The following is a 51,228-nucleotide window of genomic DNA, read 5'->3' on the forward strand; positions in this document are numbered from 1 at the left end:
GCAGCCGCAGTGATGCCGTGACCGCGACGATCGCCACCGCCGTCATCGCCGCGCCCGCCCACGCCGTCGAGGCGTAGCCCAGGTCCAGGTCGATGACGGTGCCGCCGAGCCAGGGGCCGCCGGTGTTGCCCAGGTTGAACGCCGCCGTCGTGGTCGCGCCCGCGAGGGTGGGGGCGGCGCCCGCGACGTTGAACATGCGGGCGTTGAGGGCCGGGGCCGTGTAGAAGGCGGAGACACCGAGGAGGAAGGACAGGGTCACCGCGACGGCCGTCGTGCCGGAGAAGAGCGCGAGGGCGACGAGGAAGACCGTCGAGGCCGCGATGCCGCTGAGCAGGACGCCGAAGAGGTGCGCGTCGGCGACGCGGCCGCCGACCGCCGTACCGATGAGGGCGCCGAGCCCGAAGAGGCCGAGCACGGTCGGCACCCACCCCTCGTCGAGCCCCGCGACATCCGTCAGGAGCGGCGAGAGGTACGAGAACGCGCAGAAGACGCCGCCCGCCGCGAGGGCGGTGATCACGATGGAGAGCCAGACCTGCCGGTCGCGGTAGATGAGCAACTCCCGCTTCAGGCGCGGCTTCTCGGCCGGGAGCGGGATGCGCGGGATGAGGGTCAGTACGCCGACGAGAGCGACCGCGGAGGCGGCGCCCACCGCCCAGAAGGCCGAACGCCAGCCGAAGTTGTCGCCGAGGAACGCGCCGGCGGGGACGCCGAGCACGTTCGCGATGGAGAGACCGCCGATCATCACGGCCATGGCGCGGGCGCGCTGGTTGACCGGCACCATCGCGATGGCGACGGCCGCGCCGACCGCCCAGAATCCGGCGCAGGCGAAGGCGCTGACGACGCGGGACGCAAAGAGGATCTCGTACGTGGGCGCGAGGGCACCGGCGACCTGGCCGAGCCCGAAGACGGTGATGAGGGTGATGAGGGTCGTACGGCGCGGGAGGCGGAGGGTCGCCACCGCGAGGAGGGGAGCGCCGACGACCATGCCGATGGCGAAGGCGGAGATGAGCAGGCCGGCGCGGGGGATGGAGACGCCCATGTCGTCCGCGATGGGGGGCAGCAGCCCCGACAGCATGAACTCGCTCGTGCCGAGCGCGAAGACGGCGAGGCCGAGGATGTAGACGGCCAGGGGCATGCGGGTACGGCTTTTCCCTGGCTCGGGGGCCTTGGGGAAAGGGGCCTTTGGGTCAGGTGTCGGCATAACAGTGGTGAACGCCGGGGTGGCTGCTGACATTCCCCGGGCCGCGTGTGTTCCCGGGGCGGTCAGGGGCGGCGCAAGTAGGACCGAAGGTTCTCGCGGTCCGAGGCGCGGGTGTAGCCCGCCCTGGTGACCACCGCCTGCGAGGGCTCGTTCTCGGGCTCGATCACGGCCAGGAGTGCCGAGACGGCCGGGTGGTCCAAGGCCCGGTCGGAGAGCGCGCGGAGGGACTCCGTGGCATAGCCCCGGCCCCGCGCGGCGACCGCCAGGTCATAACCGACCTCCGCCACGCCCTCCTCGTCCGGCGGGCCGTGGAAGCCCATGCCGCCGACCGCGACCTCGTCCTCCACGCGCACCAGCGCGAACATGCCCCACTCGGGCCGGTGCACCCCGGACGCGTACGCCTTCGTGACCCCCTCCGCCGCCCGCCGCGTCCCGTCGAAGGGCCCGCCCTCGATCCACGTCAGGCCCCCCGTGCCGCCCGCGGCGAGATCCGCCGCCGCCGCGGGGGAGACCTCCCGCAGCGAGATCCGTCCCGCGGGGATCGCGAGGGCGTTGTGCCAGCGCCACTTGTCGAGGCGGGGCCGTCCGGCCAGTTCACCGCGGCCCGTGGCCCAGAGCAGCGTCGCCCACTGGTCGTCGGGCGTGCGCGCGGGCATGACCTGCGGGAAGAGCCAGGCGAGCACCGCCTCGCACAGCTGGGCCGGCGGCTGTGTGTTCAGGCCGAGCGCCTGCCCGATGTCGTACGTGTGCAGGAGCAGCTCCGTCGTGCCCATCGCCGCGAAGCCGGTCGCGTCCGCGCTTCCGGACGGGTACGGGTGATAGCCCCGCACTCCCGGGGGCGTGGTGCGCACCACCGCCGAGAGCAGGCCGCCGGTCGCTTCGATGACGCTGATCGCGTCCGCGGGACCCGAGCCCTCGTCGAAGGCGACCTCGAAGGGGACCCATGTGTCGGTCGCCCGGCCCGTCAGCTGCCCCGCGTACGCGACGAGGACGCCCGCGATGTGCTCGGCCGTCTCCAGGCAGCTCCATTCGAGACCGCCCGCCTCGACGCTCCAGTCGAGCTCCACCCCCGCGCGCAGCGCCTTCGCCGCGTATGCCACGGCCTCCTCGATCTGGTCCCCACCCATGGAAAGCATGCGGCGAGCGTACGGGAGCCTCAGGAGTCCAGCAGCTCCATTTCCGTCGCCAGGTTCGCGCGCGCCGGACCCTCCCACTCGGCCGCTCCGTACGGCGTGCGGAACAGCCTCGGCAGCGCGAGGAGCTGCCGGAGCACCGCGGCCCGGCCCGTGCGGAAGTCCTCGTCCGGCACGAAGGCGTACTCCTCGCGGACGGCGGCGGCGTACGCGGCGTAGGCGTCCGGGGCCGCGGCCAGGATCGCCAGGTCGGCGTCGCACAGCGCCTCGCCGTTGTGGTCGCCGTCGGCGGGGTCGTGGGTCACGGTGAGCCGGACGAGGCGGGCCACCTCGGCGGTCCGCGCCTCGGTCAACCCGGCCTCGGTCAGGGCGCGTTCGGCGAGGCGGGCGCTGCGCTCCTCGTTCTCGGAGCGGTCCGGCGCGTACACGGCGTCGTGGAACCACGCCGCGAGCCGTACGAGATCGGGTTCCTCGGCGTGCTCCTGAAGTACGTCGATGTGGTCGAGGACCGCCGCGAGGTGGGCGGTGGTGTGATACCGCCGCTGCGGCTCGGCCCAGCGCGTCAGCAGGTTGTCCGCGTAGGGGGCGGGGTCGGGGGTTCCCTCGCTCGCGCGGAGCAGGGTCGCGTGCCAGCGGGCGCGGAGGTCCTTGTCGTCGTGGGGCATGGGGCGACTCTAGCGGTCACTTGGCCAAGTACCCGGTGGGGGTATGGTGACGTCTTGTGTCGCGTCCCGCCCGTCCGGCGTACGGGGGCTCCCGGCGAAGTCCGTTGCCGTATGCCGCCGTACGCGATTGGCTTGCCCGTATGACCTCCATGACGCACCGCGACGAGACCTATGACCCCGAGCTGCCCGGGCGGCTGCTGCGTACCGAACGCGACTTGCTCATACCGCTGTTGAGGGATGCCGACGACTCCGCGTACGCGGTCAGGACCTGTTGCCCCGGCTGGACCGTGCGGCACGTCCTCGCGCACTGCGGCGCCGCTCTGGCGCGCGTCGTCGACCGCCGTTTCGAGAAGGGCGTCTACAGCGCCGAGAGCAACGACCGCGACATCGCCGAGCGCGCCGACTGGTCCAACTCCCGTGTCGTGGACGAGCTGGAGCGCGGCATGACGGAGGCGGGAGCGGTCATGGTCGAGTTCAAGGGGCGCCTCGACGGCGTGGCGCTGGGGGAGTGGGTGCACGCCGGGGACGTGCGGGAGGCGTGGGGACTGCCCGGGGCGTACGGCGGTGCGGGGCTGCCCGATGCGCTGACCCTGCTCGGGGAGTACAGCAGGACGACGTCGGCCCTCGCGCTGCACGCGGATGTGGACGGCAGGGACGAGCCGCTCTCCCTGGGCGTCCCCGACGGCAAGCGCCCCCCGGCCCGCTACATCGGCGACGCACCGACCCTGATCCGCCTCTGCACGGGCCGCCCTCTCGCGGGAACGCGCTATGAACTGGCGGGAGCAAGGGAATCGGAGCTGCCGATCTTCGACTGAGCCAGCTCACGTACGTCTGCGGGCCCGCAGGGGGCGGCGTCAGTGTGCGTGTTCCGAGTCCGTCGACTCGGGGGTACCCCCGTGCCCGTCCTCGCCGCCGCCACCGGCACCCGCACCGGCGTACACCGTGAACGCCGCCGTCCGCACCTCCCCCTCGTGCTTGAAGTCGAGGAACAGCCGATAGGCGCCCGCAGTCGGAGCCGTCGCCGCGAAGGACACACCGGGGCCCGGCTTCGTCCGGCCGTCGCCGGGTTCGCCGGTGGGGTGCACGTGGAGGTAGGCGAGGTCGCCGGAGCGCAGGGCGACCAGGTGGCCGTACGAGCCGAGGTAGGGCTGGAGGTCGGTGACGGGCTTGCCGTTCTTCTCCACGTTCAGGGTCACGTCCGCCGCCTTCCCCGGCTTCAACTCGCCCTTGAGGCTGACCTCGTAGCCGTCGACGCGAGTCTTCGTGGCGGGCTTCGGCAGCGACCGCGGCTCGTACGTCCCCGCCACCGCGAGGTCCGCGCCCAGCGTCAGGCCCTCCTTCGCGCCCGCGGGCTTGAAGTCGGCGAAGACGCGGTAGCCGCCCGCCTCCGGGAGCTCGACCGGCGTTGACCAGGTGCCGTCCGCCGCGCGGGTCGGGTGCAGGTGGCGGTAGGTCGTCAGGTCGCGCGAGGCGACGATGAGGTGCAGCTCCTTGCCGTGCTCCTCCTCGTACGCCGTGACGTTCTTGCCCCGGGCGTCCTTGGCCGCGCTGTCCTTGCCCGCACCGTCCTTGACGACCGTGAACCGCAGGTCCTCGCGCTTGTCGGCGTCGATGCGGGAGGTCTCCAGGTCCAGGGTGTAGCCGCGCTCGGAGATCTGCAGGCCGCCTGGCACGGTCTCCGCGTGGCCCGCGCCGGCGTCCGTTCCTCCTGGTTCCTTCTCCTTGCCGCTGTCGCCCGCATGCCCCCCGTGCTCGCTCGCGGGCTTCTTCTCCGCGGTCACGGGGTCGACGCCCTGACCCACTCCGTACGCGGTGCCGAAGGTCGCGGCGACGGCCGCGGCGAACGCGGTGATCTTCAGTCCGGTGTTCATGGTGACTCCCAAGAGACGGGTCAAGTGAGGGCGCGGAACGGATGACGACCGGCCTTCCATGTCTCGAAGATACCCCCTAGGGGTATGAAGTCAAGCCCGGGGCGACTCTTGCGTTCGATACCCCCCAGGGGTATAAAGGGACGCAGGTCGAAGGTACCCACCCCGGGTACCCATCGACACACCGATGCCCCCGTCACGAGGAGCCCGCAGCCATGTCCACCACACCCGGCACCACCGAGGTGGCAGAAGTAGAACTAGCCATCGGTGGCATGACCTGCGCCTCGTGCGCAGCCCGGATCGAGAAGAAGCTCAACCGCATGGACGGCGTCGAGGCGACCGTCAACTACGCCACCGAGAAGGCCAAGGTCAGCTACCGCGGCCAGGACGTCGCCGTACAGGACCTGATCGCCACCGTCGAGGCCACCGGCTACACCGCGCAGGAGCCCGCCCCGGCCCGTACGGAGCCGGACGCGGACGGCGACGAGCAGGCGGCCGACGACGCGCTGCGGCCGCTGCGCGAGCGACTGATCGCGGCCGTGCTGCTCTCCCTGCCCGTCGTCGCGATGGCGATGGTCCCCGCCCTGCAGTTCGAGTACTGGCAGTGGCTGTCCCTGACCCTCGCGGCACCGGTCGTGACGTACGCGGCCTGGCCCTTCCACAAGGCCGCGTACACGAACGCGCGGCACGGCGCGGCCACGATGGACACGCTGATCTCGCTCGGCACGTCGGCCGCGTTCATCTGGTCGCTGTGGGCTCTGTTCTTCGGTACGGCCGGCACGCCCGGCATGACGCACCCCTTCGAGCTGACCATCGCCCGCACGGACGGCGCGGGGAACATCTACCTGGAGGCCGCGGCAGGCGTCACCGCCTTCATCCTGGCCGGGCGCTACTTCGAGGCCCGTTCCAAGCGCAAGGCGGGCGCCGCTCTGAAGGCGCTGCTCCAGCTGGGCGCCAAGGACGTCACCGTCATCCGTGACGGCGGGCGCGAAGAGACCGTCCCCGTGGGCGACCTGACGACCGGTGACCGCTTCCTCGTGCGTCCCGGCGAGAAGATCGCCACCGACGGCAAGGTCATCGAGGGTGCGTCCGCCGTCGACGCCTCCATGCTCACCGGCGAGTCCGTGCCGGTCGAGGTCGCCGAGGGCGACTCCGTCACCGGCGCCACCCTCAACGTCGGCGGCCGCCTGGTCGTCGAGGCCACCCGCGTCGGCGCCGACACCCAACTCGCCCGCATGGCCAAGCTGGTGGAGGACGCGCAGAACGGCAAGGCGGCCGCCCAGCGCCTCGCCGACAAGATCTCCGCGGTCTTCGTGCCGGTCGTCATCGCCCTGGCCGTCGCCACCCTCGGCTTCTGGCTCGGCAACGGCTCCGGTCTGACGGCGGCCTTCACCGCGGCCGTCGCCGTGCTGATCATCGCCTGCCCCTGCGCCCTGGGGCTCGCGACGCCGACCGCCCTCATGGTCGGCACCGGACGCGGCGCCCAGCTCGGCATCCTGATCAAGGGCCCGGAGGTCCTGGAGACGACCCGCAAGGTCGACACGATCGTCCTGGACAAGACCGGCACCGTCACCACCGGCAAGATGACCCTGCTCGCCACGACCGTCGCGGAGGGTGTCGGCGAGGACGAAGTGCTGCGCCTGGCAGGGGCGTTGGAGCACCCGTCGGAGCACCCCATCGCGCAGGCAGTCGCCAGGGGCGCCGCCGAGAAGGCCGGCGAACTGCCCGCCCCCGAGGACTTCGCGAACGTGCCGGGCCTCGGTGTCCAGGGCATCGTCGAGGGCCACGCGGTCCTGGTCGGACGCGAGGCGCTCCTTGCCGAGTGGGCGATACCGCTGCCGGCGGAGCTGGAGCGCGCGAAGGCGGAGGCCGAGGCGGCCGGACGTACGGCCATCGCGGTCGCCTGGGACGGCGAGGCGCGCGCTGTCCTGGAGGTCGCGGACGCGGTGAAGGACACCAGCCCTGAAGCCATCCGTCGCTTCCGCGCCCTGGGCCTCACGCCCATCCTGCTGACCGGCGACAACAAGGCGGTCGCGGCAGCGGTGGCCGCCGAGGTGGGCATCGCACCCGATGACGTGATCGCCGAGGTCATGCCGCAGGACAAGGTGGACGTGGTCAAGCGCCTCCAGGCGGAGGGGCGGAGCGTGGCGATGGTCGGCGACGGCGTGAACGACGCGGCGGCGCTTGCCCAGGCCGACCTGGGCCTGGCGATGGGCACGGGCACGGACGCCGCGATCGAGGCGGGCGACCTCACCCTCGTACGGGGAGACCTGCGGGCGGCGGCGGACGCCATCCGCCTCTCCCGCCGCACGCTCGGCACGATCAAGTCCAACCTGTTCTGGGCCTTCGCCTACAACGTGGGCGCACTGCCGCTGGCCGCCGCGGGCCTCCTGAACCCGATGATCGCGGGTGCCGCGATGGCGTTCTCCTCGGTCTTCGTCGTCGGCAACAGCCTGCGCCTGAGGGGGTTCAGGCCGCTGAGCTGAACGCCGGGGGGCCGCTCGGCCGAACCTGCGGCAAGGCCGACGTGTACATGTCTTTACGATCACCCCGGTGCGGTGGGGGCGCGCCGGGGTGATCTGCGCGTAGGCTGGGTAATTGGACTAGACCTATGTGTGGCGGCTTCAAGGCCTCCGCGTCGCCCGCCCCCGCGGCCCCGGACCCGAAGGAAGACATCCATGAGCAAGCGTGCAGTCCTGGAGGTGATCGCCCTCGACGCCGAGGACGCCGTCGCCGCCCAGGCCGGAGGCGCGGACCGCCTCGAGCTGGTCACCGACATGGCCGCGGACGGCCTGACCCCGTCCCGCGAGACCTTTGCCGAGATCCGCGCCGCCGTGGACATCTCCCTGCGCGTGATGCTGCGCCTCGCGGACGGCTTCGACGCGGGCGACGTCGACGCTCTCGTACGCCGTGCGCGCGAGCTCAGGAACGTCGGCGCCGACGAGTTCGTCCTGGGATTCCTCGACGAGACGGGCGGCCCCGACCTGGCCGCGGTCGAGGCCGTGGTGGACGCGCTCGACGGCTGCCGCTGGACGTTTCACCGGGCCATCGACCGCGCCCCCGACCGCGACTCCCTGCGCAAGCAGCTCGCGGACCTGCCCGGCCTGGACACCTACCTCACCGCGGGTGCGGCGGGGGGCGTGGACGACGGCATGGGCACGTTGCTCGACGAGGCGGCGCGGTCCGGCGAACCGGGCTACGAGCAGCAGATCCTGATCGGCGGCGGCCTGCGCCTCGACCACCTGCCGCGGCTCAGGGCCGCGGGCGTCGACGCCTTCCACATCGGCGGTGCCTCGCGCCCCGACGGCTGGTCTGCACCGGTCTCGGCCGACGCGGTCCGTACGTGGCGCGAGGCGCTGGACGCCTGATCGCTCTGCGCGCGGGACTCACGCGCGGGGCTCATGTGCTGAGCCTGCACGCGGGTGGAAAATGCGTGTGGGGCTGACGCGCGGGACGCGGTACAACTGGAGTGACAGGGAGGGGACTTCATGCCGACACCAGCCAGCAAGACGCGTCCCGCGGAGCGGATGCTCGCGGCCGGGGCGCTGCCCGTCGCCGCGACGCTGCTCACCGGGACGGTGGCGCTCTACATCGCACTCGTGGCGTTCGGGAACATCACCGACTTCGGCACCAACCAGCAGTTCGTGCGCCATGTCCTGGCGATGGACACCACCTTCAAGGACGACGACCTGATGTGGCGCGCGGTGGAGTCCACCACGCTGCAGGACATCGCGTACGTCGGGATCATCGTGTGGGAGACCCTGGCGGCGCTGGTCCTCCTCGCGGCGACGGTCCTGTGGGCCGGGGCGCTGCGCCGCCCGCAGGGACTGATCCGGGCCCGGCGGGCGGGCACGGTCGGCCTCCTCATGGTGCTGCTCCTGTTCGGGGCGGGCTTCATCGGTATCGGCGGCGAATGGTTCGCCATGTGGCAGTCGGAGGACTGGAACGGCCTGGACGCGGCCACGAGGATCGTGACGCTCGCGGGCATCGTCCTCGTCGTCACGCACCTGCCGTCCGCCGGCGGCCCGGCGGAGAGGCCCTAGCGGGCGAGCTGCCCGGGAAGCGCGGCCGCGTGCACGACGGTGAGCCCCGAGACGGCTCGGGTCAGGGCGACGTACAGCCGCCGCAGGCCCGTCCGCTCGTCGGGCTCGCCGTCGACGACGGCCGCGGGCTCGTCCAGGACCACGTAGTCGTACTCGAGGCCCTTGGCGAGGGAGGCGGGCACGAGGGTGAGCCGGGTCTCGGGAGTGGTCTCGTCGCCGGGCGAGAGGTACGTCATCCCGGCGGCGCCGAGCGCTTCGGCGAGCGCGGGGATGCGGGCGTCGGCGGCGATGAGCCCGATGGAACCTTCCTGCCGCAGCGACTCGACACAGGCTTCGAGGGAAGCGGCGTCGAGGCCGGCGGAGGCGGTGGCGTCGGCGTCCGCCACGTGGCGCACCACGAGTGAACCGGGCGACTCACGCACGGACTTCACCTCGGCGAGACCGGGCGCGATGGAGGGAAGCAGCCGGGAGGCGAACGCGATGACCTCCCGCGGCACACGGAAACCGGCGGTGAGTTCCTCCACCACGGCGTCCCCCTTCCCCAGGTGCTCCAGGGCCTGCTCCCAACTCCGGGTCGCCCACGGGGTGGTGCCCTGTGCGAGGTCGCCGAGGACGGTGGCGGAGCCGGTGGTGCAGCGGCGCCCGACGGCGCGGTACTGCATGGGGGAGAGGTCCTGCGCCTCATCGAGGACGACATGACCGAGGGAATGGGTCCGGGCGACGAGATCAGTGGCCTCGTCGATCAACACGGCATCGGCGGCGGACCACTTGGCGGCCTTCAGGCTCCGCGCGGGCTTCGCCCAGAGGATGAGCTTCTGCTCCTCGTGATCGAGGATTCCTTCCGCGTGCGTGGCGAGGAACTCGGCGTCGGAGAGCAGCCGAAGGACGAGCTTGGCCGGATCGACGGGCGGCCACACGGCCTTGACGGCGGCCTTCACGGCGGCGTTGCGTGCGACGGCGTCCTGTACCCGGTCGTCGGGGGCCTCGCCGGCCTGCTCCATCCGTACGAGCACGGCGTGGGCGATGCGCTGCGGCAGGGCGTCGCGGGCGGCCCCGTACCGGATGTCGCGGGCGAGCAACTCGCGCACGATCTCCTCCAGTTCGTACGCGGGGACGCGCCACCGCCGGGAACCCCGCACGACGACGACGGGCTCGCCGGGCATGCTCACGTGCGACCGCAGGGCCTTCCTCAGCACCTCGGCCATGCGGGCATCGCCCTTGACGACGGCGGCGGCGGCTTCGTCCGCCCCGCGTACCTCCACATGGGCGACGAGGTCGTCGACGGTGGCCTGCTTGACCTCCAACTCGCCGAGAGCGGGCAGCACTTGCTCGATGTAGTGCAGAAAGGACTTATTGGGCCCGATGACGAGGGTCCCGGTCCGGGCGAGGCGCTCGCGGTGGGCGTAGAGGAGGTAAGCGACACGGTGCAGGCCCACGGCGGTCTTTCCGGTGCCGGGGCCGCCCTGCACGCACACCGAGCCGCCGAGGCCGCTCCGGACGATCTCGTCCTGCTCGGGCTGGATCGTGGCGACGATGTCGCGCATGGGGCCGACGCGGGGCCGTTCGATCTCCTGCTGGAGCAGCTTGCTGGTCCGCTCGGCCTCGTCGGCGTCGCTGAGGTGTTCGTCCTCGTACGCGGTGAGGTCGCCGCCCGTGTATCCGAACCGCCGCCGCAGGGCGATGTCCATCGGCGCCTTCTTCGAGGCGCGGTAGAAGGGCTGCGAGACCGGGGCGCGCCAGTCGATGACCATGGGGTCGCCGTCGGAGTCGTGGACGTGGCGCCGCCCGATGTAGAACTGCTCTCCCTCGGCGCCTTCCGCCTGCTCGGCGCCGGGGGCGTGGAGGTAGTCGAGCCGCCCGAAGAAGAGCGGGGTGTGGGAGAGATCGGCGAGGGACTTGATCCGCTCGTCGATCTGGCTCTGCAGGACGGCGGCGTTGACCCAGTTCGCGGTGACGTCGCGGATGTCGAGCGCTTCGGCGTCCTCGCGCATGGCTCGGAGGGCCGAGCGGGAAGCGGCGAGGTGGTGCCGCTCTCGGGAGAGCGGGTCGGGGTGGGCGTGCACGGTTGCCTCCGGCCGGGGGTGCGGGTTGTTGGGGCTGGCCGGTTGCCGTCCGGGCAGACCGGGCATTTTATGCCCCGCTGCATGGCGGGGCCACCGATTTATCCCCGCTGCGGGGGGGGGCGTCCCGGGGGTCAGCTGCCCCGCGGCCCCGTCACCCCGGGCGGGGCTTTCCCGCCCGTATCCGATCCTGGGCGAACAAGACTTTCCCGCCCACCCGCCCGATTGCCCCGCATCCGACTCTGGGCGAACAGCCTTCTCCTGCGTGATCCACTAGGGTCACCGCCGTGAAGGTACCGTCTGTGAGTGTCACGCCACGCTGCGTCACCGTTCTTCTCGCCGTCAGCCTTGTCGCCTTCGCCGCCCTCTGTTTCGCCCAGCGCATCCCCATGGCCGACACCCTCGTGTACCGGGCCGAAGGCGCCGCCGTCGCCGGGGGGAGCGATCTCTACGGGTTCACCGTCACCGAGTGGGACCTCCCGGCCACCTATCCGCCCTTCGCGGCCATCCTCTTCGTACCCACCACCTGGCTGCCCCTCCCCGTCCTCAAGCTCGCCTTCATCGTGGGGAACCTCGTTCTCCTGGCGAACCTCGTCCACCTCTCCTGCCGCCTCGCAGGGCTTCCCACCCGTGTCGGCCCGCTCCTCGCGGCCACCGCCCTCGGCATCTGGGTCGAGCCCGTCTTCCAGACGATCCTCTTCGGGCAGATCAACCTCGCCCTCGCCTGCCTCGTCCTCTGGGATCTGACCAGGCCTCCCGGCGCCGTCGGCAAGGGCTTCGCGATCGGGGTCGCCGCCGGGATCAAGCTCACCCCGGCGATCTTCATCGCGTATCTCCTCCTCACCGGACGCGTACGCGAAGGGCTCACGGCCACCGCCGCCCTCACCGGCACCCTCGCGCTCGGCGCGCTCGTGCTGCCCGCCGCCAGCGTCGACTTCTGGACGCAACGGCTCTTCGAGACGGGCCGCGTCGGCAAGGCGTGGATCGTCGACAACCAGTCGCTCCAGGGGCTGGTCGCGCGCATGACGCACGACCCGCACCCAGGGCTCGTGTGGGCCGTGCCCGCGGTCCTCGTCGCCGCCACCGGGCTGTGGCTGGCCCGCCGTGCCCGCAGCGAGCCCCGCGGCGTCCTCCTCACGGCCGGCACCGCGCTTCTCGTCTCGCCCATCAGCTGGTCCCACCACTGGGTCTGGTGCGTACCGCTCATGGTCCTGCTCATGGCGGAGGGCCGCCCCCGCCTGACCGCGGCGGTGGCGACCCTCTTCACGGCCCGCACCCTGTGGCTGATCCCGCACCAGGGGGAGGCGGACCTGCGACTGCCCGACTGGCAGCAGCCGTTGGCGTCGCCCTACCCCCTGCTCGCCCTGGCCCTGGTGCTCAGTTGTCGGCCAGCAGCTCGTCCGCGTCCACGATCCGGTACGCGTACCCCTGCTCCGCGAGGAAGCGCTGCCGATGCGCCGCGAAGTCCTGGTCGATGGTGTCCCGGGCCACCACGGAGTAGAAGCGGGCCTCATGGCCGTCGGCCTTCGGACGCAGCACACGACCGAGCCGCTGTGCCTCCTCCTGCCGGGAGCCGAACGTCCCCGACACCTGGATCGCGACCGTAGCCTCGGGCAGGTCGATCGAGAAGTTCGCGACCTTCGAGACGACGAGAACGGAGATCTCGCCCTCCCGGAACGCGCCGAACAGCTTCTCGCGCTGCGCGTTCGTCGTCTCACCCTTGATGACCGGCGCGTCCAGATGCTCGCCCAGCTCGTCCAGCTGGTCGATGTACTGGCCGATGACCAGGGTCTGCTCACCGGCGTGCTTCTTGACGAGGGCTTCGGTCACCTTCCGCTTCGTGGCCGTCGTGGCGCAGAAGCGGTACTTCTCCTCGGCCTCGGCCGTCGCGTACGCGAGCCGCTCCGAGTCCGTGAGGTTGACCCGCACCTCGACACAGTCCGCGGGCGCGATGTAGCCCTGCGCCTCGATCTCCTTCCACGGAGCGTCGAACCGCTTGGGTCCGATCAGGGAGAAGACGTCCGACTCGCGGCCGTCCTCCCGGACCAGCGTCGCCGTCAGACCGAGGCGTCGCCTCGCCTGGAGGTCGGCGGTGAACTTGAAGACGGGGGCGGGCAGCAGGTGCACCTCGTCGTAGACGATCAGGCCCCAGTCGCGGGAGTCGAAGAGCTCCAGGTGCGGATAGACGCCCTTACGCTTCGTGGTCAGGACCTGGTACGTGGCGATGGTGACCGGGCGGATCTCCTTGCGCGTACCGCTGTACTCGCCGATCTCCTCCTCGGTCAGCGAGGTCCGCTTGATCAGCTCGCTCTTCCACTGCCGGGCGGAGACCGTGTTCGTCACCAGGATCAGCGTCGTCGCCTTGGCCTCGGCCATCGCACCGGCTCCGACCAGCGTCTTCCCCGCGCCACAGGGCAGTACGACCACACCACTGCCGCCGTGCCAGAACCCCTCGACCGCCTGCTTCTGATACGGCCGCAGCGCCCAGCCGTCCTCCGCGAGGTCGATGCGGTGCGCCTCGCCGTCGACGTACCCCGCGAGGTCCTCGGCGGGCCAGCCCAGCTTCAGGAGGGTCTGCTTGATCTGTCCGCGCTCGGAGGGGTGGACCACGACGGTGTCCGCGTCGACCCGGTCCCCGACCAGCGGCTGCACCTTCTTGGACCGCAGGATCTCTTCCAGGACCGGCCGGTCGGTGGTGGTCAGGACGAGACCGTGCGTGGGGTGCTTGGAGAGCGTGAGCCTGCCGTAGCGCGCCATCGTCTCGGCGATGTCCACGAGCAGCGCGTGCGGCACGGGGTAGCGGGAGAACTCCACCAACGCGTCCACGACCTGCTCGGCGTCGTGCCCGGCGGCACGGGCGTTCCACAGGCCGAGCGGCGTCACGCGGTAGGTGTGGATGTGCTCGGGAGCACGCTCCAGCTCCGCGAAGGGCGCGATGACACGGCGGCAGGCCTCCGCCTGCTCGTGGTCGACCTCAAGCAGGAGAGTCTTGTCCGACTGGACGATCAGGGGACCATTCACGCGCGCACCCTTTCGGTAAGCCAAACCTCCAGTGTGCCGCATCGCGAAGGGTGACAGAGGTGACGTCGGCTACAGCCGGGCGCCGGGGGGTCACTCCGCCAGTTCCGCCACGCCCGTGACCCGGTGCAAGGGGTACGTCCGTACCTCGTCCGCCGTGTGGTCGTATGCGGTGACGAAGCCGCCCTCCACCCGGATCGGGGCGATCACCCGCTGGCTCGCGGAACCCTCGGCGTTGACGTACCCGATCCACACCGCCTCGCCCGTCAGGACCGCGGCCTGCATCGTGGCGAGGGTCTCGGCGGCCGTGGTGCGGGGCAGCGTGTCGCCCTTCTCCGGGGTCGCCTTGCGGGGTGCGGTGGAGGCGAGGTCACCGGCGCGGATGGCGCGTACGGCCGCGCCGATCAAGGTGGTGTCCGGCAGCGGCGGCCCGTCGTGCACCGGCTCGGGAGCGGTGCGGGGCGGCGAGCGGTGGGCGTGGGCCCGGGTGATCAGTACGTCGCCCTCGGCGCTCTCCGCGGCGGGCGCGAAGCCCATCCCGCGCAGGCCTTCGAGGAGCGCCCCGGGGTCGGCCTGCGCGGCGAGCACGGTCGGCGCGAGGCGGCGCAGGCGCAGGCCCTGGGAGCGCTTGTCGGCCAGGATCTCGTTCAGCAGGGCCTCGTCGTCGCAGCGTACGTACGCGGATGCCGCGCCGATCCGCAGGTGGCCGTGCTTACGGGCCACGTCGTCGATGAGATACGCAAGGGGCTGCGGCACCGGCGTACGCGAGTGCGCGGCGAGGAAGGCGTGCAGGTCGGAGGCGGCCTTGCCCGCGTCGAGGGCCCGCCGCACGGAGCCGGGCGTGAACCGGTACACGGTCGCCCCGCCCTTCGATTCGACGTCGGCGAGCACGGACAGCGTCTCGGCGAGCGGCCGCTCCAGCGGGCCGGGGGCCACGGCGGTGAGGTCGGCCTGCAGCAGGACGTGGTCGAGCGGTTCGGGGAGCAGCGGCGCCAGGAGCCGGGCGGCTCGCGCGCCGGACGCGGCGAGTTCGGCGGGGGAGGGCTGGGGGGCCGCCGTCCCCACGGAGTCGTCCTCGCTCTCGGAGCCGAGCAGCGCCCGGCCGTGCGCGGACAGCGCCCCGCGTCCCGTGACACCGAGCAACTCCGCCTCGTTCAGCGTCCATTGGGCGATGCGGGCGCGCAGCTCCAGGGGGGCGTTGCCGACCGGAGCGTGGGTGGAGACGCCGCCCGTGGACGCGCCGCCTCCGGACGAGCCGCGCGGCGGGCGCTCCCAGCGCAGGCGGGCAAGCATCGATTCGGGGGTGGGGCTCGCGCCGTCCGGCAGGGTGGTGAGGAGCGTGAGCACCCGGCGGCGGATCTCCGGCGCCGACGAGCGGTCCAGGTGCGGGCCGAGCGCCGACAGGGTGCGGTCCTTGCCGTCACGTCCGCCGATCAGGCCCGCCGTGCGGGTCGCCGTCAGCCAGGCCGTGGCGAGGACCGACCAGCGCTCGGCGGGAGGCAGTTCCTGCCAGTCGTCGTACGCGGGCGTCGCCGCGTACCGCTCCTCCGCCTCGCCGTCCGACGCCACCAGGCCCGCCGCGTAGGCCAGCTCGACCCAGAACGCCGCCACCGGCTCCGGCAGGTCGAGGGCGACCGCCGTGCGCTTCAGGTCGCGCACGCTGAGGCCGCCCGCGCGGAGCACGGTGGGGCCGCCCTCGTCCCAGTCCTTCAGGAGTTCCTCGACCGTGTCGAGCGCCATGTACGCCTGGCTGGCCGCCGCCGCGTCCACAGCCTGTGGACGGTGTTCGCGCAGCGCCTCGACGGCGGGCGGCGCGGGTTCGAGCACCCGGTGGGCGCGGCCCGCGCGCAGGTGCAGGGCCGCCTCGCGGGGCAGCACGACGGTGCCGGGCGCGGTCGGCAGGAGAAGGCCGCGGTCCAGGAGCCAGCGCAGGTGGCGTGCCGGATCGGCGGTGACCTGGCCGTACGGCGGGCCCCAGACGAGCCGCGACAGGACTTCGACGGACTCCGCGGGGGCCTCGTCGAGGAGCGCGGACATCCGGGCGCGGTCCGTGAAGAGTTCGGTGAGCGAGCGCACCGCGGAGACCGCGTCGTGCGTGGACGGCAGCCCGGCCGCCGCCACGATGTCCTGCATGCGGTTCGGCGACATGCCCGCGGTGGCCTCGGCGACGGTCGGGCCGAGGCCGGTGGGGGAGGGGTACTGCGGGGCGGGGGCGAGGAGTTCGCGTGCGGTGCGGACCAGGCGGAGGCGGTCGTCGGTGCCCCAGACGAGGGCCTGCTCGCGGAGGGTGGCGAGGGCACGGCCCAGCGCCGCCTCGACGGTGCTGTCACCTCCCTCGTCCCCGGCCACGAGCGCGCGCAGCTCCTCGTACGCGGCCGGTTCCGGGGCCACGGCGAGCGCCTCGGCGACCTGCTGCGCGAACCGGTCGAGGCGCTCGAGGGCGCGGACCACGGAGGCGCGGGTGGCCGCGCGGGTGGCGAGCTGGGTGAGGTCGTTCGGGACCGGCGTGAGCAGATCGGGGCGGGCGTGGAGCAGCGCGCCGAGGGACGCGTCGTCACGGAAACGAAGCGCCTCGGCGAGGGACCGGGGGGTGTCCGCTGGGCGCTGGGGCTGCTCGTCGGTGCTCATCAGGCTCACGGTAGCGGGTTGGGGTGCGAGGCCGGGCGTTCCTGGCGGCTGTCCATGTGGCGGGGGTGGCGAGGGTGCATGCGGGGTCATCGAGCGGGTGGGTGGGAAAGCTTGTTCGTGAGGGGTGTGGCCGTGGGGCCGGAGCCCGGCCCGAGGAGGCGAGACAGGCAGGCCGGCCACGCCGGGAGAAGGTACCGTCGTCCTACCGGGCACAACGGGCGGCTCGTCAACGGCGCCGCCCCGGAGGGGACTTCGTGGGGATCGAGAGCGATCAGCTCGTCTTCGACTATCTGAGCCGCGTCGGCGACCTGGCCCAGCAGCAGTTGCTGCCGTCCGCCGCCCGCATGCGCCTCGTGGCGGATCTGCGGAACGAGATCGACCGCAGCAGAGCGAAAACCTCCGCCGACAACCCGGCCGCGATACGCCGCATCCTGGACCGCCTCGGCTCTCCCGAGGAACTGGTCGAAGCGGCGGGCTCGGGGGGCAGAGGTTCCACAGACAACGGCGTCGTAGGCGACGGCGCCGACGACCGTGACCTGCCCAAGGCCCGCAAGACCCGCCCCGCCGTCCCCACCCAGCGCACCGCCCGGCCGAAGGAACGGCCCAAGCGCCTGCGCCGCGTCGTCCCCCGCCCGCGTCCCGCCGCGGAGGAACCGGAGCCGCCCCGGGACGACCTGCCCTCCCCGCCGCACCTCGCGAGCACGGACGAGCTCGGAGCCCCCGGCTCCGAGCCCGACTGGTGGCGGGTGGACAGCAGTCCCTTCGGCCTCGCCGACAGCGTCCCGGGCTTCACCGGAGGCGTGGAGATCCCGGAGCTCCTCAAGCCCCCGCCGAAGAAGCGCCCCGAAGCGGAAGAGCGCGACGCCGAGGACGAGAGCGAGGACGGGGACGAGGAAGAGGAGGAGTGGGAGGAGGCGGACGAGACCGCTTCCGCGCCCCGTCGCCGCCTTCGCATCCGGCGGCCCGTCACCGCGGCCGTCGCCTCCGCCGGGCCCCGCTTCACCAACCCCCTGCTCCTGCTCGCGGCGGCCCTCCTCACCGTCGGCGCCGTCCTCGGCAACTGGCTTGCCCTGGGCGGCGGCTGGCTCCTCGCCTACGCCTCGCGCAGGCTCAGCCGCGCCGAGGCGAAGTGGGCCGTGATCGGACTGCCGGGTCTGTCCGTGGCTGCCGGGATCACCTGGCTTTGGGGCAGGAACGAGGGCCGCTGGGGCGATCACATCCGCGAGGGCCACATGAGCGACGCGATGGCCGAGACCTGGCCGTGGGTGGTGCGCGGCGCCGCCATCGCCTCCGCGCTCTACCTCGTGTGGAGATCTCAGCGCCGACGGCCGTAAGCGGTGGTGGACGGCCGCGCTCCGCGCTCCGCGGTCAGCCGCGGCCGTCCGTACCCCCCTCCGGCTTCGTGTGAAGCACCTCGCGGGCCTGGTCCGCCGCGCGGGCGATGCTCTCGCTGACGAAGTCGAGGAAGCGGGCGATGTTCTCGAGGCGGGTGGCCGCCGGGGTGCCGGGGCCGAGGATGCCGACGCCCTGCCGTGCCGTCTCGACGACGTGGGCGGTGGAGCGGGCGCTCGCCATCATCGACTGGTACCAGATGTCGTCGTCCACGACGTACCTCTCGCGGCGGCGTTCGTCGCGTTCCCGGCGGATGAGTCCCTGCCCGTCGAGGTACGTGATGGCCTTGGAGACGGACGCGGGGCTGACCTGGAGCCGCTGGACGAGTTCGGCCGCGGTGAGGCTGCCCGAGTCGGTGGTGCAGAGGCAGGCGTGCACCCGGGCCATCATCTTGGGCATCCCCGACTGCATGAAGACGGTGGTGAGCGTCTCCTCGAACTCCCGCACGGCCTCGGCGTCGCGTCCGTGCGCCTGCGGGGCGGCTTGCGGCTCGCGGGGCGCCGCCTGCCTGCGCCGCTGGGTGCGGCGTTCGGTGGCGCGGTGGGCCAGGTCGGCGCGGTAGGCGGTGGGGCCGCCGTTCCGCATCACCTCGCGCGTGATCGTCGACGTCGGCCGGTCGAGACTTCTGGCGATCTCCGCGTAGGCGAGGCCGTCGGCCAGCCCCAGCGCGATCTGCTGACGTTCCTGCTGCGTGAGTCTGCCGCCCGGCATCGCGATCTCCTTCGTACCCATCGGATGCGCCCAGCATAGCGTTCACTTCCAGTCCATTGCAACGCAACGGTTCACCTTGTTGCATTAGCTTCTGAACTGTTGCAACGAAATAGCTGCTCTGAGCTGCATATACCTCACTCAAGCGCAACGAAGGTGTTGTCAGCATCGTGAACGCAACGTAGCTTTTCCCATGTCGGAAACAACGACCGACACAACGACCGGAACAACAACCCGAAGGAACACACCATGCAGAACTTCGACACCCCCACCCCGATCTCCGCCGTCATCGACATCCCCGCCGGCCACATCCGCCTCATCGCCGCCGACCGGGCCGACACCGCGGTCGAGGTCCGGCCCGCGAGCGCCTCGATGAGCCGCGACGTGACGGCGGCCGAGCAGACCACGGTCGAGTACGCCGACGGTGTCCTGCGCATCGCGGCGGCACCGGCGAAGCACGGCATCCTCGGCAACGGCTCCGGATCGGTCGAGGTGACCGTCCAGTTGCCCGCCGGATCCCACGTCGAGGCGAAGACCGCCGCCGCCGACCTCCGCGGAGTGGGGCGGCTCGGGGACGTCGTCCTCGAGGGCGCGCAGGGCACGGTCAAGCTCGACGAGACCGCGAGCGCCCGCCTCGCCCTCCAGGCCGGTGACATCACGGTCGGCCGCCTCGGCGGGCCCGCGGAGATCAGCACGCAGAAGGGCGACCTGACCGTCGGCGAGGCCGTGCAGGGCACGGTCACCCTGCGCACCGAGTCCGGCGAGATCGCGGTCGGCGCGGCCCGTGGGGTCTCCGCCTCCCTGGACGCCGGCACCTCCTACGGCCGGATCCACAACACGCTCCAGAACGCCGAAGGCGCCGCCGCGGGCCTGAACATCCACGCGACCACCGCCTACGGCGACATCACCGCCCGCAGCATCTGACCCCGGCAGCCGACCGGCAGCCGACCCGCAGCCCTTTAGGAGCACTCCTCATGACGAACCTGGCCATCGCCGCGAACGGGCTGCGCAAGTCCTACGGCGACAAGACCGTGCTCGACGGCATCGACCTGGCCGTCCCGCAAGGAACGGTCTTCTCCCTGCTCGGCCCGAACGGCGCCGGCAAGACCACCGCCGTGAAGATCCTCTCCACCCTCATCACCGCCGACGCCGGTGACCTGCGCGTCGGCGGCCACGACCTGGCCACCGCACCCCAGGCCGTCCGCGCCGCGATCGGTGTCACCGGCCAGTTCTCCGCGGTCGACGGGCTGATCACCGGCGAGGAGAACATGCTCCTGATGGCCGATCTGCACCATCTCTCCAAGAGCGAGGGGCGGCAGGTCGCCGCCGAACTCCTGGAGCGCTTCGACCTCACCGAAGCCGCCAAGAAGCCCGCCTCGACCTATTCCGGCGGCATGAAGCGCCGCCTGGACATCGCCATGACGCTGGTCGGCAGCCCGCGCATCATCTTCCTCGACGAGCCCACCACCGGCCTCGACCCCCGCTCCCGCCACAACATGTGGGCCATCATCCGCGAACTCGTCTCCGACGGCGTCACCGTCTTCCTCACCACCCAGTACCTGGAAGAAGCCGACGAACTCGCCGACCGCATCGCCGTCCTGAACGACGGCAAGATCGCCGCCGAAGGCACCGCGGAAGAGCTCAAGCGACTGATCCCCGGCGGCCACGTACGCCTGCGCTTCACCGACCCGGCCGCCTACCGGTCCGCCGCCCTCGCCCTGCACGACGTGACCCGCGACGACGAGGCCCTCACCCTCCAACTGCCCAGCGACGGCAGCCAGCGCGAGCTGCGCGTCATCCTCGACCGGCTCGACTCGTCCGGCATCGAGGCCGACGAACTGACCGTCCACACCCCCGACCTCGACGACGTCTTCTTCGCCCTCACCGGCCCGGCCCACGTCCCCGCCCAGACCGACAAGACCAAGGAGAACGTCCGATGAGCTCCCTCTCCCTCGCCGTCCGCGACTCGTCCACGATGCTGCGCCGCAACCTCCTGCACGCCCGGCGCTACCCCTCCCTCACCCTGAACCTGCTGCTCACGCCGGTCATGCTGCTCCTGCTCTTCGTCTACATCTTCGGCGACGTGATGAGCACGGGCATCGGCGGCGCGGACCGCTCCGACTACATCGCCTACATCGTTCCCGGCATCCTGCTGATGACCATCGGCAGCACCGTGATCGGTACCGCGGTCTCCGTCTCGAACGACATGACCGAAGGCATCATCGCCCGCTTCCGCACCATGGCGATCCACCGCGGCTCGGTGCTCGTCGGGCACGTCGTCGGCAGCGTGATCCAGACGGTCATAAGCGTGGTCCTCGTCGGCGCCGTCGGGGTGGCCATCGGGTTCCGCTCCACCGACGCCACCGTCCTGGAGTGGCTGGCCGCCTTCGGACTGCTCGTCCTCTTCGCCACGGCCCTCACCTGGGTCGCGGTCGGCATGGGCCTGGTCAGCCCGAACGCCGAGGCCGCCGGCAACAACGCGATGCCGATGATCCTGCTGCCGCTCCTGTCCAGCGCCTTCATCCCGGTCGACTCGATGCCGGGCTGGTTCCGGCCCATCGCCGAGTACCAGCCCTTCACCCCCGCCATCGAGACCCTCCGCGGCCTCCTGCTCGGCACCGAGATCGGCCACAACGGCTGGCTGGCCGTCGGCTGGTGCCTGGGACTGACCTTGCTCGGCTACTTCTGGGCGACCGCGAAGTTCAACGACGACCCCAAGTGACCGCCGCGACACGGCGGGCCGGACACCCTGGAGGCGGCGCACACCGACACCGGTCGGAGTGCGCCGCCTCGTTCGTCATTCCTCCGTCATGCCTTGGTCAGAGCCGCCTGCATCTCGTCCAGGATCTTGTTCGCCGCCGTGTAGCCGATGCCCTGGATCCACAGCTCGTCGTCGACGGTGTGGACGTTGCCCTGCCGCACCGCGTCCATGCGCTTCCACAGGCTGCTGCCGACGGTCTGTGTCTGCCTGGACTTCTTCGGATCGCCGTACGTGGAACGGAAGATGACGTCCGCGTCGGCGAGGTCGATCTTCTCGGGCGACACGTCGTACGAGAAGCCGTCCTTGGCCTTGGCGGCGATGGCGGGGCGGCCTAGACCCACGTCGTCGAGGAGCGTGGCGATGTACGTCCGCTCGCCGTAGATGCGGATGTCCGCGCCCTCCACGAAGCGCACGACGTTGACCTCCGTGGCCTCGGCCTTCGCCGGGCCGCCGACCGCGGTGGTGACCTTCTCGGCGTGCGCGTCGTACGCGGAGACGACCTTCTCGGCCTCGGCCTTCTTGCCGAGCGCGTCGGCGTGCACCTGGAAGTTCGCCTTCCAGGGGTGGCCGGTGTTCTCCGTCATCACCGTCGGCGCGATCTGCTTGAGCTGCTCGTACTTGGCCGCGTGCCGGATCTTGCTGGTGAGGATGACGTCCGGTTCGAGGGCCGCGATGGCCTCCATGTTCGGGTTCAGCATCTCGCCGACGTCCTTGATGCCGCTGACCTTGTCCTCGGGCAGGTAGCCGGGGAAGCCCGACGACGCCTCGACGTGCGTGGAGCCGACCGGCTTCACGCCCAGCGTGATCGCGGAGTCCAGCTCGGCCGTGTCGAGGACGACGACACGCTTCGGGGCGACGGGGACCTTCACGTCACCCATGGCGGTCTTCACGACGTGCGTCCCGCCGGAACGGGCGTCCTCCTTGCCGGAGTCCGACGATCCGCAGGCACAGAGCGCGAGAGCGCCACCGAGGGCGAGAGCCCCGGCGGTGAGGGCGCGGCGGCGGTGCGGGGAGCTGCTCTTGACGGTCATGGTCCGGGGGCCACCTTTCGGTCGGACGAGGTGTGCGGGCGCGCGTCGGCGGCCCACGGGGCCCCGGGGACGACCAGGGGCGACCCCGTCACGGGATCCGGTACCACCACACAGTCCAGACCGAACACCTCGCGCACGAGATCCTCGGTGACGACGTCGTCGGGCGCGCCCTCGGCGACGATGCGGCCCTGCTTCATGGCGACGAGGTGATCGGCGTACCGCGCGGCCTGGTTGAGGTCGTGCAGCACGACGACCACGGTCCGGCCGCGGCCGCCGTCCGGGGTGTCGGCGGCCAGTTGGCGCACCAGGTCGAGGACCTCGACCTGGTGCGCGATGTCGAGATACGTCGTCGGCTCGTCCAGGAGCAGGATGTCCGTCTCCTGCGCGATGGCCATCGCGATCCACACCCGCTGGCGCTGACCGCCCGACAGTTCGTCGACGGACCGCCCGGCGAGCACGGCGACGTCGGTGCGCTCCATCGCCTCCGTCACGGCCCGCTCGTCCTCGTCGGACCACTGCTGCCACCAGTGCTGGTGCGGCTGGCGTCCGCGCGCGACGAGGTCGGCGACGGTGATCGCCTCGGGTGCGACGGGTGTCTGCGGGAGCAGCCCGATCTGCTGGGCGATCTTCTTGGTCGGCAGCTTGGCGAGCGCGTCGCCGTCGAGCAGGACCGCGCCGCTCTTGGGCTTGAGGAGGCGGCCGAGCGCGCGCAGGGTCGTCGACTTCCCGCAGGCGTTGGGGCCGACGATGACCGTGACCTTGCCGTCGGGCACCGCGAGTTCGAGCTCGTGCACGACTTCGCGGTCCTGGTAGGCGAGGGTCAGCTCGCGGGCGCTGAGGCGGGCGGCGGTCACGAGGTGCCTCCATTGCTCACGGAACGGCTGCGGGCGCCGTGACTTCGGACGATCAGCCAGATCAGGTACGGGGCTCCGACGGCCGCCGTGAGCACGCCGACCGGCAGCTCGGTGGGCGAGAAGAGCCGCCGGGCAAGGAGGTCGGCGAGGACCATGATGAGTGCGCCGGTCAGGGCCGAGCAGAGCAGCGGGATCTGCGCGGTGCGGGTGAGGCGGCGGGCGATCTGCGGGGCGAGGAGCGCCACGAAGTCGACGGGACCGGCGGCGCCGGTCGCCACGGACGCCAGGACGACGCCGAGCAGCACGAGACCGAGGCGTACGTGTCCCAGGCGCACCCCGAGCGCGGTCGCCGTGTCGTCGTCCATGGTCACCGAGCGCTGGGCGCGGGCGGCCCAGAACACGAACGGCAGCAGTACGAGCAGGGTCCAGGCGAGCGGCGCGGCCTCCGCCCAGCCGCGGCCGTTGAGGGAGCCCGTCATCCAGATCTGCGCCTGCTGGGCGACGAGATAGTCGCCCTTGGTCATGAAGAGCGTGGTGATGGACCGCAGGGCGATCGCGAAGCCGATGCCGATGAGCACGAAGCGGGTCGCGTGCAGGCCGCCGCGCCAGGCGAAGACGTACACGAGGGCGGCCGCCGCGACGCCGCCGAGCACCGAGAGGTAGGGCAGGACGGCGGCCGACGTGACGCCGAAGGTCATCGCCCCCACCGTCAGGGCGCTCGCGCCCTGGCTGATGCCGATGATGTCGGGGCTGGCCAGCGGATTGCGGGCGACGGTCTGGATGAGCCCGCCCGCGACGCCGAAGGCGGCGCCGACGAGGAGGCCTACGACCATGCGGGGTTCGCGCAGCGTTCCCACGACCAGTTCGTCCGGCGACGGCTGCCCCGTCAGGACCTTCAGGACTTCGCCGGGCGCGACGAAGGACTCGCCGACGCAGAGGTACGCGAGGCAGCTTGCCGCCAGGAGCAGGGTGAGGGCGACTGCGGCTGCCGCTGCCCGGCGGTGCACGAGGAACGCGGCTTTCCGTAGCCGCAGTACGGAATACCCTGCTGGACGCAGCTTTACCGGCCGGCCCGCATCAAGGGTGGTGCCCACCCTTCCCCAAGCTCTCAACTTCGTTTGAGCAGGGGAGGCCCCAATCGCCCTGCGGAACGCCTGCCCACCAGGGAAACGGGCCGTCACGCTGCCACCGCCTTCCGGCGCACCAGGGTCACCAGGAACGGCACCCCGATCAGCGCGGTCATCACCCCGGCGGGCACCTCGCTCGGCGGGAAGATCACGCGCCCCACGGTGTCGGAGACGAGAAGCATGACGGGCCCGAGCACGGCGGCCATCGGCAGCACCCAGCGGTGTCCGCTGCCCACGATCGCTCGCGCGATGTGCGGGACCGCGAGCCCGATGAACGCGATGGGCCCGGCGGCCGCGACGCCCGCACCGGTCAGCACGGTCGCCCCGAGCCCCCCGACGATCCGCACGGTCGCGACCTTCTGGCCGAGCCCCTTGGCCACGTCCTCGCCGAGTGCGAGCGCGTCGAGCCCGCGTGCCACGGACAGCACCAGCACGAGCCCCACGAGCAGGAACGGCCAGATCTGCCCGACGATCTCCGCGTCACGCCCGGAGAGCGAGCCCACCTGCCAGAAGCGGAACTCGTCGAGGGCCGATGCCTTGGTGGTGAGGATCCCGGTGGTCACGGACACGAGCAGGGCATTGATCGCGGCGCCGCCGAGTGCGAGCTTCACCGGGGTCGCCCCGCCCCTCCCGCTCGCGGCGATCGCGTACACCGCGACGGACGCGATGCCCGCGCCGACGAAGGCGTACCAGACGTATCCGGTCAGCGTGTGCACGCCCGCGAACGCGATCGCCATGACCACACCCACCGACGCGCCCTGGCTGACGCCGAGGATGCCGGGGTCGGCGATGGGGTTGCGGGTGATGCCCTGAAGGACCGTGCCGGCCAGGGCGAGCGCGGCGCCGACCATCAGGCCGATGAGCGTGCGCGGCACCCGCATCTCGCGGACGACGTCGGCGGCGTCACTGTGCCCGCCGTGCAGCAGGGCGTCGATGACGGCGGACGGCGCGATGGCGCGGGCGCCGACGGAGAGGCTGAGCAGGACCGCGAGCAGCAGGGCCACCACGGCTGCCGTCATCGCGACAACGCGTCCGGCTGGCACACGCATCGGCTGAGCTCGTTTCGGATCGGTGGGGGCTGAGCGGGGAAGCTCGGTAAGGCTTGGCTAAGAATAGGGGCGGCCCCAGCGCCGGTCATCCGGCGGTCAGGCCTCTGCACAATGGCCTCATGACGTCACGCGCACTGACGGTCGGCTTCGACCTCGACATGACCCTGATCGACTCCCGCCCCGGCATCAGGGAGGCCTACGTGGCCCTGTCCGCCGAGACGGGGACGTACATAGACGCCGACCTCGCCGTCACCCGGCTCGGGCCGCCGCTCGAGGAGGAGTTGCGCAACTGGTTCCCCGCCGACCGGATCCAGGAGATGGGCGACCGCTACCGTGAGATCTATCCCACATACGCCATCGCCCCCACGCTCGCGATGCCCGGCGCCCGTGAGGCGGTGGCCGCCGTGCGCGCCCACGGCGGCCGGGCGATCGTGGTGACCGCCAAGCACGAGCCGAACGCGAAGCTCCACCTGGCGCACCTGGGCATCGAGGCGGACGCGGTGATCGGCTGGCTGTGGGCCGAGGCGAAGGCGGAGGCGCTGCGCGAGCACGACGCGGCGGTGTACGTCGGTGACCACACCGGTGATGTACGCGGCGCGCGTACGGCGGGCGCGCTCTCCGTCGCGGTGGCCACCGGGCCGTGCGACGCAGCGGAACTGCGCGCGGCGGGCGCGGACGTCGTGCTCACGGACCTGACGGAGTTCCCGGCCTGGCTCGACGCCCACGTCGCGGGCGGCGCCGTCAGGTAGCCGCGGATTTCGCCGTGGGGGTCCCTCCCTGCTCATCAAGAGCTCGGGGGAGGCGCTGCACGGCGATACCGCGCAGCACTCCTGCCCCGGCGATGAGGAATCCGACGCCCATCAGCATGCACACCGCGTACGCGATGGACGGGAAGGGGTCGGTGCCGAGGAACAGTGGGGCCACCGTGACCAGAGTGGCCACGGCTCCGACGAAGAAAACGATCGCTCCGGTACGGACCAGGCCATCGCCCGGTCCGGCGGAATTCGCTTGGGTTTTGTCACGCACCCCACCAGGGTAGTTCCCAGCGCGAAGGAAGAATCCGGGGACGTCTTGTCACCGGCCCCCGGACCAATAGTCTTGGTTCCGGCGGGTCGGGCGACCCGCTGTAGTGCTATCCAGAGCCGTTTTCCGCGGCATAGACGCGTTCGACGACAAGTACGAGGACGAGGACTTCAGGTGCCTACCGGCAAGGTCAAGTGGTTCAACAGCGAGAAGGGCTTCGGCTTTCTCTCCCGCGATGACGGCGGCGACGTCTTCGTGCACTCCTCCGTACTGCCCGCAGGTGTCGACACACTCAAGCCCGGCCAGCGCGTCGAGTTCGGCGTCGTCGCCGGTCAGCGCGGTGACCAGGCCCTGTCGGTGACGATCCTCGACCCGACGCCGTCCGTCGCGGCCGCGCAGCGGCGCAAGCCGGACGAACTGGCGTCCATCGTCCAGGACTTGACGACACTCCTGGAGAACATCACGCCGATGCTGGAGAAGGGCCGCTACCCCGACAAGGCGTCGGGCGCGAAGATCGCCGGCCTGCTCCGGGCGGTGGCGGACCAACTGGACGTGTAGAAGCCGGTGGCCTCTGGTCGTATCGGTACTTTCTAGACGTAGGTGAGCGCGTCCGGCGCGAGGGGCGGTACGAGCCCCTCCGCCGCGGCGCGGGTCAGGAGTCCGCGGATCGCCGCGTAGCCGTTCTCGCCCAGATCGGCCGTGAACTCGTTCACGTAGAGCCCGATGTGCTGGTCGGCGACGGCCGGATCCATCTCCTGCGCGTGCTCCTGCACGTAGGGCCGCGAGGCCTCGGGGTCGTCCCAGGCCATTCGCACCGACGTACGGACGCTGTCCGCGAGCTGCCGCAGACGCTCCTCGCCCAGGGACCGCTTGGCGATGATCGCGCCCAGCGGAATGGGCAGGCCCGTCGTCCGCTCCCAGTGCTCGCCCATGTCGGCGAGGCAGTTGAGGCCGTAATTCTGATAGGTGAAGCGCGCCTCGTGGATGACGAGCCCGGCGTCGACCTTGCCGTCCCGCACCGCGGGCATGATCTGGTCGAAGGGCAGCACCACGATCTCGCCCACGCCGTCACCGGCCAGGGTGTCCGCGGCCCAGAGCCGGAACAGCAGATACGCCGTCGACTTCTCGCTCGGCACCGCGACCGTCTTGCCCCTGAGGTCGACGCCCGCCTCGCGGGTCAGGACCAGCGGCCCGCAGCCACGCCCGAGCGCACCGCCGCAGGGCAGCAGCGCGTACTCGTCGAGGACGTAGGGCAGCACGGCGTACGACACCTTCAGGACGTCGAGCTCGCCGCGCTCGGCCATGCCGTTGGTGATGTCGATGTCGGCGAAGGTGACATCGAGTGCGGGCGCGCCGGGCACCCGGCCGTGCGCCCAGGCGTCGAAGACGAACGTGTCGTTCGGGCAGGGCGAGTAAGCGATCCGCAGGGTGTTCGCGTCGTGAGCGTCGTGTGCTTCCTGCGCGGGCGATTCAGTCATGCCGTTTCCAACTCTCCAGTACGGGCGCGAATTTCCCGAACGCCTCTCCCAGCGCGCCGAGCGCCTCGCCGATCCGCCAGGCCGCGCGGTCCCGTGGTCCGACGGCGTTGGAGATCGCGCGTATCTCCAGGACGGGCAGTGCGTACGCGGCGGCCGCCTCGGCGACGCCGAAACCCTCCATCGCCTCGGCGAGCGCCCGCGGGTGGCGTCGGCGCAGCTCGGCGGCGCGCTCGGCGGAGCCGGTCACGGTGGAGACGGTCAGGACGCTGCCGATGAGACCGCCGCAGGCGGCGGCCAGATCCCGTACGAGGGACAGCGGCGGCGCGTGGGTGACGGCCCCGAACCCGAGCTCCGTGACGGGCAGGAAGCCGTCGGGCGTCTCGGCACCCAGATCGGCCGCGGTGATCTCGTCGGCGAGGACGAGTGCGCCGAGAGGCGCGTCGGGCCCGAAGCCGCCGCCGATCCCGGCGGAGATCACCAGGTCGTACGGGCCGCGCGCGAGGGCGGCCGCCGTGTGCGCGGCGGCTGCCGCGGGGCCGACACCGACGGCGACGGCGTCCATGTGAGGGGGCAGCACGTCGGCCACCGCGTCCCGTTCGGCCGGGACCGCGGTGGCCACCAGTACGCGAGGGGTGGAAGCCAAGGGAAGGGTCAGGAGTCCTTCTTGAGCTTGAACGACCACAGGCCGGTCGCCTTGGCCGTGGAGCCCTTGCCGCCTTCGAGCAGGCTGACGGTGGTGGAGTTCTTGCCGCCGCCGTACTGCTGGTTGAAGAAGACGCTGCCGGGGATGACGACGTAGGTCTTGTTGCTGGCCTCGGTGAGCGGCTGACCGTTCATCAGGAGCGTCCAGCCCTTGTCGGCGACCTCGGGGTCGACGCCGAAGCGGACCTTCTCGTCGGGGTCGACCGTGATGGACTCGACGTCCGTGTCCTTGAGGCAGCCCTGCAGCTGGGACTGCTCGAGCTCCTTGCCGTCGTTGTAGCAGGAGGCCTCGGAGTTCACCGAGTTGCTGCCGACCGTGACGGTGGCGAGCGGCGTCGGCTTGTCACAGGCCGACAGGACGAGGAGTCCGGCGGAGACAGCGCCAAGGGCGGCCACGGAACGGCGGCGACGCGCCGGGCTGAGGACGTGTGCGGCTCCGCCGCGGAGCAGGGAGGTCATGGGCGAAGGCTATCGGGCACCCCGTGCCGTCCCGCCACGTGGGGGTCGCGGCGTGCCGCACCCGTTGATTTGTCGGGCTCACGCCACCCGCGAGCGGCGCTTCCCGCCGTGCCGGGCCGCCGAAAGCAGGCCCCGCACGGTCGAGAGCCAGCCGACGGCGACGATCGCCGCGGCCACCGAGAACCCCAGTGACCCGTTCAGCGGCAGGGCCATGCCGATTCCGCCGCCCACCACCCATGACACCTGGAGCAGGGTCTCCGAGCGGGCGAAGGCCGAGGTCCGTACTTCTTCCGGTACGTCCCGCTGGATCAGCGCGTCCAGGGAGAGCTTCGACATGGCCTGGGCGAAGCCCGCCACCGCGCCGAGGCAGGCGACACCCACGGCCCCGAAGAACACCGCCGCGGTGACGGCCACGCCGAGGACGACGGCGACGACGGTCACGATGATGACCTCCGGCGCCCGCGATCTGAGGCCGGCGCCGACGGCGGTGCCGAGCGCGTTGCCGACTCCGGCCGCGACACCCACTATCCCCAGGGACACCGCGGCGCTCTGGCCGCCGAGCGGTTCCTCGCGCAGCAGGAAGGCGAGGAAGAAGATGAGGAAGCCGGAGAGACACCGCAGTGCGGCGTTGGCGGTGAGGGCGTGGGTGACGGCGGGCCCGACCGTACGCAGACCCAGGCGACGCTTCTTGGACGTGTCCGACGCGGCCTCGGCGCGCGCGTGCAGATGCAGATGTTCCTCGTCGGCCGCGAGCAGCGCCTTGTGCTCGCCCTTGGCCGAGTCGACCTTGGGCGGCAGAGACATGGACAGGAACATCCCCACGATGAAGATCACGAAGGCGCCGTAGAGCGGCCAGCGTGGTCCGAGCGCCTGTAGCCCCGCGCCGATCGGGGCCGCGATCCCGGTGGCGAGGAGCCCGCCGAGCGTGACTCTGGAGTTGGCCTTGACCAGGGAGAACCCCTTGGGCAGGAGTCTGGGCACCACGGCGCTCCGTACGACCCCGTACGCCTTCGAGGCGACCAGGACGCCGAGCGCGGCCGGATAGAGCTCCAGGCTCCCGGTGATCACCGCCTCGGACAGCAGCAGCGCCAGGAGGGCGCGGGCCAGCATCGCGGCGGCCATCGCGTACCGGCGGCCGTGCGGGAGGCGGTCGAGGAGGGGGCCGATGACGGGGGCGAGGAGGGTGAAGGGCGCCATGGTGATGGCGAGGTAGAGGGCGACACGGCCGCGGGCCTCGTCCGTCGGCACGGAGAAGAAGACGGTGGAGGCGAGCGCGATCGTGATCATGACGTCGCCCGCGCCGTTCACGGCGTGCAGTTCGATGAGCTTGCCGAGGCCCGACTCGCCCGCGCCGTGCGCGTGCGTGGCCTTGCGGATGCCGCGGGCCGTGCCGGTGAAGGGCAGGTGCAGGGCACGGCCGACCCAGCGGGCGGACCGGTTCAGGACCGGACCCCGTCCGCTGTATCCCTGGGACGACGACCTTGCGGCTGCCACCTCGTCATAGTGCCCCCTAAAGGCGCGCTGTACGGGTGGGTGGGCGGGAGAAACGCCGCGAAGCGGCGAAACGCTCTGCTCGGTGGGGAGGGCAGCCGCACGCCGGTGTAGGCCCAGGGGCCAGGAGAAGGTAGCGTGCGTAGCGCGCCTGCGGCGGTTGTTCTTGGCCGCGCGCCTCTCGGTCATCCCGCAGAATGGATGACGTAGGTGCGCCCGAGGACGTTCGGGCGCGGACGTCGACGCGGCCCTTTGGTCCGCTCCGTCCGCACTCCCGCGTATGGGTGGCGCACTCGTGAGACGGCGTAATGGAGAAGCGATACCTGTGAGCGCAGCGACAACGCGAAGCCGTACCCCGCGTACCCCGCGTACTCCCGACCGCCTGTGCGCCGAGGCGGTGGGACTGGCCCGCGACGCGGCCGAGGAGGCCGCCGCGCCCGGTGTGGTCGGTGAGCATGTCGAGGTCGTGGTCGAGGGCGACCGCGTCGTCACGCACCTGTTCGAGTGCAAGGAGTTCGGCTACCGGGGCTGGCGCTGGGCCGTGACGGTGGCCCGCGCCTCGCGCGCCAAGGTCGTCACGCTCGACGAGACGGTGCTGTTGCCCGGCCCGGATGCCTTGCTGGCCCCCGAGTGGGTGCCGTGGAGCGAGCGGCTGCGTCCCGGTGACATGGGCCCGGGGGACCTGCTCCCCACGGACGCGGAGGATCTGCGCCTGGAGCCCGGCTACTCCGGCGAGGAGGAGCCGCCGCCGAACTCCGTGTTCTCCGAGGAGATGGCGGAGCTCGTCGAGGCGGAGGACGCGGACGTGACGGCGGGCTCGCCCGCCGAGCTGCCGGCTGCGCCGGCGCGTGGCTCCATCGCGGCGCTCGCGGACGAGCTCGGCATGCGCCGGGCGCGTGTCCTGTCCCGGTACGGCCTGCATGCCGCGGCCGATCGCTGGGAGGAGTCACACGGCGCGAAGACGGCGATGGCGCAGGCGGCGCCCGCGTCCTGCGTCAGCTGCGGCTTCCTTGCCCCGATCGGCGGATCGCTCGGGCAGGCGTTCGGGGTCTGCGCGAATGAGTTCGGTCCTGCGGACGGGCACGTGGTCTCCCTCGCGTACGGCTGCGGGGGTCACTCGGAGGCGGCCGTGATGCCTACGCCGTCGCGGCCTGCCGCGCCCGTCCTCGACGAGACCCGCGTAGACGTCCTCCCCCTGCGCCCGTCCCCCGACTCGGGCTCGGTCCCGCTGGAGGGTGCGGCGGAGGATCTCGGCCACAGCTGAGATTACGTGGGGCCTGGCCCTGGCGGGCTTTCGCTGGGGGGTGCGCTCGCGCTCTGCCTGCGTGGCGGCGGCCCCTCGTGCCCGCGCTGCGCGCGGATCATCCCCACCCACCCACCCGTTTGCCCCGGGGTGCAGGGGCTGGCGACATTGGCGTGCGCCGGTTTTCTGCCTGGCGGCCCGGTGGTCGCTCGTACCCGCGCTGCGCGCGGTTTTTCCCGCCCACCCGCCCGTTTGCCCTGGGGTGTAGGGGTTGGCGTCGTTGGCGTGCGCCGGTTTTCTGCCTGGAGGCCCGGCGGTCGCTTGTGCCCGCGCTGCGCGCGGATCATCCCCACCCACCCACCCGTTTGCCCTGGGGTGTAGGGGTTGGCGTCGTTGGCGTGCGCCGGGTTTCTGCCTCGAGGCCCGGTGGTCGCTCGTGTCCGCGCTGCGCGCGGATTTTCCCCGCCCACCCACCCGTTTGCCGGGAGAAACCGCGCGGAGCGCGTGGTGGTGTCTGCCGGTCCGTGGAACGGAACTCCCCCTCCCTGCGCCGCACAGGGCCCCTTCGCGATGGGTGGGCGGGGAGCATTCGCGCGGAGCGCGGGCTCAAGCGACCAGCGGGCTGCGGATCGGGTCTGTCCGCGCCGCGAGGGGTTCCTACGTGATGGCTCGTGCTTCGGGGTGACCGGGTGGGTGGGCGGGGAGCATTCGCGCGGAGCGCGGGCTCAAGCGACCGCCGGGCCGCGGATCGGGTCTGCCCGCGCCGCGAGGGGCTCCTACGTGATGGCTCGTGCTGCGGGGTGATCGGGTGGGTGGGTGGGGGAAATTCGCGCGGAGCGCGGGGTGATGTTCGCCGGGACGAGGATCAGGTCTCCCCGCGCCGCGAAGAGCACGGGCGGGGATGCCCCGCGCGCAGCGCGGGAGAGGACACCGCCGCAAGCCCCCCCGCAGGGACCCGCACTGGTGGGCAAAACCGCAGGACGCGATACCGTTCGCCCCGCGAACCGAGCGAGGGAGACGACACCGTGAGCAAGACCGTGCGGCCGGCGGCCGAGGGCACTGACCCGTTCGGCACGGCACGGCTCCGCCGGGGAGTCCTCGACGCCTGGGCGGCGAGCCCGGCCCGGTTCCGGGAGGACGCCAACGCCGAGGAGGACCTCGCCCTCGGCGGCTACCGGGACCGCCTGATCGTCGAGCTCGCCCAGAATGCCGCTGATGCCGCGGCCAGGGCCGGGGCCCCGGGACGACTCGCCCTCACCCTCCGGGACGGCGTACTCGCCGCCGCCAACAACGGCGCCCTCCTCGACGCCACCGGCGTCGAATCCCTCTCCACCCTCCGCGCCTCCGCCAAGCGGGAGGATCAGGGCAACGGCGCCGTCGGACGCTTCGGCGTCGGCTTCGCCGCCGTCCTCGCCGTCTCCGACGAGCCCGCCCTCGTGGGACGTACCGGCGGAGTCCGCTGGTCCCTGAGCGAGGCACGCGAACTCGCCGCCGACACGGCCCGCTTCAGCCCCGGCCTCGGAGATGAAATCCGCAGGCGCGACGGCCACGTACCCCTGCTGCGGCTGCCCTTCGCCGCCGAAGGGACCGCCCCGGAGGGGTACGACAGCGTCGTCATCCTGCCCCTGCGCGACGCCGCCGCCGAGGACCTCGTCCTGCGGCTCCTGAGCGACATCGATGACGCGCTCCTCCTCGCTCTCCCCGGCCTCGCGGAAGTGACGGTCCAGGTCGGCGACCACGCCCCCCGCACCCTGCGCCGCACCGCCGAGCCCGGCTACGTGGACGTCTCCGACACCCGTGACGGCGACACCCGCTGGCGTACCGTCAGCCGGCAGGGCGGCCTGGAGCAGGATCTTCTCGCCGACCGGCCCGTCGAGGAGCGGCTGCGCCCCCACTGGTCCGTCACCTGGGCCGTCCCCACCGACCGCGAGGGCGCCCCGCAGGCTCCCCGCAGCGCCCCCGTCCTGCACGCGCCGACCCCGAGCGACGAGCCGCTCGGAGTGCCCGCCCTGCTCATCGCCTCGTTCCCGCTGGACACGACACGGCGGCACGCGGCGCCGGGCCCGCTGACCGACTTCCTCGTGCAGCGCGCGGCCGACGCGTACGCCGAACTCCTCGCCGCCTGGCGGCCCGTCGGGGAAGGCATCATCAGCCTCGTCCCCGGCCCGCTCGGCAAGAGCGAACTCGACGGCGCCCTGCGCCAGGCCATCCTCGACCGGCTGCCCCGCACCGCTTTCCTGCCGCCCGCGGTGGAGGCCGTCCCGCAAGAGGACCCCGACGTACCCGAGTGGCAGGTCCCCGTCGCGCTGCGCCCGCGTGACGCCGAGGTCGTGGAGGGCGCGGGCGCCGACACCGTACGCGTGCTCGCCGACGTCCTGCCCAGCCTGCTGCCCGCCGGGCTCGAACGGCGTGCCGAGCTGCGCACCCTCGGTGTCGCCCGCGTACCGCTGACCGAGGCGATCGACCGCCTCGCGGGGCTCGAGCGGGAGCCGAGCTGGTGGCGACGGCTGTACGACACTCTCGCGGGTGTCGATCCCGACCGTTTGACCGGGCTTCCCGTCCCCCTCGCTGGGGGCACCTCCCAGGCTTTCGGCTCTGGGGGAAGCCGCACCACCATCGGGCCCCGCCAGGTCCTCCTGCCGGTCATCGGCGACGACAGCGACCCCGCGGCCCTGGTCCGCCTCGGTCTGAAGGTCGCGCACCCCGACGCCGTGCACCCCCTCCTGGAGAAGCTCGGCGCCCTGCCCGCCACGCCCCGCGCCGTCCTGACGACCCCGCAGGTCCGCGCCGCCGTCGCCGCATCGCTCGACGACGACACGTGGGACGAGGACGCCCCGGACGCCGACGAGCTCGCGGACATCGTGCTCGCGCTCGTCCGTGACGCGAACCTCGCGCCCGGCGACGAGCCCTGGCTCGGCGCGCTCGCCCTCCCCGACGACGAGGACGGCGACCTCGCGCCCGCCGGTGAACTCGTCTTCCCCGGCAGCCCCTTCGCTCAGGTCATGCGCGAGGACGAACTCGCCACGGTGGACGCCGAGCTGGCCGAGCGCTGGGGCGAGCAGCCCCTCGCCGCGTGCGGGGTGCTCGCCACCTTCGCGCTCGTCCGCGCCACGGACGTCGTACTCGACCCCGATGAACTCGATCCGCGCGAGGGCGACTTCGCCGAGCCCGACGACGCGGGGCTGCTCGACGCGGTCGACGTGTGGTGCGAGGACACCCTCGACCGGCTGCCGGAGACTCCCGTCCCGCCGGTCGCCACCGAGATCATCGCCGTACGGGACCTGGACCTGGTCGACGACGACTGCTGGCCGCAGGCCCTCGCGATGCTCTCGTGCCCGCCGCTGCGGGACGCGTTGACGCAGCCGCTGCGGATCCTGCTCCCGGACGGCACGACGGAGAGCGTCCGTTCGTACACGGCGTGGTGGCTGCGCGGGAATCCGGTGCTCGGCGGGCGGCGTCCCGCCGGTCTGCGGGCGTCGGGCGGCGATCCGCTGCTCGAAGGGCTCTACGACGCGGCCGACGCGTCCGGCTTCGACGACGAGCAGGTGCTGCGGGCGCTCGGCGTCCGTACGTCGGTCGCCGCACTCCTCGCGGAGCCCGGCGGCGCCGCGGAGCTGCTCGAACGGCTCGCTGATCCGGAGAGGACCGTTTCGGCGTCCCAACTGCACGCGCTGTACGGCGCCTTGGCCGATCTGGACCCGGAGCAGGTGACGCTGCCGGACGAGGTACGGGCCGTGGTGGACGGTGACGTCGTGGTCGTCGACGTGGCGGACGCGGTCGTCGCCGACACCCCCGACCTGCTGCCGCTGGCGGGGGGCGTGGCGCTGCTGCCCGTGGAGCCCCGCAGGGCGGGCGACCTGGCCGAGCTGTTCCAGGTGCGCAGGCTGAGCGAGACGGCGGCGGTGGAGCCCGCGGGGGAGGGCGCCGAGCATCCGGTGCCGGAGCCGGTGCGGATTCTGCTGGGTTCCGGGACCCCGGAGACGTACGTGGAGCACGAGGAGCTGATCGCGGGCGGCGTCGAGCTGGACTGGCGCCGGACGCCGGACGGCACGGTCCACGCCGCCACGCTGGAGGGCGTGGCCGCGGGACTCGCGTGGGCGGCGGGCCAGTGGCCGCGCCGCTTCGAGGTCGCGGCGCTGCTCGAAGACCCCTCCCGGACCGACGAGCTGGAGCGGGACCGTTGGTTCGACTGAGCAGCGGGGAGCGGACCGCTCGCTTGACGACCGGCTTCCGGCGAACGCTTCTTCCGGCGAACCCTGCCGGAAGCCCCCGCTCCCCTTCCCGGTCACAAAATCTTCACTTCCCGTACAACCAGAGGGGCGGGTCGCGGGTCTGATCTTCCGAGTCAACAGACTCCTAGATCACTGGGCTCCGCGTGACAACCCCCATATACCGCGGCGCCCCCTTCCCACCTGGGGAAACACATGCGCATCCGTGCCACCGTGGCCGTACTGACCGGCACCCTGGCCCTGTCCGCCCTCGTCGTCCCGGCCGCCCAGGCCGCCGACGGGCCGAACGACCCGAAGCTCGCGCCCTTCGCCGCCAACGCACCGGCCGACGAGGTCGTCGGCGACACGAAGATCACGAAGGTCGTCGTCAACGGCGGCAAGAACATCGTGGTCGGCACCACCGAGAAGAAGAAGTTCACCATCGCCGTCACGGCGACCGACCCCGAGGGCATCTACGACGCCGATGCCCTCCTGTGGCACGGCTCGGACGCCGAGACCGACGTCGACGGCCTGCTCTTCTCCGATGAGGCCGGGGCCACCTGCAAGGTCGTCAACGCGACCACCTCCACCTGCACGGTCAACGTAACCGCCGACCCGAAGCTCGACCTCTACAGCAACATCCTGGCCGGCAAGTGGAAGGTGTCGGCGTACGCGATCGGCAACGACGCCGACTCCATCAGCAAGGACACGGTCGGCTACGCCAGCATCCAGCGCAACGCCCGCCTCACCACCAACGCCTCCCCGGAGCCCGTCAAGAAGGGCAAGACCCTCACGGTCACCGGCGCCCTGACCCGCGCCAACTGGGACACCTTGAAGTACGCGGGCTACACCAAGCAGTCGGTGAAGCTCCAGTACAAGAAGAAGGGTGCGACCTCCTACTCCACCCTCAAGACCATCACGTCCGACTCCAAGGGCAACCTGAGGACGACCGTGACGGCCTCCGCGGACGGCTACTACCGCTACGTCTTCGCCGGTACGTCCACGACTCCGGCCGTGACGTCGACCAGCGACTTCGTGGACGTCAACTAGCAGCCCACAAGCACCTACGCCGGAAAGCGGCGGCCGACCCAGCGGAAGATGACCTCGATGATCAGCGAGGCCACCGCCGCGATCGCGACCGCCGCCCACGGCATCGTCGTGCCGACCAGTTTCAGCTGGAAGAAGTCCTGGAGCCACGGCACGGTGAGCACCAGCAGGAAGCCGAGACCCATCGTGCCGATGAGGCCGAGCCGCCACCACGTGTAGGGGCGGGCGATGATCGCGAGGACCCACATGGCGATCAGGAACAGCGCAAGCGTGGCCGCGCTGGTCTCGGCTTCCCGCGCGCCCGCGCCCGAGTAGTGGCTGCGTGCCAGGAGGTACGTGCAGAACGTCGCCGCGCCCGCGACGACCCCGCCCGGGATCGCGTACCGCATGACCCTGCGTACGAAGTGGGGCTTGGCCCGCTCCTTGTTGGGGGCGAGCGCGAGGAAGAAGGCCGGGACGCCGATCGTCAGGGTGGACAGGAGCGTCAGGTGGCGCGGCAGGAACAAGTACTCCACCTGCGAGCAGACCACGAGCAGCGCGATGACGACCGAGTAGACGGTCTTCACCAGGAACAGCGTCGCGACCCGCGTGATGTTGCCGATGACGCGGCGGCCCTCCGCGACCACCGAGGGCAGTGTCGCGAAGCTGTTGTTCAGGAGCACGATCTGGGCGACCGCCCGCGTCGCCTCGGAGCCCGAGCCCATCGAGACGCCGATGTCGGCGTCCTTCAGGGCCAGGACGTCGTTCACGCCGTCGCCCGTCATGGCGACCGTGTGGCCGCGTGACTGGAGGGCGCCCACCATGTCGCGCTTCTGCTGCGGGGTGACCCGGCCGAAGACGGAGTTGGCGTCCAGGGCCTCGGCCATCTCGCCCTGCTCCGCGGGCAGCTTGCGGGCGTCCACGGTGTTCTCCGCGCCCGGCAGGTTCAGCTTCCCGGCGACCGCGCCCACGGACACCGCGTTGTCGCCGGAGATGACCTTGGCGCTGACGTCCTGCTCCTCGAAGTACCGCAGGGTGTCGGCGGCGTCCGGGCGCAGCCGCTGCTCCAGGACGACCAAGGCGGTGGCGCGGGCCCCCGCGGCCACGTCAGGGTCGTCCAGTTCACCGGCGGCGCGGGCGAGCAGCAGTACGCGCAGGCCCTGTTGGTTGAGGTCCTCGATCTCGGCGAGGGACGGGTCGCCGTCGGGGAGGAGGACGTCGGGGGCGCCAAGGAGCCACGTCGAGGTGTTGCCGTCGCCCTCGCTGAAGGAGGCGCCGCTGTACTTGCGGGCCGAGGAGAAGGGCAGCGACTCGGTGCAGCGCCACTCCTCGTGGTCGGGGTAGGCGTCGATGATCGCCTGGAGCGAGGCGTTGGGCCGCGGGTCGGATTCCCCCAGGGCGCCGAGGACTTTTCGTACGTACGCCTCGTCCGTGCCGTTCAGCGGGCGCAGTTCGGTGACGTCCATGCCGCCCTCGGTGAGGGTGCCGGTCTTGTCGAGGCAGACCGTGTCGACGCGGGCCAGGCCCTCGATCGCGGGGAGTTCCTGCACGAGGCACTGCTTGCGGCCGAGCCGGATGACGCCGATCGCGAAGGCGACCGACGTGAGGAGCACGAGCCCCTCCGGGATCATGGGGACGATGCCGCCGACGGTGTAGGCGACGGACTCCTTGAAGTTGTCGTCCTTGACGACGAGCTGGCTGATGATGAGGCCGATCGAGGTCGGGACCATCAGCCACGTCACGTACTTGAGGATCGTGGAGATGCCGGTGCGCAGCTCGGAGTGGACGAGCGTGAAGCGGCTCGCCTCCTCGGCGAGCTGCGCCGCGTACGCCTCGCGGCCGACCTTCGTGGCGGTGAACGCGCCGCCGCCCGCGACCACGAACGAGCCCGACATCATCTTGTCGCCGGGCTTCTTGATGACCGGGTCGGCCTCACCGGTCAGGAGTGACTCGTCGACCTCAAGGCTCTCGGTCTCGACCGCCTCGCCGTCCACCACGATCTTGTCGCCGGGACCCAGCTCCACCAGGTCGCCGAGGACGATCTCGGAGGTGGAGATCTCGGACGCCGTGCCGTCGCGCCGGACGGTCGGCTTGGCCTCGCCGATGACCGCGAGTCCGTCCAGGGTCTTCTTGGCGCGCAGCTCCTGGATGATGCCGATGCCCGTGTTGGCGATGATCACGAAGCCGAAGAGGCTGTCCTGGATCGGCGCGACGAAGAGCATGATCACCCAGAGCACGCCGATGATCGCGTTGAAGCGGGTGAAGACGTTCGCCCGGATGATCTCGGTGGTGGACCGGGAGCTGCGGACGGGTACGTCGTTGACCTCGCCGCGTGCGACCCGCTCGGCGACCTCGGCGGCGGTCAGACCCGTCGCGCGTCCGGTGGGCGGTGCCACCGGGTGGACCGGGTCGAGTTCGGCGCCCGCGTCGATATGCGTCATGGCATCGACGGTACGGGCGGGGCGGGGGCTTCACCCCTTGAGTGGCCCAAAGATCCGACCACGGTAGGAGACGGACCGTCCCGTGGTCGTACTGGAGTCCCGTGGTCGTGCGGGCGGCCGCGCGACGAACGGACTACTCGGCGGCCGGGGCCGCCTTGCGCGCCGCGTCCCGCTTGATCGCCGCGTCGCGGCCCCGCACGTACCAGATGCCGATCAGGCCGAGGCCGGCTCCGGCCAGGCAGGTCCACACCCACCAGGTGGCGTCGCGGTCGTCGAACCAGCCGTAGAACGGCAGCTGCACCAGGAAGAGGACGAACCAGAGGATCGTGCCGCCCGTGATGGTGGCGACGACGGGGCCCTCCAGGGGCTCGGGCGCCTCGTGCTTGGGGGTCCACTTCTCCATGCGCCTAGCTTACGAGCCGCCGGGGCGGGCCTCCGCGGGGGTCGGTGTGCCCTGACGCCACAAGGGTCTACGCGCGGAGATAGCGAATTCCCCTTCATGTATTCATACTGAAACCGCTCGTTAATGGCTGGTTGTTTTCGTAAGAACAAACAAATCGATCAATGACCGCCGCTTGACGATCTTCCCCCTTTCTCTGCGTTTCTCTGAGTCCACGAGGTCCCGCATGCCTTCCTCGGCCACCACCCCGGTCGACGCCAGCAAAGAGCCGCCGAAGCCCCCGCAGGGTGGCATCGACGGCTTCTTCAAGATCACCGAGCGGGGTTCGACCCTCGCCCGTGAGGTCCGAGGCGGCTTCGCCACCTTCTTCGCGATGGCCTACATCATCGTGCTGAACCCGATCATCCTGGGCAGCGCGAAGGACATGTACGGGCACCAGCTCGACAATGGCCAGCTGGTGACCGCGACCGCCGTGGTCGCCGCCTTCACCACGCTGCTCATGGGCGTCATCGGCAACGTCCCGATCGCGCTCGCCGCCGGTCTCGGCGTGAACACCGTGGTCGCCCTCCAGCTCGCGCCCCGTATGTCGTGGCCCGACGCGATGGGCATGGTCGTCCTCGCGGGCTTCGTCGTGATGCTGCTCGTGGCGACCGGACTGCGGGAGCGCGTGATGAGCGCCGTGCCGCTGGGCCTGCGCAAGGGCATCGCGATCGGCATCGGCCTCTTCATCATGCTGATCGGTCTCGTCGACGCCGGCTTCGTCTCGCGCATCCCGGACGCCGCGCACACCACGGTCCCGCTGCAGCTCGGCGGCGACGGCCACCTCAACGGCTGGCCCGTGCTCGTCTTCGTGCTCGGCGCGCTGCTCACGCTCTGCCTGATCGTGCGCAAGGTGCCGGGCGCGATCCTCATCAGCATCGTCGTCATGACGATCGTCGCGATGATCGTCAACGCGGTCGCGAAGGTGCCCTCCTGGGGCCTGACGACGCCCGAGTGGCCCGGCAACCCCGTCGCGACCCCGGACTTCGGCCTGGTCGGTCAGGTCAGCCTGTTCGGCGGCTTCGAGAAGGTCGGTCTGCTCACCGGCATCCTCTTCGTCTTCACCGTGCTCCTGTCCTGCTTCTTCGACGCCATGGGCACGATCATGGGCGTCGGCGACGAGGCCAAGCTGACCGACGCCAACGGCAACATGCCGGGCATGAACAAGGTCCTGTTCGTCGACGGCATCGCGGTCGCCGCGGGCGGCGCCTCGTCCTCCTCGGCCACCACCTGCTTCGTGGAGTCCACGGCGGGCGTCGGCGAGGGCGCGCGTACGGGCTTCGCCAACATCGTCACCGGCGGCCTCTTCACCGTGGCGCTGTTCCTCACGCCCCTCGCGACGATGGTCCCGTCGCAGGCGGCCACGCCCGCGCTGCTCGCGGTCGGCTTCCTGATCCTGTCCGGCTCGATCGGCCAGATCGACTGGGCGGACTTCACCATCGCGATCCCGGCGTTCCTGACGATGATGATGATGCCGTTCACGTACTCGATCACGAACGGCATCGGCATCGGCTTCATCTCGTTCACCGTGCTGCGCCTGGCGTCCGGCCGCGGCCGTGAGGTGCCGGCCGCGATGTACATCGTGTCGGCCGTCTTCGCCTTCTACTACCTGATGCCGGCGCTCGGCCTCACGTAACCGAGTCGACCCGGTCTCGCGTACATGCCTACGGGGCGGCCATCAGGCCGCCCCGTAGAACTTTTCCGTCTCCTCGACGGCGCTCTGGAAGCGCTCGTCGAAGTCGCCACGGATGAGCGTCCCGACCACGTAGTCCTGGACGCTCATTCCCCTCTTGGCGGCGTGCTGCTTGAGCCGGTCGAGCAGCTCACCGTCTATTCGCAGGCTGAGCACTGTCGATCCCATGCGTGCCAGGGTCCCTGCCGTTCCGCGGACCGTGTCTCACTTTCCGCGGCCACCTCACTCATATGGGTGACGAAAGGGTTCCGTGACTCTCGTCGCGGGAAACCAGGTGGTCTTTAGCTAGAGTAATGAGTTACTCTAACGAACATGCCGGACCTCTCCCATGGTGACGACGCCGCCGCCGTGAACTCCCTGCGCTCCGCCGTGATGCGCCTGTCCCGTCGACTCAAGCACCAGCGGGTCGACGAGTCGCTGAGCCCCACCGAGATGTCGGTGCTCGGCACCCTCGCCCGCTGCGGCCACGCCACCCCCGGTGAGCTGGCCCGCAAGGAGCACGTGCAGCCGCCGTCGATGACCCGCATCGTCGCGCTGCTCGAAGCCAAGGGTCTCGTCCGGCTCGAGCCGCATCCCGAGGACCGCCGCCAGAAGGTGGTGACCCAGACGGAGACGGCCGAGGCCATGCTCGAGGAGAGCCGCCGCAAGCGGAACGCCTGGCTGGCCGGCCTGACGGAGCACCTGGACGAGGACGAGTGGGCGCGACTGCGCGCCGCGGCCCCCGTCCTGGAGAAGCTCGCGCACCTGTAACCCGCGCACCTGTAACCCGCGCACCTGTAACCCGCGCACCTGTAACCCGCGCACCTATAAGCAGTACTCACTCCGGGCCACCCGCCGTGAGCCGTACGACGCCAAGGAGGCGAACGCACTTTGAGTACGGGATCCGGAGCAGACTCCGCCCCCGCACCAACCACCCTCGACAAGTCCCCTGCCGCCAAGACGTCGATGTTCAGCTCGCTGAAGATCCGCAACTACCGGCTCTTCGCCTCCGGCGCCGTTGTCTCCAACACCGGCACGTGGATGGCGCGCATCACCCAGGACTGGCTGGTCCTGAGCCTCACCGGCTCCTCGGCCGCGGTCGGTATCACCACCGCGATGCAGTTCCTGCCGATGCTCCTGTTCGGCCTCTACGGCGGCGTCATCGCCGACCGATTCGCCAAACGGAAGCTGCTCTTCTGCACCCAGGGCGCGATGAGCATCAGCGGCCTCTTCCTGGCGGCGCTCACCCTGAGCGGCAACGTCCAGGTCTGGCACGTCTACCTCGCGGCGTTCTTCACGGGTCTCGTCACGGTCGTGGACAACCCGACCCGGCAGTCCTTCGTGTCCGAGATGGTGGGACCCGACCAGGTCCGCAACGCCGTCTCGCTGAACTCGGCGAACTTCCAGTCCGCCCGCCTCATCGGCCCCGCCGTGGCGAGTGGTCTCACCGCCGCGGTCGGCCCCGGCTGGGCGTTCCTCGCCAACGGCCTGTCCTTCCTCGCGCCGCTCACCGGCCTGATGCTGATGCGCACCCGCGAGCTGCACCCCACCCCGCGCAAGCCGCGCGGCAAGGGACAGTTGAAGGAAGGCCTGAACTACGTCTCCAAGCACCCCGAGCTGATCTGGCCGATCGTCCTCGTCGGCTTCGTCGGCACCTTCGGGTTCAACTTCCCGATCTGGCTGAGCGCCTTCGCGGACGACATCTTCCACGGCGGCGTGGGGATGTACGGCCTTTTCAACACCCTGATGGCGATCGGTTCGCTCGCGGGCGCGCTGCTCGCTGCCCGCCGCGGCACCTCACGCCTGAGGCTGCTCGCCGGGGCCGCCATCGCCTTCGGTGTCCTGCAGATCGTGGCCGCGTTCGCGCCCGAGCTGTGGATGTTCGTGGCGCTGATCGTCCCCATCGGCATCCTCGGTCTGACGGTGAACGTCACCGCCAACTCCTCGGTCCAGATGGCCACCGACCCGGAGATGCGGGGCCGCGTCATGTCCCTCTTCATGATGGTCTTCACCGGCGGCACGCCACTGGGCGGCCCGCTCTTCGGCTGGCTCGCCGACGCGTACGGGGTGCGCGTGAGCATGGCCGCGGGCGGCCTCATCTGCGCCGTGGCCGCGATCGGGGTCGGCCTGATGCTGGCCCGCGCCGCGAACCTGCGGCTCAAGGTGGATCTGCGGCGCGGGCAGCAGCACGTGCAGTTCGTGCCGCGAGAGCTGGCGACGGCGGCGTGAGCCGCTACCCGGTTACACCCGCCGGGCCAGGATCTGGCCCGGCCAGGTGCCGTCCTGTTCGACGAAGGACTCGGTCCGGGTGAAGCCGTTGCGCTCGTAGAACGCGACGAGCTTGCCGTCGCCGCCCGCGTAGCAGTCGACCCGGAGCAGGGAGACCCCCTGTCTCCGGGTTTCCTCCGCCGCGTGCGCGAGGAGGGCGGCGCCCGCACCTGTCCCGTGCCGGGACGCCAGCAGATGGATGTACCGCTCCGGCTCGTCCACCGGCGCGATGTACGACCCCGGCCCGTCCGTCAGCGTGAGCGTGCCGACCGGCAGCCCACCGATCTCCGCGATCCAGGGGGAGCCGGTGGTCAGATACTTCTCGACCAGGGCGATGGTCTTGGGGTTGGTCGACCAGGGCTGGTCGCCCCACTGCCCGGTGCGGCCCTGCGAGACGAGCCAGGCGACGGCTTCGTCGAAGAGGGCGAGGACAGTGGGGATGTCGTCGGGGCCGGCGGGACGGATGGTTATGTGGCTGTCCATGCGGCCTTTTCTCCCCCGCTTCGGGCCCGGATATCCAGCCCGTCCGGCGTTTGAGGACGATCTCGGCGGAGCCGCACATGTCACAGCCGGGAAGGGGCGGGGTTGGGGAAGAACCCCGCCGGAGGCAAGACTTCCCCCATGAGACTCTTCGCGGCCGTGCTGCCGCTCGAAGCCGCAGCGGACGAGCTGGCCGACGCGGCGGACCGGTTGAAGACCCTGCCGGGCGCCGAAGCCCTCCGCTGGACGCGCCGCGAGAGCTGGCACTTCACCCTCGCCTTCATGTCCGAGGTCGAGGACGCCACGGTCCCGGAGCTGTCCGAGCGGCTGTCCCGAGCGGCGAAGCACACAGCTCCCTTTCCCCTCGCCCTCCACGGGGGTGGCCACTTCGGCGACCGCGCCCTGTGGACCGGAGCCGCGGGTGACGTGGACACCCTGCGCCTCCTCGCCCGGCGGGCGGACGCCGCGGCCCGCAAGTCCGGCATCACCATGGAGGAGCACCGCCACTACCGCCCCCACCTGACGCTGGCCCGCGGCCACGGGGAGCCGCCCCTGCGCACATACGCCGACGGCCTCGCGGACTTCGAGGGCGCGGAGTGGACCGTGGCCGAGCTGACCCTCGTACGCAGCAACCTGCCCGTGAGCGGAGTACCGGGGGAGCGGCCCCGCTATGAGGTGGTCGGTCGATGGCCGCTGGGCGGAGCCGGTTAACCTCGACTACGTGGACCCGAAAACCAGGAACCGGATCATGGCCGGTGTGCTCGTAGTGATGTTCGTCGTGGTGGCCGTGGCGGCCGCGGTCGGCCAGTGAGGCGATGACCGCGGCCGCGTAGAGCCGCTGCCCGTCAGGTGTCGCCCGCTACCAGGCGAAGGACCCTGCTACCAGGCGAAGGACTCCGGCGAGGGCCCCGGCCCCGGGAAGATCTCGTCCAGGGCGTCGAGCAGCTCGTCCGGAAGTTCCAGCTCGACCGCGCGCAGTGCGCTGGTGAGCTGCTCCGGCGTACGCGGCCCGACGATCGGGCCGGTGATGCCGGGCCGGGTGAGCAGCCAGGCGAGCGCCACTTCGCCCGGCGCGAGGCCGTGCTTGTCGAGCAGGTCCTCGTACGCCTGGACCTGCGCGCGCACCTCGGGCTTCGCCAGCTCCTGGGCGGCGCGTCCGCCGGTGCGCCGCTTGCCCTCGCCCTCCTTCTTCAGGACGCCGCCGAGCAGCCCGCTGTGCAGCGGCGACCACGGGATGACGCCGAGGCCGTAGTCCTGGGCGGCCGGGATGACCTCCATCTCGGCGCTGCGCTCGGCGAGGTTGTAGAGGCACTGCTCGCTGACGAGGCCGTAGCTGCCGCGGCGCGCGGCGATCTCGTTGGCCTGGGCGATCTTGTATCCGGGGAAGTTCGATGAACCCGCGTAGAGGATTTTGCCCTGGGTGATGAGGGTGTCGATCGCCTGCCAGATCTCCTCGAAGGGAGTGCTGCGGTCGATGTGGTGGAACTGGTAGATGTCGATGTAGTCGGTCTGCAGGCGCTTGAGCGAAGCCTCCACGGACCGGCGGATGTTGACCGCCGAGAGCAGGTCGTGGTTGGGCCACGCGGGCTTTCCGTCGAGGGCCATGTTCCCGTACATCTTGGTGGCGAGGACGGTCTTGTCGCGCCGCTCGCCGCCCTGCGTGAACCACGTGCCGAGGATCTCCTCGGTGCGGCCCTTGTTCTCGTCCCACCCGTAGACATTGGCGGTGTCGAAGTAGTTGATGCCCGCGTCGAGCGCGGCGTCCATGATCGTGTGGCTGTCGGGCTCGTTCGTCAGGGGCCCGAAGTTCATGGTTCCGAGCACAAGTCGACTGACCTTGAGTCCTGTGCGTCCCAGCTGCGTGTACTTCATGGTTGCCAAGCCAACGACTTGGAGTGCGCTCTACGCAAGGGGGCCGGGGGCGGCCCGGGGCGATCGCGGGGACGGCTTCAGGCGGTGGCCGGCACTTCGGAGGGTGCCGGGTGCGTCGATCCGTACGGCGCGCCAAGACCCCACGCCTGGTGCATCGCGTCCGCGAAAGCCGCCGCCAGTTTGTGTTCGCCGCTCGCGCCCGGGTGCGTGCCGTCGTAGGTGTCGCGGTCGATGTCGTACGACGGTGGCGTCGAGGCCAGGAGCAGCGGGGAGGCGCCCGTGTCGAGGTCCGCCGCCGCCTTCGCGAGGAGCACGTTGAAGCGGGACACCTCCGCCGCGAACGGGGCGTCCGTCCTGGCCCGGATGTTCGGGATCACGGGGAGCAGGACGAGGCGGACCCGCGGGTTGGCCGACCTCGCCGCCGAGACGAAGCGGCGTACGTTCTCCGCCGTCTGTTCCGCGTTCGTGTAGAAGCCCAGGTCGATCAGGCCGAGGGAGACGAGCAGGACGTCGGGGCGGTCCTCCCGCACCGCGTCCGCCATCCGCGGCGCCATGTGCAGCCAGCCCTCGCCCCACCCCGCGAAGTGGTGGCGGGGAAAGTCCGGGTCGCCGTCGGCGTAGGCGTACGAGACCGGTTCGCCGGAGACCTTGTCGTGCAGGGCGCTGCGCGGGCCCACCACCGCGAATCCCCGCTCGCCGAGCGAGGACCGCAGGTGCTGCCACATCCGGTAGCGCCAGGTGTGTTCCCCCGCGCTGCCGATCGTCATCGAGTCGCCGACGAACATGAACCTGAGCATCCGCTCATCATCGCGGATCAAGGCCCCGGCCTGCGATGTGAGGCTGAACACCCGATGCGAGGCCGAACACCTGGCGAACGCCCGGCCCCGGGCGCGGGGGTGGCAGGCTTGGGCCATGCGTTCACTGCGTTCTTCGATGGGTGTCCTCGGTGCCGTCGGCACCGCCGGCGCCGGAGCCCTGCTCCTCCTCGCCGGCGCCACCGGCCCCGCCGCCGCCGACGACAGCCACGACGGGTTCACCATCAAGGACCCCCGCATCATCGAGTCCAGCGGCCTCGCCGCCTCGCGCGCCCACCCGGGCGTCTACTGGACGCACAACGACCAGGACAAGAACGGGGCGTTGCTCTACGCGGTGGACGGCAGGACCGGCAAAACCGTCGCCACCCTCACCCTGACCGGAGTCGGCAAGCCCCGCGACGTGGAGGCAATCTCCGTCGGCGCCGACGGCAACATCTACGTCGGCGACATCGGCGACAACCTCGGCGGCACCTGGTCCCACGTGTGGATCTACAAGCTGCCCGAGCCGAAGGAGCTGGGCGACCGGACCGTGCGCGCCACGCAGTACACGGTGAAGTACGAGGACGGGGCGCGCGATGCAGAGGCCCTGATGGTGCACCCGAAGACCGGCCGGATCTACATCGCCGACAAGAAGGAGGAGGGCGGCGCGCTGTACGAGGGCCCCGCGCGGATGTCCTCGTCCGGGGTCAACGTCTTCAAGCGCCTCGGCACCACCGGCCTGTGGACCACGGACGGTGCCTTCTCGCCCGACGGGAAGCAGCTCGCCCTGCGCGGGTATCTCGGCGGCGTCTCGTACACCTGGAAGGGCGAGGGCAGGAAGCCCGAGCGCGAGGGGCGGCTGAGCGTGCCGTTGCAGCGGCAGGGCGAGTCCGCGACGTACACCCTGGACGGGACGACCATCCTGTACGGCACCGAAGGCGGGCAGAGCGAGGTCGAGCCCGTCGAGGTCGAGGGGGCGGGCGGCGGCAACTCGGCGTCCGGCGGCGGGAGTTCCGGTGAGTCGGGGGACGGCGGGGGCTCCGGGCTCGGCGGTGACGTCAAGGTGGGCGCGCTGACCCTCGCCGTGGTGCTGGCCGCGTTCTTCGGGCTGAAGCGGGTGTTCCGCCGCAAGTAGCGGGTGATCCACCGGGAGCGGCGGGCCGTACCTCAGGCCTGCCCGGCGGCGCTCGTCTCCGTCTCGCGCCGGGCCACCAGGACGTCGAGGCCGTCGAGCAGGCGCTGCAGGCCGAACTCGAAGTGGTCGAACTGCGGGCCGAACGCGTCGTCGGACAGGCCCGCGAGGTGGGGGTAGCGGCCGCTTTTCATGATCCGTTCGAGGGTCGGGTACTGCGCCTCCCAGAACGCCTCGTCCGTCAGGCCGGTCTTCTTGACCGCCTCCACCTCGTGCACCTGGGTGCGGGCGACCCCGGTGACGTACCCCTCGACCATGACGATCACGCCGATCAGCTCGGGGTCGGTCAGGCCCATCGACTTGATCCCGGCCAGGGTCAGTTCAAGGCCGCCGACGGAGCCGGGGCCGAGCACGGGGCGTGCCTGGTTGACCTGGAGCAGCCAGGGGTGTGCGCGGTAGAGGACGAGTGTCTCGCGGGCGTACGCCTCGACGGCCTCGCGCCAGCCGCCGCTCGGGAGTTCGGCGTCGGGGGCCGGCATGTAGACCCGGTCCAGCATCAGGTCGAGCAGCTCGCCCTTGCCCGGGACATAGCGGTACAGGGACATCGTGCCGGTGCCGAGCTCCGTGGACAGGCGGCGCATCGAGACCGCCGTGAGCCCCTCGGCGTCGGCGAGGCGCACCGCCTCCGTGACGATCCGGTCCAGGGTGAGTCCGGGCTTGGGGCCGCGCGTGGGCCGTTCGCCCGCGTCCCAGAGCAGCTCCAGGCTGCGGGCGATGTCGCCGCCGGTGCGCTGGTTGTCGCCGGATCCGCCGTTCGTGCTCGTCATGGCGCTCAGCCTAATCGCCTGACCAGAAATTGGGTACGGTGTACCCGCAAAACTGAGTACGGTGTACTCTCTATTGGGTACGGCGTACCCAGAATGGGGTCCGATCCGGGTGACCGGGACGGGAAGGTCTGGAGGGGCAGTGAGCGAGACGAACGAATACGCGGTGCGGGCCGAGGGGCTCGACAAGCGCTACGGGGAGAAGAAGGCTCTGGACGCCTTCGATCTGCGCGTGGCGCGCGGCACGGTGCACGGACTGCTCGGTCCGAACGGCGCGGGCAAGACCACCGCCGTGCGCATCCTCTCGACGCTGGTGCGCCTCGACGGCGGCCGGGCCGAGGTCGCGGGGGCCGATGTGGTGCGACAGCCCGACGTCGTACGCGGACGCATCGGCCTGACCGGCCAGTACGCGGCCGTCGACGAGGTCCTCACCGGTCGGCAGAACCTGGAGATGTTCGGCCGTCTCTTCCACCTCGGCGGCAAGCGGGCGGCGCGGCGCGCCCAGGAACTCCTCGAACAGTTCGACCTGGTGGACGCGGCGGGCAAGGGCGCGGGCCAGTACAGCGGCGGCATGCGGCGCAGGCTCGACCTCGCCGCGTCGATGATCCTCGCGCCCGCCGTTCTCTTCCTGGACGAGCCGACCACCGGACTCGACCCGCGCAGCCGCCTCGAAGTCTGGGACACCGTAAGGAAGTTGGTCGCGGACGGCACGACCGTCCTGCTCACCACGCAGTATCTGGAGGAGGCCGACAAGCTGGCCTCCCGGATCACGGTCATCGACCAGGGCCGCGCCATCGCCGACGACACCCCGGACGGCCTGAAGAACACGGTGGGCGGCAGCTACCTGGAGGTCGTGGTCCGCGACACCGCCGACCTGCCCGCGGCCCTGAAGGCCGTCGCCCGCGTCGCGGAGGGCGTGCCCGAGTCCGTCGACCTGGAGCGCCGCGTCCAGGCGGCCGTCACCGACCGGGTCGCCGCCCTGACGGACGTGGCGCGGACCCTGCAGGACCAGGGCGTCGCGGTCGAGGACATCGGCCTGCGCAGGCCGAGCCTGGACGACGTGTTCCTGCGGCTGACGGGACACCGCACGGAGCACGGGACGGGCCCGAACGGGCAACAGGCCGCCGAGGCCGCCGACATCGAAGAGAAGACGGGGGCCGCGGCATGAGCGCCGTACTGACCACGACCACGGACGCCGACGCCGCACAGCCGGCGCGCGGACGCCTCTTCTGGGCGCTCGCCGACACCTGGAACGTCACCCGCCGCTACCTCACGCACTTCCAGCGCCAGCCCGTCAACATCGCCTGGCAGCTGGGCTTCCCGATCATCTCCGTGCTCCTGTACGGATTCGTGTTCGGCGAGGCGATGAAGGTGCCGGGCGGCGGCGAGGACGGCGACTACAAGCAGTTCCTGATGCCCGGCATGTTCGTGATGACCATGGCCTTCGGCTTCATGAACACCGCGATGGCCGTCGTCACGGACTCCACCAAGGGCGTCATCGACCGCTTCCGCTCGATGCCGATGGCACCGTCGGCAGTGGCCGCGGGCCGCGGACTCGCCGACCTGATCGTGGCCTGCGCCGAGCTGACGATCCTCGCGCTCACCGCGCTGGCCATCGGCTGGCGGTCGAGCGCCGGGCTCCCCGAGACCCTTGCCGCGTTCGGCCTGCTGCTGCTCCTGCGGTTCAGCCTGATCTGGGTCGGCGTGTTCCTGGGCCTCGTGGTGCCGACCCCGGAAGCGGCGGGCGGGCTCTACGCGGTCGCCTTCCCGCTCACCATGATCTCCAGCGTCTTCGTCGCGCCCTCGCTGATGCCGGACTGGCTGGCGCCGGTCGCCGCCTGGAACCCGGTCTCCTCGACCGGCACGGCGGCACGCGAACTGTTCGGCAACCCCGGGGCGGGCGGGGCGAGCTGGGTCGAGCAGAACGCGGTCCTGATGGCCGTGCTCTGGCCGATCGCGATCTCACTCCTGTTCCTGCCGCTCGCGGTACGCAAGTTCAAGCAGCTGAGCCGTTGAGGGGGCGCCCCCGAAGGGGCGCGGGGAACTGCGCGCCCAGCCACGACGGACCGGTAGGTGAAGGCTGAGGCGGGGACAGCTTTGTCGACGCAGTGAGGGCGCCCGGCAGGTGATACCTGCCG

At 71.4% G+C, this 51,228-nt stretch carries 44 protein-coding genes and 1 pseudogene (1 of these 45 only partly in view); 21 read left to right on the forward strand and 24 right to left on the reverse strand.

Annotated features, from left to right (window positions below; all coding sequences use genetic code 11):
- From ACWGIH_RS32035 to ACWGIH_RS32045, 3 genes are all read right to left on the reverse strand, one after another.
- On the reverse strand, nt 1-1,135 hold the 5' portion of the coding sequence (locus ACWGIH_RS32035; RefSeq protein WP_453448605.1) for a Cmx/CmrA family chloramphenicol efflux MFS transporter. It extends 140 nt beyond the left edge of the window; 1,135 of the gene's 1,275 nt are visible here — the first part of the coding sequence; its start codon is at nt 1,133-1,135; its stop codon lies off the left edge, out of view.
- 128 nt (nt 1,136-1,263) lie between these two features.
- Nucleotides 1,264-2,337 (reverse strand): GNAT family N-acetyltransferase, encoded by a 1,074-nt coding sequence (locus ACWGIH_RS32040; protein ID WP_453448606.1) that lies wholly within the window; start codon nt 2,335-2,337, stop codon nt 1,264-1,266.
- Between the two features lie 20 nt (nt 2,338-2,357).
- Entirely contained in the window at nt 2,358-2,999 is a 642-nt protein-coding gene (locus tag ACWGIH_RS32045) for an HD domain-containing protein (protein ID WP_453448607.1), read from the reverse strand.
- A 140-nt stretch (nt 3,000-3,139) separates the two neighbouring features.
- Here ACWGIH_RS32045 and ACWGIH_RS32050 point away from each other — a divergent pair, with 140 nt between their 5' ends.
- The gene (locus tag ACWGIH_RS32050) at nt 3,140-3,814 is read left to right on the forward strand and encodes a maleylpyruvate isomerase family mycothiol-dependent enzyme (RefSeq protein ID WP_453448608.1); all 675 of its coding nucleotides are present in this window, start codon (nt 3,140-3,142) and stop codon (nt 3,812-3,814) included.
- 39 nt (nt 3,815-3,853) lie between these two features.
- On the opposite strand, the gene ACWGIH_RS32055 is transcribed toward ACWGIH_RS32050, so the two are convergent.
- A complete protein-coding gene (locus tag ACWGIH_RS32055) occupies nt 3,854-4,870 on the reverse strand; it encodes a hypothetical protein (protein ID WP_453448609.1) in 1,017 nt (338 codons plus the stop codon).
- A 212-nt stretch (nt 4,871-5,082) separates the two neighbouring features.
- Here ACWGIH_RS32055 and ACWGIH_RS32060 point away from each other — a divergent pair, with 212 nt between their 5' ends.
- The 3 genes from ACWGIH_RS32060 to ACWGIH_RS32070 all read left to right on the forward strand — a co-directional run bounded on the left by ACWGIH_RS32060 (nt 5,083) and on the right by ACWGIH_RS32070 (nt 8,910).
- On the forward strand, nt 5,083-7,353 hold the full coding sequence (locus ACWGIH_RS32060; protein WP_453448610.1) for a heavy metal translocating P-type ATPase: 2,271 nt from the start codon (nt 5,083-5,085) through the stop codon (nt 7,351-7,353).
- Between the two features lie 192 nt (nt 7,354-7,545).
- Complete coding sequence (locus tag ACWGIH_RS32065) at nt 7,546-8,235, forward strand: copper homeostasis protein CutC (protein WP_453448611.1); 690 nt, start codon at nt 7,546-7,548, stop codon at nt 8,233-8,235.
- 120 nt (nt 8,236-8,355) lie between these two features.
- On the forward strand, nt 8,356-8,910 hold the full coding sequence (locus tag ACWGIH_RS32070) for a DUF2165 domain-containing protein (RefSeq protein ID WP_453448612.1): 555 nt from the start codon (nt 8,356-8,358) through the stop codon (nt 8,908-8,910).
- Here ACWGIH_RS32070 and ACWGIH_RS32075 read toward each other — a convergent pair.
- The gene (locus ACWGIH_RS32075) at nt 8,907-11,039 is read right to left on the reverse strand and encodes a HelD family protein (protein WP_453448613.1); all 2,133 of its coding nucleotides are present in this window, start codon (nt 11,037-11,039) and stop codon (nt 8,907-8,909) included. The genes ACWGIH_RS32070 and ACWGIH_RS32075 overlap by 4 nt on opposite strands.
- 320 nt (nt 11,040-11,359) lie before the next feature.
- On the opposite strand from ACWGIH_RS32075, the pseudogene ACWGIH_RS32080 reads away from it, so the two are divergent.
- Nucleotides 11,360-12,442 (forward strand): annotated as a pseudogene (locus tag ACWGIH_RS32080) (glycosyltransferase 87 family protein); the annotation flags it as partial.
- Here the strand turns inward: ACWGIH_RS32080 and ACWGIH_RS32085 are convergent.
- Nucleotides 12,348-13,991 carry a DNA repair helicase XPB gene (locus ACWGIH_RS32085; RefSeq protein WP_453448614.1) on the reverse strand — a complete coding sequence of 548 codons (1,644 nt, stop codon included), beginning with the start codon at nt 13,989-13,991 and terminating at the stop codon, nt 12,348-12,350. The pseudogene ACWGIH_RS32080 and the gene ACWGIH_RS32085 overlap by 95 nt on opposite strands.
- 90 nt (nt 13,992-14,081) lie before the next feature.
- Entirely contained in the window at nt 14,082-16,616 is a 2,535-nt protein-coding gene (locus ACWGIH_RS32090) for a helicase-associated domain-containing protein (RefSeq protein ID WP_453448615.1), read from the reverse strand.
- 254 nt (nt 16,617-16,870) lie between these two features.
- Between ACWGIH_RS32090 and ACWGIH_RS32095 the strand changes: the two genes are divergently transcribed.
- Nucleotides 16,871-17,950: a hypothetical protein gene (locus tag ACWGIH_RS32095; protein ID WP_453448616.1), complete on the forward strand. Its 1,080-nt coding sequence runs from the start codon at nt 16,871-16,873 to the stop codon at nt 17,948-17,950.
- Between the two features lie 34 nt (nt 17,951-17,984).
- Here the strand turns inward: ACWGIH_RS32095 and ACWGIH_RS32100 are convergent, their stop codons facing one another.
- The gene (locus ACWGIH_RS32100) at nt 17,985-18,719 is read right to left on the reverse strand and encodes a helix-turn-helix domain-containing protein (RefSeq protein WP_453448617.1); all 735 of its coding nucleotides are present in this window, start codon (nt 18,717-18,719) and stop codon (nt 17,985-17,987) included.
- A 246-nt stretch (nt 18,720-18,965) separates the two neighbouring features.
- Between ACWGIH_RS32100 and ACWGIH_RS32105 the strand changes: the two genes are divergently transcribed.
- Genes ACWGIH_RS32105 through ACWGIH_RS32115 form a run of 3 tightly spaced genes read left to right on the forward strand, consistent with a single transcriptional unit; the run spans nt 18,966 to nt 21,438 of the window.
- Nucleotides 18,966-19,640 (forward strand): DUF4097 family beta strand repeat-containing protein, encoded by a 675-nt coding sequence (locus tag ACWGIH_RS32105; protein ID WP_453448618.1) that lies wholly within the window; start codon nt 18,966-18,968, stop codon nt 19,638-19,640.
- Nucleotides 19,641-19,690: 50 nt separating this feature from the next.
- Entirely contained in the window at nt 19,691-20,656 is a 966-nt protein-coding gene (locus tag ACWGIH_RS32110; protein WP_453448619.1) for an ATP-binding cassette domain-containing protein, read from the forward strand.
- Entirely contained in the window at nt 20,653-21,438 is a 786-nt protein-coding gene (locus ACWGIH_RS32115; protein ID WP_453448620.1) for an ABC transporter permease, read from the forward strand. Before ACWGIH_RS32110 ends, ACWGIH_RS32115 begins: the two co-directional genes overlap by 4 nt.
- A gap of 86 nt (nt 21,439-21,524) precedes the next feature.
- Here ACWGIH_RS32115 and ACWGIH_RS32120 read toward each other — a convergent pair whose 3' ends face one another.
- From ACWGIH_RS32120 to ACWGIH_RS32135, 4 genes are all read right to left on the reverse strand, one after another.
- A complete protein-coding gene (locus ACWGIH_RS32120; RefSeq protein ID WP_453448621.1) occupies nt 21,525-22,508 on the reverse strand; it encodes an ABC transporter substrate-binding protein in 984 nt (327 codons plus the stop codon).
- Nucleotides 22,505-23,362 carry an ABC transporter ATP-binding protein gene (locus ACWGIH_RS32125; RefSeq protein WP_453448622.1) on the reverse strand — a complete coding sequence of 286 codons (858 nt, stop codon included), beginning with the start codon at nt 23,360-23,362 and terminating at the stop codon, nt 22,505-22,507. The genes ACWGIH_RS32120 and ACWGIH_RS32125 overlap by 4 nt, the downstream gene beginning before the upstream one ends.
- A complete protein-coding gene (locus ACWGIH_RS32130; protein WP_453448623.1) occupies nt 23,359-24,456 on the reverse strand; it encodes a FecCD family ABC transporter permease in 1,098 nt (365 codons plus the stop codon). The genes ACWGIH_RS32125 and ACWGIH_RS32130 overlap by 4 nt, the downstream gene beginning before the upstream one ends.
- Before the next feature lie 83 nt (nt 24,457-24,539).
- Entirely contained in the window at nt 24,540-25,538 is a 999-nt protein-coding gene (locus tag ACWGIH_RS32135) for a FecCD family ABC transporter permease (protein ID WP_453448624.1), read from the reverse strand.
- A gap of 119 nt (nt 25,539-25,657) precedes the next feature.
- Between ACWGIH_RS32135 and ACWGIH_RS32140 the strand changes: the two genes are divergently transcribed.
- Nucleotides 25,658-26,287 (forward strand): HAD family hydrolase, encoded by a 630-nt coding sequence (locus tag ACWGIH_RS32140; protein WP_453448625.1) that lies wholly within the window; start codon nt 25,658-25,660, stop codon nt 26,285-26,287.
- Here ACWGIH_RS32140 and ACWGIH_RS32145 read toward each other — a convergent pair.
- Nucleotides 26,280-26,564: a hypothetical protein gene (locus ACWGIH_RS32145; RefSeq protein ID WP_453448626.1), complete on the reverse strand. Its 285-nt coding sequence runs from the start codon at nt 26,562-26,564 to the stop codon at nt 26,280-26,282. The two genes, ACWGIH_RS32140 and ACWGIH_RS32145, sit on opposite strands and share 8 nt — an antisense overlap.
- A 171-nt stretch (nt 26,565-26,735) precedes the next feature.
- On the opposite strand from ACWGIH_RS32145, the gene ACWGIH_RS32150 reads away from it, so the two are divergent.
- Nucleotides 26,736-27,119: a cold-shock protein gene (locus tag ACWGIH_RS32150; RefSeq protein ID WP_055701393.1), complete on the forward strand. Its 384-nt coding sequence runs from the start codon at nt 26,736-26,738 to the stop codon at nt 27,117-27,119.
- Nucleotides 27,120-27,151: 32 nt separating this feature from the next.
- Here the strand turns inward: ACWGIH_RS32150 and ACWGIH_RS32155 are convergent, their stop codons facing one another.
- From ACWGIH_RS32155 to ACWGIH_RS32170, 4 genes are all read right to left on the reverse strand, one after another.
- Complete coding sequence (locus ACWGIH_RS32155) at nt 27,152-28,039, reverse strand: 1,4-dihydroxy-6-naphthoate synthase (RefSeq protein WP_453448627.1); 888 nt, start codon at nt 28,037-28,039, stop codon at nt 27,152-27,154.
- The gene (locus tag ACWGIH_RS32160) at nt 28,032-28,721 is read right to left on the reverse strand and encodes a futalosine hydrolase (protein WP_453448628.1); all 690 of its coding nucleotides are present in this window, start codon (nt 28,719-28,721) and stop codon (nt 28,032-28,034) included. The genes ACWGIH_RS32155 and ACWGIH_RS32160 overlap by 8 nt, the downstream gene beginning before the upstream one ends.
- Nucleotides 28,691-29,200, reverse strand: a complete 510-nt coding sequence (locus tag ACWGIH_RS32165) for a DUF2771 domain-containing protein (protein ID WP_453448629.1) — start codon at nt 29,198-29,200, stop codon at nt 28,691-28,693. Before ACWGIH_RS32165 ends, ACWGIH_RS32160 begins: the two co-directional genes overlap by 31 nt.
- 78 nt (nt 29,201-29,278) lie before the next feature.
- Complete coding sequence (locus ACWGIH_RS32170) at nt 29,279-30,694, reverse strand: MFS transporter (protein ID WP_453448630.1); 1,416 nt, start codon at nt 30,692-30,694, stop codon at nt 29,279-29,281.
- A 322-nt stretch (nt 30,695-31,016) separates the two neighbouring features.
- On the opposite strand from ACWGIH_RS32170, the gene ACWGIH_RS32175 reads away from it, so the two are divergent.
- The 3 genes from ACWGIH_RS32175 (at nt 31,017) to ACWGIH_RS32185 (ending at nt 37,192) form a co-directional block, all read left to right on the forward strand.
- Nucleotides 31,017-31,955 carry a DUF3027 domain-containing protein gene (locus ACWGIH_RS32175; RefSeq protein ID WP_453448631.1) on the forward strand — a complete coding sequence of 313 codons (939 nt, stop codon included), beginning with the start codon at nt 31,017-31,019 and terminating at the stop codon, nt 31,953-31,955.
- Nucleotides 31,956-32,959: 1,004 nt separating this feature from the next.
- Nucleotides 32,960-36,127 (forward strand): sacsin N-terminal ATP-binding-like domain-containing protein, encoded by a 3,168-nt coding sequence (locus ACWGIH_RS32180; protein WP_453448632.1) that lies wholly within the window; start codon nt 32,960-32,962, stop codon nt 36,125-36,127.
- A gap of 231 nt (nt 36,128-36,358) precedes the next feature.
- On the forward strand, nt 36,359-37,192 hold the full coding sequence (locus ACWGIH_RS32185) for a DUF5707 domain-containing protein (RefSeq protein ID WP_453448633.1): 834 nt from the start codon (nt 36,359-36,361) through the stop codon (nt 37,190-37,192).
- 14 nt (nt 37,193-37,206) lie between these two features.
- Here the strand turns inward: ACWGIH_RS32185 and ACWGIH_RS32190 are convergent, their stop codons facing one another.
- Nucleotides 37,207-39,609, reverse strand: a complete 2,403-nt coding sequence (locus ACWGIH_RS32190) for an HAD-IC family P-type ATPase (RefSeq protein WP_453448634.1) — start codon at nt 39,607-39,609, stop codon at nt 37,207-37,209.
- A gap of 133 nt (nt 39,610-39,742) precedes the next feature.
- A complete protein-coding gene (locus ACWGIH_RS32195) occupies nt 39,743-40,012 on the reverse strand; it encodes a DUF2530 domain-containing protein (protein WP_451214821.1) in 270 nt (89 codons plus the stop codon).
- 223 nt (nt 40,013-40,235) lie between these two features.
- Here ACWGIH_RS32195 and ACWGIH_RS32200 point away from each other — a divergent pair, with 223 nt between their 5' ends.
- Nucleotides 40,236-41,684 (forward strand): NCS2 family permease, encoded by a 1,449-nt coding sequence (locus ACWGIH_RS32200; protein ID WP_453448635.1) that lies wholly within the window; start codon nt 40,236-40,238, stop codon nt 41,682-41,684.
- A gap of 42 nt (nt 41,685-41,726) precedes the next feature.
- Here the strand turns inward: ACWGIH_RS32200 and ACWGIH_RS32205 are convergent, their stop codons facing one another.
- Complete coding sequence (locus tag ACWGIH_RS32205; RefSeq protein WP_363211910.1) at nt 41,727-41,909, reverse strand: ribbon-helix-helix protein, CopG family; 183 nt, start codon at nt 41,907-41,909, stop codon at nt 41,727-41,729.
- A gap of 144 nt (nt 41,910-42,053) precedes the next feature.
- Between ACWGIH_RS32205 and ACWGIH_RS32210 the strand changes: the two genes are divergently transcribed.
- Together ACWGIH_RS32210 and ACWGIH_RS32215 are read left to right on the forward strand one after the other, a co-directional pair.
- On the forward strand, nt 42,054-42,491 hold the full coding sequence (locus ACWGIH_RS32210; RefSeq protein ID WP_190083830.1) for a MarR family winged helix-turn-helix transcriptional regulator: 438 nt from the start codon (nt 42,054-42,056) through the stop codon (nt 42,489-42,491).
- A 120-nt stretch (nt 42,492-42,611) separates the two neighbouring features.
- On the forward strand, nt 42,612-43,949 hold the full coding sequence (locus tag ACWGIH_RS32215) for an MFS transporter (RefSeq protein ID WP_453448636.1): 1,338 nt from the start codon (nt 42,612-42,614) through the stop codon (nt 43,947-43,949).
- Between the two features lie 12 nt (nt 43,950-43,961).
- On the opposite strand, the gene ACWGIH_RS32220 is transcribed toward ACWGIH_RS32215, so the two are convergent.
- Nucleotides 43,962-44,471 (reverse strand): GNAT family N-acetyltransferase, encoded by a 510-nt coding sequence (locus ACWGIH_RS32220; RefSeq protein ID WP_453448637.1) that lies wholly within the window; start codon nt 44,469-44,471, stop codon nt 43,962-43,964.
- Between the two features lie 138 nt (nt 44,472-44,609).
- Here ACWGIH_RS32220 and thpR point away from each other — a divergent pair, with 138 nt between their 5' ends.
- Complete coding sequence (gene thpR, locus ACWGIH_RS32225; RefSeq protein ID WP_453448638.1) at nt 44,610-45,179, forward strand: RNA 2',3'-cyclic phosphodiesterase; 570 nt, start codon at nt 44,610-44,612, stop codon at nt 45,177-45,179.
- 168 nt (nt 45,180-45,347) lie between these two features.
- Here the strand turns inward: thpR and ACWGIH_RS32230 are convergent, their stop codons facing one another.
- Nucleotides 45,348-46,340: an aldo/keto reductase gene (locus tag ACWGIH_RS32230; RefSeq protein ID WP_453448639.1), complete on the reverse strand. Its 993-nt coding sequence runs from the start codon at nt 46,338-46,340 to the stop codon at nt 45,348-45,350.
- 77 nt (nt 46,341-46,417) lie between these two features.
- On the reverse strand, nt 46,418-47,137 hold the full coding sequence (locus ACWGIH_RS32235) for a GDSL-type esterase/lipase family protein (RefSeq protein ID WP_453448640.1): 720 nt from the start codon (nt 47,135-47,137) through the stop codon (nt 46,418-46,420).
- Nucleotides 47,138-47,252: 115 nt separating this feature from the next.
- Here ACWGIH_RS32235 and ACWGIH_RS32240 point away from each other — a divergent pair, with 115 nt between their 5' ends.
- Nucleotides 47,253-48,269, forward strand: a complete 1,017-nt coding sequence (locus ACWGIH_RS32240; protein ID WP_453448641.1) for a WD40 repeat domain-containing protein — start codon at nt 47,253-47,255, stop codon at nt 48,267-48,269.
- 32 nt (nt 48,270-48,301) lie between these two features.
- Here the strand turns inward: ACWGIH_RS32240 and ACWGIH_RS32245 are convergent, their stop codons facing one another.
- Nucleotides 48,302-49,093, reverse strand: a complete 792-nt coding sequence (locus ACWGIH_RS32245; protein WP_453448642.1) for a TetR/AcrR family transcriptional regulator — start codon at nt 49,091-49,093, stop codon at nt 48,302-48,304.
- 139 nt (nt 49,094-49,232) lie between these two features.
- On the opposite strand from ACWGIH_RS32245, the gene ACWGIH_RS32250 reads away from it, so the two are divergent.
- Both ACWGIH_RS32250 and ACWGIH_RS32255 read left to right on the forward strand, forming a co-directional pair.
- Complete coding sequence (locus ACWGIH_RS32250; protein ID WP_453448643.1) at nt 49,233-50,258, forward strand: ATP-binding cassette domain-containing protein; 1,026 nt, start codon at nt 49,233-49,235, stop codon at nt 50,256-50,258.
- Entirely contained in the window at nt 50,255-51,106 is an 852-nt protein-coding gene (locus tag ACWGIH_RS32255; protein WP_453448644.1) for an ABC transporter permease, read from the forward strand. The genes ACWGIH_RS32250 and ACWGIH_RS32255 overlap by 4 nt, the downstream gene beginning before the upstream one ends.
- The last annotated feature ends 122 nt before the right edge of the window (nt 51,107-51,228 follow it).

The organism is Streptomyces sp. NPDC054872 (assembly GCF_053610705.1).

Bases quoted from the DNA above. Each gene is read 5' to 3' on its own strand.
- ACWGIH_RS32050 (WP_453448608.1), top strand. From the start codon at position 3,140: ATGACCTCCATGACGCACCGCGACGAGACCTATGACCCCGAGCTGCCC.
- ACWGIH_RS32190 (WP_453448634.1), bottom strand. From the start codon at position 39,609: ATGACGCATATCGACGCGGGCGCCGAACTCGACCCGGTCCACCCGGTG.
- ACWGIH_RS32155 (WP_453448627.1), bottom strand. From the start codon at position 28,039: ATGACTGAATCGCCCGCGCAGGAAGCACACGACGCTCACGACGCGAAC.
- ACWGIH_RS32210 (WP_190083830.1), top strand. From the start codon at position 42,054: ATGCCGGACCTCTCCCATGGTGACGACGCCGCCGCCGTGAACTCCCTG.
- ACWGIH_RS32065 (WP_453448611.1), top strand. From the start codon at position 7,546: ATGAGCAAGCGTGCAGTCCTGGAGGTGATCGCCCTCGACGCCGAGGAC.
- ACWGIH_RS32100 (WP_453448617.1), bottom strand. From the start codon at position 18,719: ATGCCGGGCGGCAGACTCACGCAGCAGGAACGTCAGCAGATCGCGCTG.
- ACWGIH_RS32120 (WP_453448621.1), bottom strand. From the start codon at position 22,508: ATGACCGTCAAGAGCAGCTCCCCGCACCGCCGCCGCGCCCTCACCGCC.
- ACWGIH_RS32235 (WP_453448640.1), bottom strand. From the start codon at position 47,137: ATGCTCAGGTTCATGTTCGTCGGCGACTCGATGACGATCGGCAGCGCG.
- ACWGIH_RS32075 (WP_453448613.1), bottom strand. From the start codon at position 11,039: ATGCCCGGTCTGCCCGGACGGCAACCGGCCAGCCCCAACAACCCGCAC.
- ACWGIH_RS32230 (WP_453448639.1), bottom strand. From the start codon at position 46,340: ATGAAGTACACGCAGCTGGGACGCACAGGACTCAAGGTCAGTCGACTT.
- ACWGIH_RS32090 (WP_453448615.1), bottom strand. From the start codon at position 16,616: ATGAGCACCGACGAGCAGCCCCAGCGCCCAGCGGACACCCCCCGGTCC.
- ACWGIH_RS32040 (WP_453448606.1), bottom strand. From the start codon at position 2,337: ATGCTTTCCATGGGTGGGGACCAGATCGAGGAGGCCGTGGCATACGCG.
- ACWGIH_RS32105 (WP_453448618.1), top strand. From the start codon at position 18,966: ATGCAGAACTTCGACACCCCCACCCCGATCTCCGCCGTCATCGACATC.
- ACWGIH_RS32140 (WP_453448625.1), top strand. From the start codon at position 25,658: ATGACGTCACGCGCACTGACGGTCGGCTTCGACCTCGACATGACCCTG.
- ACWGIH_RS32245 (WP_453448642.1), bottom strand. From the start codon at position 49,093: ATGACGAGCACGAACGGCGGATCCGGCGACAACCAGCGCACCGGCGGC.
- ACWGIH_RS32205 (WP_363211910.1), bottom strand. From the start codon at position 41,909: ATGGGATCGACAGTGCTCAGCCTGCGAATAGACGGTGAGCTGCTCGAC.
- ACWGIH_RS32220 (WP_453448637.1), bottom strand. From the start codon at position 44,471: ATGGACAGCCACATAACCATCCGTCCCGCCGGCCCCGACGACATCCCC.
- ACWGIH_RS32110 (WP_453448619.1), top strand. From the start codon at position 19,691: ATGACGAACCTGGCCATCGCCGCGAACGGGCTGCGCAAGTCCTACGGC.
- ACWGIH_RS32240 (WP_453448641.1), top strand. From the start codon at position 47,253: ATGCGTTCACTGCGTTCTTCGATGGGTGTCCTCGGTGCCGTCGGCACC.
- ACWGIH_RS32255 (WP_453448644.1), top strand. From the start codon at position 50,255: ATGAGCGCCGTACTGACCACGACCACGGACGCCGACGCCGCACAGCCG.
- ACWGIH_RS32070 (WP_453448612.1), top strand. From the start codon at position 8,356: ATGCCGACACCAGCCAGCAAGACGCGTCCCGCGGAGCGGATGCTCGCG.
- ACWGIH_RS32115 (WP_453448620.1), top strand. From the start codon at position 20,653: ATGAGCTCCCTCTCCCTCGCCGTCCGCGACTCGTCCACGATGCTGCGC.
- ACWGIH_RS32055 (WP_453448609.1), bottom strand. From the start codon at position 4,870: ATGAACACCGGACTGAAGATCACCGCGTTCGCCGCGGCCGTCGCCGCG.
- ACWGIH_RS32045 (WP_453448607.1), bottom strand. From the start codon at position 2,999: ATGCCCCACGACGACAAGGACCTCCGCGCCCGCTGGCACGCGACCCTG.
- ACWGIH_RS32060 (WP_453448610.1), top strand. From the start codon at position 5,083: ATGTCCACCACACCCGGCACCACCGAGGTGGCAGAAGTAGAACTAGCC.
- ACWGIH_RS32135 (WP_453448624.1), bottom strand. From the start codon at position 25,538: ATGCGTGTGCCAGCCGGACGCGTTGTCGCGATGACGGCAGCCGTGGTG.
- thpR (WP_453448638.1), top strand. From the start codon at position 44,610: ATGAGACTCTTCGCGGCCGTGCTGCCGCTCGAAGCCGCAGCGGACGAG.
- ACWGIH_RS32165 (WP_453448629.1), bottom strand. From the start codon at position 29,200: ATGACCTCCCTGCTCCGCGGCGGAGCCGCACACGTCCTCAGCCCGGCG.
- ACWGIH_RS32185 (WP_453448633.1), top strand. From the start codon at position 36,359: ATGCGCATCCGTGCCACCGTGGCCGTACTGACCGGCACCCTGGCCCTG.
- ACWGIH_RS32200 (WP_453448635.1), top strand. From the start codon at position 40,236: ATGCCTTCCTCGGCCACCACCCCGGTCGACGCCAGCAAAGAGCCGCCG.
- ACWGIH_RS32195 (WP_451214821.1), bottom strand. From the start codon at position 40,012: ATGGAGAAGTGGACCCCCAAGCACGAGGCGCCCGAGCCCCTGGAGGGC.